Genomic DNA, 54924 nt, shown 5'->3' with positions numbered 1-54924 from the left:
GGGTCTTTGCCATTCGCCGGCCAGCGATCTCGCGGTCCAGGCGGCGAAGCTCGCCTTTTACGGCGTTACGCTGCAGGTGGACCGCTTCGCCGGTGCGCTCGGCCGGCTCGCAGCCCTCCTCGGCCGCCCGGCGGAAGGGCGCCGCACCGTTCCCGGCGCGGCGCCGCCCCACTAGAGCAGGCCGCGGCCTGCGAGATTGCGCATCAGCGCCGCGACGCCGAAGGTCCAGGGTTCGGCATCCGGGCAGCGCACCACCTTGTTCTGCAGCCGGCCGATCTTCGGCGAGCCGATGGTGACGATGTCGCCGACATGATGGGTGAAGCCTTCGCCCTTCGCGCCGCGGTCCTGGATCGGGGCGAACATGGTGCCGAGATAGAGCACGAAGCCGTCCGGATACTGATGGTTCTTGCCCACCGTCTGAGCGACCAGATCGGCCGGATCGCGCGAGATCTTCGACATCGCGCTCGATCCGTCGAGCACGAAGCCGTCCTCGCCCTCGACCCGCAGGCGGACCTCGGCGGCGCGCACGTCGTCGAGCGTGAAGCCGCCGTCGAACAGCCGGATGAACGGCCCGAGCGCGGCGCTCGCATTGTTGTCCTTCGCCTTCGAGAGGAGGAGCGCCGAACGGCCCTCGACATCGCGCAGGTTGACGTCGTTGCCGACGGTCGCGCCGACGATCGTGCCGGCCGAGGAGACGACGAGCACCATTTCGGGTTCGGGATTGTTCCAGCTCGACATCGGGTGGATGCCGACCTCGGCGAGATGGCCGACCGAGGAGAGCACCTGGGCCTTCGAGAAGACCTCGGCATCGGGGCCGATGCCGACCTCGAGATATTGCGACCAGGCGCCTTTCTCGATCAGCAGCGCCTTCAGTTGCGCCGCCTGCTCGGAACCCGGCTTCAGCGCGGCGAGATCCTCGCCGATGATCGCGTTGATCTCGGCGCGGACCGACGCCGCGCGCTCGGGCGCGCCGCGCACCTGCTCCTCGATCACCCGCTCGATCATCGAAATCGCGAAGGTGACGCCGGCGGCCTTCACCGCCTGCAGGTCGATCGGCGGGAGGAGGTACGGGCCGGCGCCGCGCGCGGTCCGCGGCGTCGCGGCCAGGATGTCGGCGAGCGTGCCGATCGTCTCGCCCCCGGCGGCCCTCGCCGCGGCGGCCGGATCGGCCGTCTCGCAGAGGTCCCGCACGGTCGCGAAGCTGCCGCTGATGTCGACGAGCGCGCCGTCGCGCAGCACGACGACCGACGGGCCGATCTCCGGCCGCCAGACGCGGCCGACCAGCGTCGCGGCGTCGGCGTCCTCGGGCAGGGCGAAGGAGGCGGCGGTGTCGAGCGGCATGGCGGTTCCTCGGCGTTCTCTCCGGCCGGCCTGTCGCCGGCGTCGTCGCCGCCTCGCGGGGCGGCCCGGCAAACTAGCCGCCACGGCGTCGGGACGAAAGAGGCGGGGCCACCGGAAGCCGCTGCCTAAAGAATAGGCGGCGCCGCACAATGGGCAAAAGGCCGTTCAAATTGTATGCAATCGGTGGGATTGTATGCAATCGGCCGCAGAATGCCCAAGCAATATACGGCGGGGAAAGCGCGGATATCATCGCCATCCGGGCTGCGCCGACCATAGCCTTTCGGGCCGCACAGGGGAAGCGGGCTTTTAGAGATCAGACGCTTAGCCGCGGTGGACCTCCGGCGCCCCCGGCCGCCGGGCACTCCGGCCGCGCGCCGGGTGCGATCCGGACAGCATCTGGCACGCGGGTTGCGAAAGAAGAGCAGGGGTTAGCCCCGGCGCCGCTCGCGGCGTGCGCCGTCTGAGCTTTCGCAATCGGGGAGTCTATTCATGTCCGCCTTCACCCTGTCCCGCCGCTCGCTCCTGAAGAGCGCGGCGATCGGCGCCCTCGGCGCCACCTCCGGCATTTCCTTGATCCGGCCGGCGCGCGCCGAATCGCTCACGATCGGCATCGTCTATGTCGGCCCGCGCGACGATTTCGGCTGGAACCAGGCGCATGCGGTGGCCGCCGCGGCGCTGAAGCAGGTGCCGGACGTCACCGTCGTCGAGGAGGAGAACGTTCCGGAGACCGCGGCCTGCGCCCAGTCGATGGAATCGATGATCTCGCTCGACGGCGCCAAGCTGATCTTCGCCACCTCGTTCGGCTATTACAGCCCCTTCGTCGTCGACCTCGCCAAGAAATATCCCGAGGTCCAGTTCCGCCACGCCGCGCCGCTCTGGAAGGAGGGCGACCCGGTCAATGCCGGCTCCTATTTCGGCCAGCTCGATCAGGCGCACTATATCGACGGCATCGCCGCCGGCCTGTCGACCAAGTCGAACAAGATCGGCTTCGTCGCGGCGAAGCCGATCGGCACCGTGCTCCTCAACATCAATTCCTTCACCCTCGGCGTGAAGAAGGTGAACCCGGCCGCCACCGTGCAGGTGATCTTCACCGGCGAGTGGTCGATGCCGGTCCGCGAGGCCGAGGCCGCCAACGCGCTCGTCGATGCCGGCTGCGACGTGCTGACCTGCCATGTCGACGGCCCGAAAGTGGTGATCGAGACGGCCGAGGGCCGCGGCGTCAAGTCCTGCGGCCACAACGCCTCGCAGGCGCCGCTCGCGCCGAAGGGCTTCATCACCGGTGCCGAATACAAGTGGGAGACGATCTACAAGGACTATGCGGCGAAGCTCGCCAAGGGCGAGGCGCTGCCGAACTTCATCGGCGGCGGCTTCGACAAGGATTTCGTCCAGAACACTCCCTATGGCGCCGGCGCGACGCCCGAGGCGATCGCCGCCGCGGATGCGGCGCGCGCCGAAGTCAAGGCCGGCAAGCCGATCTTCGTCGGCCCGATCAAGAAGCAGGACGGCTCGGTGCTGCTCGGCGAGGGCCAGTCCTTCGTCAACTCCTCCGCCGAACTCAACGCCACCGACTATCTGATCGAAGGCGTGATCGGCTCGATCACCTGACGTCGCGCGGAGTCGGGCGCCAGGGCGCCCGGCTCCGTCCCGCCGGCATTCGCCCGCCCTTCGGAGATCGCGCCGTGACCGACATCGTGCAGCAGGACGTCGCCCCCGCCCTTCCCTCCGTCTTCGCCGACACGGCGACGCGGATCCGGCGGGGCGCCGAATATCTCCTCATCCCGCTGATCGCCCTTGTCGGCGCGGCGGTCCTGTTCTCGCTCTTCCTGCTCGCCCTCGGCAAGTCGCCGGTCACCTTCTACGCCCTGCTCTGGCAGGGCGGTTTCGGCACGTCGTTCTCCTGGACCAACACGCTGGTGCGCGCGGCACCGCTGATCTTCACGGCGCTCTGCGTCGCCATTCCGGCCCGGCTCGGCCTCGTCATCATCGGCGGGGAGGGGGCGCTGGTGCTCTCCGGCTTCTGCGCCGCGGCGATCGCCATTCCCTTCGTCACGGCCGCCGCCCCGCCCTTCCTCGTGCTCGGCGCGATGCTCGTCGTCGCCGTCGCGGTCGGGGCGCTGTGGATCGGCTTCGTCGGAGCGTTGCGGCACTATCGAGGCATCAACGAGACGATCGCCAGCCTGCTCCTCTCCTACATCGCGATCGCGATCATGAACTTCTTCGTCGAGGGGGCACTGCGCGACATCTCGAACCCCAACAAGCCCTCGACCATGCCGATCGGCGAGGCGAACATGATCGGCGACATTCCCGGGCTCGGCGTCCACTGGGGCTTCGCCGTCGGCATCGTCGTCGCGATCGTGCTCTGGGTGCTGATGAACCGCACCACCTTCGGCTTCGCCGCGCGGGTGACCGGCGGCAATGTGCGGGCGGCGCGGGCGCAAGGGCTCGCCGTCGGCAAGCTGATGGTGATCTCCTGCGCCATCGCGGGCGCCTGCGCCGGGCTCGCCGGCTTCTTCGAGGTCGCCGCGATCCAGGGCCGGGCGAACGCCTCGCTCGCTGCCGGCTATGGCTTCACCGGCATTCTCGTCGCCTTCCTCGCCCGCCACAATCCCATCGTCATCGTGCCGGTGGCGATCTTCCTCGGCGGCATCGCCGCGGCCGGCGGCCTGATCCAGCGCCGCATGGGTCTGCCCGATGCCACCGTCCAGGTGCTGATGGGCCTGATCTTCGTCGTGCTGCTCGTCTCCGAGACGCTCTACGGCCGCCTGCCCTTCCTCTCCTCCAAGGGAGCCTCGCGATGATCGAGACCGAACTCGGCTGGCTCACCGTGCCGCTCGCCATGCTGGCGGGCGCGATCCGGGTGTCGACCCCCTTCCTCTTCGTCTCGCTCGGCGAGTGCCTGACCGAGAAGTCCGGCCGGATCAATCTCGGCCTCGAGGGCACGCTCGTCTTCGGCGCGATGACCGGCTACGCCACCTCCTATCACACCGGCTCGCCCTGGCTCGGCGTCCTCGCGGCCGGTATCGCCGGCTCGCTGTTCGGCGCGCTGCACGGCTTCATCTGCAAGCTGCCGAAGGTCAACGACATCGCGATCGGCATCGCGCTGATGCTGTTCGGCACCGGCCTCGCCTTCTTCTTCGGCAAGCCCTACATCCAGCCGCAGGCGCCGCGCCTGCCTTCGATCGGGCTGGGCTCCTGGTCGGACGTGCCGCAGATCCGTTCGGCGCTCGACATCAACCCGCTCTTCCTCGTCGGCATCGTGCTGGCGATCGCGCTGTGGTGGGCGTTCAAGAACACGCGCTGGGGGTTGATCGTCCGCATGACCGGCGATTCCGCGCCGGCGGCGCGGGCCATGGGTTATTCGGTCGATCTGGTGCGCTTTCTCGCGACCACTGCCGGCGGCTTTCTCGCCGGGGTGGGCGGCGCCTTCCTGTCGCTCTCTTATCCGGGTGCCTGGACGGAAGGGCTCTCCTCCGGCCAGGGCCTGATGGCGGTGGCGCTCGTCATCTTCGCGCGCTGGAACCCGCTCGCCTGCTTTGGCGCGGCGCTGCTCTTCGGCGCAGCCGGCGCGCTCGGCCCGGCGCTGCAATCGGTCGGCATCACGCAGGGCTACTACTTCTTCAACGCCGCGCCCTACCTGCTCACCCTCTTCATCATGATCGCCTCGGTCTCGCCGAAGCGCTCGCTGAAGGGTGCGCCGGGCGAACTGTCGATCACCAAGTGACGCGGATGCGCGGCGGCCCCGCTCTTCCGTCATCCCGGGCGAGGCGACGCCGAGACCCGGGACCCATCGAGCAGCATGCCGTCTGGCCGTTCGGCCGGATGGGTCCCGGCTTTCGCCGGGATGACGGACAGGATGGAAAGGAACAGCCATGAACGGTCTCGGCGGACTCAACAAGTCGGAGAACGGCGTCGTCATCGGTCTGGTGCAGTTGCAGCTGCCGGTGACCGTGACGAGGGACGATCTCGCCCGCCAGACGAAGCGGATCGTCGAATTGGTCGGCAAGGCGCGGCGCAACAATGCCGGCATGGACCTCGTCGTCTTCCCGGAATACGCCCTGCACGGCCTGTCGATGGACACCAATCCGGCGATCATGTGCGATCTCGACGGGCCGGAGGTCGCCGCCTTCAAGGCCGCCTGTGCCGAGCACCGGATCTGGGGCTGCTTCTCGATCATGGAGCGCAATCCGGGCGGCAACCCTTACAATTCGGGCATCGTCATCGACGACCAGGGCGCGCTGAAGCTCTATTACCGCAAGCTCCATCCCTGGGTGCCGGTCGAGCCGTGGGAACCGGGTGATCTCGGCATTCCCGTCATCGACGGGCCGAAGGGCGCCAAGCTCGCGCTGATCATCTGCCATGACGGCATGTTCCCGGAGATGGCGCGGGAATGCGCCTATAAGGGCGCCGAGATCATGATCCGCACCGCCGGCTACACTGCGCCGATCCGCGAGAGCTGGCGCTTCACCAATCAGGCGAACGCCTTCCAGAACCTGATGGTGACGGCGAATGTCTGCATGTGCGGCTCGGACGGCACCTTCGATTCGATGGGCGAGGGGATGATCGTCAATTTCGACGGCACGGTCATCGCGCACGGGGTGACCGGCCGGCCGGACGAGATCATCACCGCCGAGGTGCGGCCCGATCTGGTGCGCGAGGCGCGCGCCGGCTGGGGCGTCGAGAACAACATCTACCAGCTCTGGCATCGCGGCTATGTCGCGGTGAAGGGCGGCGCGATGGACTGCCCCTACACCTTCATGCAGGACATGGTGGCCGGCACCTATCGGCTGCCCTGGGAGGATCGGGTGAAGGTGACGGACGGCACGTCGTGCGGCTTCGAGAAGCCGACGCGGACCTTCGGCGAGACGCTCGCCGCGGCGGCGGAGTGAGCGCGATGACCGACACGCTCGACGAACGGATCGCCGCCGCCCACGTGCCCGGCGGCGTGACGATCGCCTCGGAGCCCTATCCCTGGCCCTATGACGGCGATCTGCGGCCGGAGAACACGGCCCTCATCGTCATCGACATGCAGACCGATTTCTGCGGCCCGGGCGGCTATGTCGATTCGATGGGCTACGACATCTCGCTCACCCGCGCGCCGATCGCCCCGATCGGCCGCCTGTTCGATGCGATGCGGTCGAAGGGCTACACGATCATCCACACCCGCGAGGGACACCGGCCGGACCTCTCCGATCTGCCGGCCAACAAGCGCTGGCGCTCGCAGCGGATCGGCGCCGGCATCGGCGATCAGGGGCCGGCGGGGAAGATTCTGATCCGCGGCGAGCCGGGCTGGGAGATCATCCCCGAGCTCGCGCCGCTCGCGGGCGAGACGATCATCGACAAGCCGGGCAAGGGCTCGTTCTGCGCCACCGATCTCGAGATGATCCTGCGTCTCAAGGGCATCCGCAACATCGTGCTCACCGGCATCACCACCGATGTCTGCGTCCACACGACGATGCGCGAGGCGAACGATCGCGGCTTCGAATGCCTGATCCTGTCGGACTGCTGCGGCGCGACGAAATACGAGAACCATCTCGCCGCGCTCGAGATGGTGAAGATGCAGGGCGGCGTGTTCGGCGCCGTCGCCACCTCCGACGCGCTGATCGGGGCGCTCGGATGACGGCGCGGCGCGAGCAGAGGACGGGCTCCGATAACCCTCTCCCGCGTGCGGGAGAGGGCAGGGTGAGGGCTCTTCCCTTCCCGTCCGGTTCCATGCCGTACCTTCCCCCCTCACCCCTGCCCTCTCCCCGCAGGCGGGGAGAGGGGGAAATGCGCGGCCCTGTCGGGGGTGGGCGATGACGCGGACCGCCTTCGTCGCGCGGATCTCCGCGGCCGGTCCGGACGACGTCTCGGGGCTCGAGGCGGCGCTCGACGGCGGCCTGCCGGCGGACGGCGTCGTCGCCCTGCTCGGCAAGACGGAGGGGAATGGCTGCGTCAACGATTTCACCCGCGCCTTTGCCGTGCGGGCGCTGTCCGACGCGATGGCGCGGCGCCGGCCGGATGCGGCAACGGCGGTTTCCTACGTCATGTCGGGCGGCACGGAAGGCGGCCTCGCGCCGCATTTCCTGCTCCTCGGCCGGCGCGATGTGACCGGGCACGAGGTACCCGCGGACGATCGCGCTCCGGAGGGCGCGGCGCTTGCGGTCGGCGGCGCGCGGACGGCGGCGCTGCCGCCCGAGCATCTCGGCCGGCTGGCGCAGGTGCGTCTCGTCGCCGACGCCGTCCGGGCGGCGATCGCCGATGCCGGCATCGACGATACGGCCGACGTTCATTTCGTCCAGATCAAGTGTCCGCTCTTGACCGCCGACCGCATCGCGGCCGCCGAGGCGCGCGGCGCGGCGACGGCGACGCGCGACACGCTGAAATCGATGGGCCTGTCGCGCGCCGCCTCCGCACTCGGCGTCGCGGTGGCGCTCGGCGAGCTCGCCCTCTCCGACATCGCGGACGAGGCGATCGGCCGCGACACCGCGCTGTGGTCCGGCCGGGCGAGCACCTCGGCAGGGGTCGAGCTCGTCGATCACGAGATCGTCGTGCTCGGCATGAGCCGCGCCTGGACCGGCCCGCTCGCGGTCGAGCACGCGGTGATGGGCGACCAGATCGATGTCGAGCCGGTGCGCGGCGCGCTGCGGCGCCTCGGCTTCACGGCGGACGGCCAGCTCGGCCCCGAGGAGCGCGGCGCGCTCGTCGCCCTGCTTGCCAAGGCGGAGGCGGGGACGACCGGCCGGCTGCGCGGCCACCGCCACACCATGCTCGACGATTCCGACATTTCCTCCACCCGGCACGCCCGCGCCTTCGTCGCCGGCGCCCTCGCCGGGCTCGTCGGCCATGCCGAGATCTTCGTCTCCGGCGGCGCCGAGCATCAGGGGCCGGACGGCGGCGGCCCGGTGGCGATCATCGCCGACAGGACACGACTTCCGAGCCGAAGGAGCGAGAGATGAGCGCACTGCCCGCCGCCGAGCCCCGCCGCGCGATCGGCCTCGAAACCCGCGGCATGACGAAGATCTTCGGGTCGCTCGTCGCGCTCGAGGACTGTTCGATCGAGGTCCGGCCCGGCACGCTGCACGCCCTGCTGGGCGAGAACGGCGCCGGCAAGTCGACCCTCGTCAAATGCATCATGGGCTTCTACCAGCCGACCCGCGGCGAGGTGCTGATCAATGGCGCGCCCGCCGCCATCGCCAATCCGCGCGACGCCCATGCGCACGGCATCGGCATGGTCTATCAGCACTTCACGCTCGTCCCCTCGCTGACGGCGGCCGAGAACCTCGTCATCTCGCAGGCCCATCCGCCGGCGGTGATCGACTGGCGGAAAGAGAAGAAGGCGCTCGAGGCCTTTCTCGACCGCATGCCCTTCAAGGTGCCGCTCGACGTGCCGGTCTCGGCGCTGTCGGCGGGCGAGAAGCAGAAGCTCGAAATCCTGAAGCAGCTCTTCCTCGACCAGCGCTTCCTCATCCTCGACGAGCCGACCTCGGTTCTGACCCCCGGCGAGGCGGACGAGGTGCTCGGCCTCTTGCGCGGCATGACCGAGGCGGGCGAGCTGACGATCCTGATGATCAGCCACAAGTTCCGCGAGGTGACGGCCTATGCCGACGACGTCACCGTGCTGCGCCGCGGCCGGATGGTGGGCTCCGGCAAGGTGTCCGATCTTTCGGTCGACGCGATGAGCCGGATGATGATCGGCGATACCAAGATCCGCGAGCGCGCGGCCCGCCAGAGCTTCGAGGCGAAGCCCGTGGTGCTCGAACTCGCCGGCCTCTTCGCCGAGGACGAGGGCGGTCTTCCCGCCGTCGAGGGCGTCAATCTGAAGGTGCATGCGGGCGAGATCGTCGGCATCGCCGGCGTGTCGGGCAATGGGCAGTCGACGCTGATCGAGGTGCTGTCCGGCCAGCGCGAGGCGACCGACGGCCGCCTGTTCGTCGATGGCGAGCCCTATGAGCCGTCGCGCCAGCACATGGCGAAGTTCAAGGTGTTCGGCCTGCCGGAGGAGCCGCTGAAGAACGCCGCCGTGCCGCGCATGACGGTCGCCGAGAACATCGCCTTCCGCTCCTTCGACCAGCCGCCGATCGCGTCGAAATGGGGTTTCCTGTCGCCGCGTCCGATGAAGAAGAAGGCGCGCGAGCTGATCGCCGCCTATCGCGTCAAGACGCCCTCGACCGAGGAGCCGATCGAGAATCTCTCCGGCGGCAATGTCCAGCGCGCCATTCTCGCCCGCGAGCTGTCGGGCGAGGTCGAGGTGCTGATCGTCGCCAATCCCTGTTTCGGGCTCGACTTCGCCTCCGTGTCCGAAATCCGCTCGCAGATCATGGACCAGCGCAACCGCGGCGCCGCCGTGCTGCTCGTTTCCGAGGATCTCGACGAGATCCTCGAACTCGCCGACCGCGTCGCGGTGATGTCCGGCGGCCGCATCGATTATGTCGTGCCGATCGCCGAGGCCGAGCGGAACGCCATCGGCAAGGCGATGGCGGGGCATTGACGATGATCACCGTTGAAGCGGCGCCGTTCTCCTATTCCTTCCCGCCCGACAAGGTGGCCCTCATCGTCATCGACATGCAGCGGGATTTCGTCGAGCCGGGCGGCTTCGGCGACACGCTCGGCAACGATGTGGCGCGGCTGAAGGCGATCATTCCCACCGTCGCGGCGCTGATCGGCCTCTTTCGCGAGAAGGGCTGGCCGGTGATCCACACCCGCGAGGGCCACAGGCCCGATCTCTCCGATCTGCCGCCGGCGAAGCGAGGCCGCGGCAATCCGACGCTCAGGATCGGCGACGAGGGTCCGATGGGGCGAATCCTCATCCAGGGCGAGGCCGGCCACGCGATCGTGCCGGAACTCGCGCCCGTCGAGGGCGAGATCGTCATCGACAAGCCGGGCAAGGGGTCGTTCTATGCGACCGGCCTCGCCGCCCATCTCGCCCGAATCGGCATTACGCATCTGGTGATCGCCGGCGTCACGACGGAAGTCTGTGTCCAGACGACGATGCGCGAGGCGAACGACCGCGGCTTCGACTGCCTGCTGATCGAGGACGCGACCGAGAGCTACTTCGCCGCCTTCAAGGCGGCGACGCTGGACATGATCCGCGCCCAGGGCGCGATCGTCGGATGGACGGCGCCCCTCGCCGCGCTCGTCGCGGCGGTGGCGCGAGAGAACGAGGCCGCCTGAGCCATGCCCGATTTCGATGCCGAGGCGCATGTCGTCCATATGGCGGCGGCGATGGCCCTGCCGATCGCGCCGGAATGGCAGAGCGGCGTCGTCGCGCACATGGCGGCGACGGCCCGCGCCGCGGCGCTGCTGCTCGATCCTCCGGTCGGCGACCATGTCGAGCCGGCGCCGGTGTTCGAGCCGTGAGCGCGGCGGACGATCTCCTGCTGCGCCCCGGCCACGCGATCGCCGCGGCGGTGAAGAGTGGCGCGGTCTCGGCTCGCGCGGTGGCGGAAGCCGCGCTCGAGCGGATCGCGCGGCATGACGGGGCGCTCGGCGGTTTCACGGACGTGACGGCCGCGCGGGCGCGCGCCGAGGCGGAGGCGGTCGACCGCGCGGTCGAGACGGGCGCCGATCTGCCGCTCGCCGGCGTGCCCTATTCGGTCAAGAATCTCTACGATGTCGAAGGCCTCGTCACCCGCGCCGGCTCGAAGATCAACCGGGACGCCCCCCCCGCCAGGGCCGATGCGACGCTGATCGCCCGGATGAAGGCGGCCGGCGCGGTGCTCGTCGGCGGCGTCAACATGGGCGAATACGCCTATGATTTCACCGGCGAGAACGTCCATGACGGCGCCTCGCGCAACCCGCACGATCCCGGCCGGATGTCGGGCGGCTCCTCGGGCGGCTCGGGCACCTCGGTCGCCGCCGGCATGGCCGCGCTTTCGCTCGGCTCGGACACCAATGGCTCGATCCGCGTGCCGGCCTCCTTCTGCGGCCTGTTCGGGCTGAAGCCGACCTTCGGCCGGCTGTCGCGCGCCGGCACCTTCCCCTTCGTCGCGAGCCTCGATCATCTCGGCCCGCTCGCCCGCTCGGCCCGCGATCTGGCGCTCGCCTTCGACGCGCTGCAGGGGCCGGACGTCGCGGATCCGGCGCTGATCGACCGGCCGCCGCTCGCCACCGTCCCGACCCTCGACGAGGGTGCTGCGGGGCTGCGCATCGCCGTCGCCGGCGGCTATTTCCGCCGCCAGGGCGAGCCGGAGGCCTTCGCGGCCGTCGACCATGTCGCCGCGGCGCTCGGCGCGACGCGCGAGGTCGAACTGCCGGAGGCGCACCGCGCCCGGGCCGCCGCCTATGTCATCACAACGGCCGAATCGGCGGCCCTCCACCTCGACCGGCTGAAGCGGCGGGCGGCGGATTTCGATCCCGACACGCGCGACCGCTTCCTCTCCGGCGCGATGGTGCCGGCCGCCTGGTATCTCGTCGCGCAGCGCTTCCGCTCGGTCTTCCGCGCCGAAATGCGCCGCCTCTTCGCCGAGGTCGACGTGATCCTCGCGCCCGCGACGCCGTTCTCCGCGCTGCCCTCAGGCACAAGGACGGTGCGGCTCGACGGGGCCGACCTGCCGGCGCGGCCCAATATCGGCCTCTTCACCCAACCGATCAGCTTCGTCGGCCTGCCGGTCGTCGCCGTTCCGGTCTGGCTGCCGGGTGCCCGGCTGCCGATCGGCGTGCAGGTCATCGCGCCGCCCTGGCGGGAGGACATCGCGCTCCGTGTGGCGCACGCGCTGGAAGGCATGGGTGCGGTGGCGGCGCCGGTCGCGGCGATCGGGGGAGGCTCGGAAGAATGACCGGTGAAGCGCGCTGGGCGGGGCGCAACATCGACAAGGACCGGCTGCGCACGGCCGTCTGGGACCGGCTGGTGGCGGAGGGCGTCCATGTCGGCCCGCCGCACGGCAACATCCCGAATTTCGTCGGCGCCGATGCCGCGGCTCTGAACCTATCCCGCCTGCCGGCCTGGCGGACGGCGCGGATCGTCAAATGCAATCCCGACCCGCCGCAGATCGCGGTGCGGCTGCGCGCGCTCTATGACGGCAAGACGGTCTATGCGCCCGTCCCGGAACTCACCGAGGGCTTTCCCTTCGTCGTGCTCGACCCGGCGGTGCTCGCGCGGAAGGGCGTCACCTTCGAACTCGCCGCGACGCATCAGGGCTTCATGATGCACGGCACGCCGATCGCCTTCGAGGCGATGGAGCGGATGGATCTGTGTGTCGTCGGCTGCGTCGCCGTTTCGCGCGGCGGCGGCCGCACCGGCAAGGGCGCCGGCTTCGCCGATCTCGAACTCGGCATCTTCCGCGAGCTCGGCCTCGTCGATGCCGCGACGCCGATCTGCACCACGGTCCATTCGGCCCAGCTCGTCGCCGAAGACGTGCTGCCGATGGAGCCGCACGATTCGGTGCTGACCGCGATCGCCACGGAGCGCGGCCTCTACACGGCCGGAGCGGGCCGGCCGCAGCCGAAGGGCGTCGACTGGGACGCGGTGCGGCCGGAGCAGTTCGCCTCGATCCCCTTCCTCGCGGCGCTGCGCGACCGGCTGGAGCGGCGATGACGGCGATCGACACTCCGGAGATCGACCTCGCCGAGCCGAAGGCCGAGCTCGAGGCGGCCTTCCGCCGCTACGAGGCGGCGCTGGTCGGCAACGACGTCGCCGCGCTCGACGCGCTTTTCCTCGACGCGCCGACGACGATCCGATACGGCGCGACCGAAAACCTCTATGGATATGAGGCGATCGCCTCCTTTCGCGCCGGCCGCTCGCCGGCCGGGCTCGCGCGATCGCTGGAGAAGACCGTGATCACCACCTTCGGCCGCGATTTCGGCATCGCCTCGACGCTGTTCCGCCGCGCCTCCGCGCCCGGCATGATCGGCCGGCAGATGCAGAGCTGGGTGCGCACCGCGGAAGGCTGGAAGGTCGCCGCGGCCCATGTCAGCCTGATCGCCGATCCCGACGGGGCCGCGTCATGAGCGTTCTCTCGGCCTCCGGCGACCGTCCGGCCCAGCCCAAGCGCACCCGCAGCGAGGATCTGCGCCTGCATCTCGCCGACGAGATCGTGCGCGGCGTGCTGGAGCCCGGCACCCAGCTCGACGAGATCGGCCTCGCCGCCCGATTCGGCGTGTCGCGCACGCCGGTGCGCGAGGCGCTGCGCCAGCTCTCGGCGAGCGGCCTCGTCGAGATCCGGCCGCATCGGGGCGCGATCGTCACCCGCCTGCCGCCGGAACGGCTGTTCCAGATGTTCCAGGCGATGGCGGAGCTCGAGGCGATCTGCGCCGGCCTCGCCGCAGAGGCGATGACCATCGCCGAGCGGCGCGAGCTCGAATGGCAGCACAAGGCGCTCGCCGAACTGGTCTCGGCCGGCGATCCGACCCGCTATGCCGAGGCGAACGAGATCTTCCACAACACCATCTATGCCGGCTCCCACAACGCCTATCTGGCCGAGCTGACGGTGATGACGCGCACCCGGCTCGCGCCGTTCCGGCGGGCGCAGTTCCGCCGCCTCGGGCGGCTCGCGCAGTCCTATCGCGAGCACGAGCAGATCGTGCGGTCGATCATGGCGGGCGATCGCGCGCGGGCGATCGCGGCGATGCGCGCCCATATCGGCACGGTGCGCGAGGCGTTCGACGAGTATATCGAGACGCTGTAGCGGGCATGGATCGGCCGGAACCGCGGAGTTCCGGCCTTCCTCGCGTGTTGCGAGTCGCGGCACGCTATGCTAACGAACGCGCGGATTTCGGCCCGACCGCTTGGTCGGGCGCGCGTGCGGGCGAAATCCATAATCCGTCCAAGGCGCTATTCGCGGATGCCGGGGCGCGGCCGGTGTCTGGAAGTGTGCCCAGGAGCGAGGGGTCAGGTGGCGGAAGCAACGATCGTTTCAGGTGTCGCCGAGCGCTATGCGACGGCGCTTTTCGAACTCGCCGACGAGACCGGATCGCTCGATCCGGTTGCGGCCGATCTGTCCCGCTTCTCCGCGCTGCTCGTCGAGAGCGCCGATCTGGCGCGCCTCGTGAAGAGCCCGGTCTTCTCCGCCGAGGATCAGACCCGCGCCGTCGGCGCGGTGCTCGCCGGTGCCGGGATTTCCGGTCTCGCCGCCAATTTCATCCGTCTCGCCGCGCAGAATCGCCGTCTCTTCGCCGTTCCGGACATGATCGTCGCCTATGGCCGGCTGCTCGCCCGCCGTCGCGGCGAGGTGTCGGCCGAGGTGACGAGCGCCGAGCCGCTCTCGGCGGCCCATGTCGCGACGCTGAAGGAGACGCTCCGTGCCCAGCTCGGCAAGGACGTCGCCCTCGTCACCAAGGTCGATGCGACACTGATCGGTGGCCTGATCGTCAAGGTCGGCAGCCGCATGATCGACACGTCGCTCAAGACCAAGCTCAATTCGCTCAAGATTGCCATGAAAGAGGTCGGCTGATGGACATCCGCGCCGCTGAAATCTCTGCGATCCTCAAGCAGCAGATCAAGAATTTCGGCCAGGAGGCGGAGGTCTCCGAGGTCGGTCAGGTTCTCTCCGTCGGTGACGGCATCGCCCGCGTCTACGGTCTCGACAACGTCCAGGCGGGCGAGATGGTCGAGTTCCCGGGCGGCATCCGCGGCATGGCGCTGAACCTCGAAGTCGACAATGTCGGCATCGTGATCTTCGGCAATGACCGCGACATCAAGGAAGGCGACACCGTCAAGCGGACCGGCGCCATCGTCGACGTTCCGGTCGGCAAGGGCCTGCTCGGCCGCGTCGTCGACGCGCTCGGCAATCCGATCGACGGCAAGGGTCCGATCGAGGCGACCGAGCGCCGCCGCGTCGACGTCAAGGCGCCGGGCATCATTCCGCGCAAGTCGGTGCACGAGCCGATGCAGACCGGCCTGAAGGCGATCGATGCGATGATCCCGATCGGCCGCGGCCAGCGCGAGCTGATCATCGGCGACCGCCAGACCGGCAAGACCGCCGTCGCGCTCGACGCCATCCTGAACCAGAAGTCGGTCAACGACACCGGCGACGAGAGCCGCAAGCTCTATTGCGTCTATGTCGCGATCGGCCAGAAGCGTTCGACCGTCGCGCAGTTCGTGAAGACGCTCGAGGAGCGCGGCGCGCTCGACTATTCGATCGTCGTCGCGGCGACCGCGTCGGACCCGGCGCCGATGCAGTTCCTCGCGCCCTTCGCCGGCTGCGCGATGGGCGAGTTCTTCCGCGACAACGGCATGCACGCCCTGATCGTCTATGACGATCTGTCGAAGCAGGCCGTCGCCTATCGTCAGATGTCTCTGCTGCTGCGCCGTCCGCCGGGCCGCGAAGCCTATCCGGGCGACGTCTTCTATCTCCATTCCCGCCTGCTCGAACGCGCGGCGAAGATGAACGACGAGAACGGCAACGGCTCGCTCACCGCCCTTCCGGTCATCGAGACCCAGGCGAACGACGTGTCGGCCTATATCCCGACCAATGTGATCTCGATCACCGACGGCCAGATCTTCCTCGAGACGGATCTCTTCTATCAGGGTGTCCGTCCGGCGGTGAATGTCGGCCTCTCGGTGTCGCGCGTCGGCTCGGCCGCGCAGATCAAGGCGATGAAGCAGGTCGCCGGCCCGATCAAGGGCGAGCTCGCGCAGTATCGCGAGATGGCCGCCTTCGCGCAGTTCGGCTCGGACCTCGACGCCACGACGCAGCGCCTGCTGAACCGCGGCGCCCGCCTCACCGAGCTCCTCAAGCAGCCGCAGTTCTCGCCGCTGAAGGTCGAGGAGCAGGTCGCGGTGATCTTCGCTGGCGTGAACGGCTATCTCGATCGCGTGCCGGTCGCCAAGGTCCAGGAGTTCGAGCGCAGCCTGCTCGCGACGCTCAGGACCGAGCACAAGGCGCTGCTCGACGGGATCCGCGACAAGCGCGAGCTGAACGACGATCTGCGTGGCAAGCTGAAGGCGGCGCTCGACGGCTTCGCCAAGAACTTCGCCTGAGCCCGGCTGAGCGGGAAGACGGGAACCGATGCCGAGCTTAAAGACGCTGCGCAACCGCATCGCCTCGGTGAAGGCGACGCAGAAGATCACCAAGGCGATGCAGATGGTCGCCGCGGCGAAGCTCCGGCGCGCCCAGCAGGCGGCCGAAGCGGCGCGGCCCTATGCCGAGCGCATGAACGCCGTGCTCGGCAATGTCGCCTCCGCCATGACGTCGAGCGAGGACGCGCCGCGCCTGCTCGCCGGCACGGGGTCGGACCGGGTGCATCTGCTCCTCGTCTGCACCGGCGAGCGCGGTCTCGCCGGCGCCTTCAACTCCTCGATCGCGCGTCTTGCGCGCGATCATGCCAACCGGCTGCTCGCCGAGGGCAAGGAGGTCAAGATCTTCTGCGTCGGCAAGAAGGGCTATGACATCCTGCGCCGCGGCTATGCCGACAAGATCATCGAGTTCATCGATCTGCGCGGCGTCCGCACGCTCGGCTTCTCCGAAGCCGACATGATCGCGAAGAAGATCCTGGCGCTCTTCGATGCCGGCGCTTTCGACATCGCGACGCTCTATTTCTCGACCTTCCGTTCGGTGATCTCGCAGGTGCCGACCGCCAACCGGATCATCCCGGCGACGGTCGAGGCGAATGCCGGGTCCGGCTCCGCCGTCTACGAATACGAGCCGGACGAGGCGTCCATTCTGGGCGACCTGCTGCCGCGCAACGTCGCCATCCAGATCTTCCGCGCGCTCCTCGAGAACCAGGCGTCGTTCTACGGCGCGCAGATGTCGGCGATGGACAATGCGACGCGCAATGCCGGCGACATGATCCGCAAGCTGACGCTCTCCTACAACCGCCAGCGTCAGGCGCAGATCACCAAGGAACTGATCGAAATCATTTCGGGCGCCGAGGCGCTCTGACCGCACGCACATTCGGAAGGTGAAGCTCATGTCCATGATCAACGAGCAGGCGGGCGTCGCCGGTCGCGTCACCCAGGTCATCGGCGCCGTCGTCGACGTGCAGTTCGAGGAAAATCTGCCCGCCATTCTGAATTCGCTCGAGACCGACAACAACGGCAACCGCCTGGTGCTCGAGGTCGCGCAGCATCTCGGCGAGTCGACGGTGCGCTGCATCGCGATGGACTCGACCGAAGGTCTCGTCCGCGGCCAGAAGGTCAAGGACACCGGCGCGCCGATCCGCGTCCCCGTCGGCGACGGCACGCTCGGCCGCATCATGAACGTGATCGGCGAGCCGGTCGACGAGGCCGGCCCGATCGCCTCGGAAGGCTTCCGCGCCATCCACCAGCCCGCGCCGTCCTATGCCGAGCAGGCGACGGAAGCGCAGATGCTCGTCACCGGCATCAAGGTCGTCGATCTTCTCGCGCCCTACGCCCGCGGCGGCAAGATCGGCCTGTTCGGCGGCGCCGGCGTCGGCAAGACCGTGCTCATCCAGGAGCTGATCAACAACATCGCCAAGGCGCATGGCGGCTATTCGGTGTTCGCCGGCGTCGGCGAGCGCACCCGCGAGGGCAACGATCTCTATCACGAGATGATCGAGTCCGGCGTGAACAAGGACCCGCACGAAAACAACGGCTCGTCCGCCGGTTCGAAGTGCGCGCTGATCTACGGTCAGATGAACGAGCCGCCGGGCGCGCGCGCCCGCGTCGCGCTGACCGGCCTCACGGTCGCCGAGCATTTCCGCGACCAGGGCCAGGACGTGCTGTTCTTCGTCGACAACATCTTCCGCTTCACGCAGGCGGGCTCGGAAGTGTCGGCCCTGCTCGGCCGTATCCCTTCGGCGGTGGGCTATCAGCCGACGCTCGCCACCGACATGGGCGCGCTGCAGGAGCGCATCACCACCACGACCAAGGGCTCGATCACCTCGGTGCAGGCGATCTACGTGCCCGCCGACGACCTGACCGACCCGGCGCCGGCGACCTCCTTCGCCCATCTCGACGCGACGACGACGCTCAACCGCTCGATCGCCGAGAAGGGCATCTATCCGGCGGTCGATCCGCTCGACTCGACCTCGCGCCTGCTCGACCCGCGGGTGATCGGCGAGGAGCACTACAACGTCGCCCGTTCCGTGCAGGCGGTGCTGCAGCGCTACAAGGCACTGCAGGACATCATCGCCATTCTCGGCATGGACGAGCTCTCGGAAGAGGACAAGCAGACGGTGGCGCGCGCCCGCAAGATCGAGCGCTTCCTGTCGCAGCCCTTCCATGTCGCTGAAGTCTTCACCGGCTCGCCGGGCGTGCTCGTCGACATCGCCGACACGATCAAGGGCTTCAAGGGCCTCGTCGAGGGTGCCTACGACCATCTGCCGGAAGCGGCCTTCTATATGGTCGGCACGATCGAGGACGCGATCGAGAAGGCGAAGCGCCTCGCGGCTGCGGCCTGATCGGTCGGCGAAGGAGAGGACGATGAACCTCAAGATCGTCCTCCTCGTGGTCGGCCTCGTCGCCGGCGCGCTCGTCGGCTGGGTCGCGACGCCGAGCCCCTCCGCGGAGATGCGGGTGGGTGGCGTCGAGATCGCGGTCGATCAGAACCAGGTGGCGGTCGGGCCGGAAGGTACGATCGCCGAGAGCCGGACTTCCCGGATCGCCCTCTTCGCGGCGATCGGGGCCGTGATCGGGCTCGGTATCGGCTTCGTCGCCGATCGCCGCAGATAGACCGGCCCAGCCGGCGCACAGTGATCGGAAGGGTGAGAGAATGGACAGCTTCGCCTTCGAACTCGTCTCGCCGGAGCGGCTGCTGCTCTCCGAGCCGGTGACGGCCGTCGTCGTGCCGGGCACGGATGGTGAGTTCACGGTGCTCGCCAACCACGCCCCCTTCATGTCGACGCTGAAGCCGGGCGTCGTGACGGTCTCCCAGGCTGCCGGCGGCACGGAGAAGTTCTTCGTGCGTGGCGGCTTCGCCGATATCGACGGCAAGGGTCTCACCATTCTCGCCGAACAGGCCGTGCCGCTCGAGAGCCTCGACGCTGCGCGCCTCGCCGCCGAGATCAAGAATGCCGAGGAAGATCTCGCCGATGCGCGCGGCGATCTCGCCCGCACTGCGGCGCAGGAGAAGCTCGACCAGCTGAGAGAATTGCGCGCCGCGCTCGGCCACTGAGCCCGCCGCGGACGCCCGAACGAAAGGCCGCCCTCGAGGCGGCCTTTTCGCATCCCGGGATGAGAGGAAGGCGCACCCTCTCCACCTCGTCCATCGCGGCGAAAACCGGGATCCATTCAGCCGTGGACCCCCACTCCCTTTCCTGATGGGGCCGGGTCGCCGCTTCGGCGGGATGACGGCTGCGTTGCAACGAACTGCGGCCTCACCCCGCCAGATGCGCGAAGGCCTCTGCGACCTGCTCGTAGACGCGGCGCTTGAAGGGGACGATCAGGTCCGGCAGACGCTCCAGCCGCTCCCAGCGCCAGCCGTCGAACTCCCGCTCATGGCCGCCGCCGCCGGGCTCGAGCACGTCGATCTCGCTCTCCTCGCCCTCGAAGCGGAAGGCGAACCATTTCTGCCGCTGGCCGCGATACTTTCCCTTGAGGGCGATGCCGACGAGGTCGCGCGGCAGATCGTACTGGAACCAGTCGGACGCCTCGGCGAGCAGGCTGACGCTGCGGATCGACGTCTCCTCGTAGAGCTCGCGCCTCGCCGCTTCGAGCGGGTCCTCGCCCGGATCGATGCCGCCCTGCGGCAATTGCCAGACCGGATCGCCGGGCGTCAGCTCGGCATTCGCCGAGCGCTCGCCGATCCAGACGAGGCCGTCGCGGTTGAACACGACCGTGCCGACGCAGGGGCGATAGGGGAGGGTTTCGGGATCGACGGGGGTCCTGTGCTTCGCCATCTCTGCTCGTCCGATCCTCGGTTCTGTGTGACCTTCCGCAGATCACGCTCCGGCACGAGAAGAGGCCGGCCTCTCCGACTTGCCATGCCGCGCTGCGGTCGCCAAGAGGCCCCCCGAGAAAGTGGGCCGCGAGAGGGGGGCGCGAGAAGACCGGCGGCGACAGGGCCAGCGGACGAGGGCACAGCGGCACGGGCGGACGGCGCCGTGCCGCGCCGCCGGCGGGCGTGTGCGGGCGTCGCACCGCAGAAAGAAAAACGGCGCCCGAAGGCGCCGCTTTCCGATCGATCGTGCCGGTTCAGTTCGGCACGCCGTCCGCCGGGTTGGGCGGGAAGGCCTGGTTGATCTGCACGCCGCGCAGGAGAGCGAGTGCCGTCTGGAGCTGCTTGTCGTCCTTCGCCTCGGGCGGGACATAGGCCTGCGAGCCCGATTCCTCGGCCTGCCCGTCCTTGGTGCCCTCGTTCGTCAGATGGCCGCGCAGATTCGCCTCGCCGCGGGTGTCGTCGACCTGGCCGGCGAGTTCGGGCGGCAGATCCTGCACCACCTCGATGTCGGGGGTAATGCCCTTCGCCTGGATCGACGCGCCGGACGGCGTGTAGTAGCGGGCCGTCGTCAGCCGGATCGCCCCGTTGGAGCCGAGCGGGATGATCGTCTGCACCGAACCCTTGCCGAAGGAGCGCGTGCCGAGCACGGTCGCCCGGCGGTGGTCCTTGAGCGCGCCCGCGACGATCTCGGAGGCCGAGGCCGAGCCGCCATTGATCAGCACGATCAGCGGCTTGCCATTCGTCAGGTCGCCTGCCCTGGCGCTGTAGCGCGTGCTCTGGTCGGCATGGCGGCCGCGAGTCGAGACGATCTCGCCACGCTCGAGGAAGGCGTCGGAGACCGCGACCGACTGGTCGAGAAGGCCGCCCGGATTGTTGCGCAGGTCGAGGATGAAGCCCTTCAGCTTGTCGGCGCCGATCTCGGCGGTGAGCTTGTCGATCGCGTCCTTGAGCCCGTCGAAAGTCTGCTCGTTGAAGCTCGAAATGCGCAGATAGCCGACCTCGCCCTCGGCGCGCGACCGCACCGACTGCACGCGGATCACGGCCCGCACGAGCTTGACCTCGATCGGCTTCTCGACCTTGTCGCGGCGGATGGTGAGGGTGATCGGCGTGTTGACCGCGCCGCGCATCTTCTCGACCGCCTCGTTGAGGCTGAGGCCCTGCACGTTCTCGCCGTCGAGCGCGATGATCTTGTCGCCGGCGAGCACGCCGGCCTTGGCCGCCGGGGTGTCGTCGATCGGCGAGACGACCTTGACGAGCCCGTCCTCCATCGTCACCTCGATCCCGAGCCCGCCGAACTCGCCGCGGGTCTGCACCTGCATGTCCTTGAAGTCTTTGGGATTGAGGTAGCTCGAATGGGGATCGAGCGAGGTCAGCATGCCGTTGACCGCCGCCTCGATCAGCTGGCCGTCATCCGGCTTTTCGACATAGTCGGCGCGGATGCGCTCGAACACGTCGCCGAACAGGTTGAGCTGCCGATAGGTATCGGAGACCGCCGCCACCGCCGCCCCCGGCAGGAGCCCCGGCACGTGCGGGAGGGTCATCGCCGCCGACGCGCCGATCAGCACGCCGGTGATGAGGAGGGAGGCCTTACGCATCATCCGCCAACCTTTTCGTCGTCTGGCTTCGCCCACCAGGGGGCGGGGTCGATCGAAGTTCCGTCCTTGCGGAACTCCACGTAGAGCACGGGCTGGGTGGCGCCAAGCCCTGCACGGGCAGGTTCCGCGCCACCAGCGCTGGCGAGCAGGCGCGTCCCCATCACCGCCACCGGCTCGCCCGCGAGCACGAACTGACCGACCTGCGGGTCGATCCGTTCCATGCCGGCCAGCAGCACATGATATCCGCCGCCGGCATTGATGATCAACAAATTGCCGTAGGACCGGAACGGGCCGGCATAAACGACCCAGCCATCCGTCGGCGAGGCGACGCGGGCGCCCGAGCGGGTGGCGATCGAGAGGCCCGCCGTCGTGCCGCCGAGCCCGTCCGGCTCGCCATAGCTGCGGATCTCGACGCCGTTGACCGGTCGCGGCAAGAGGCCCTTCGCCTTCGCGAAGGTCACGGCCGGCACGATGCGATCGGCCGCGCCGAGCGAGCTCGGTCGCTGCGGCGCGGTGCCGGCCGCTTCCGCGGCGCGGTTGGCCTCCTCGGCCCGGCGGGCTGCCGCCGCGGCCTCGCGGGCGCTCGCGATGTCGTTCTCGAGACTGGCGATCAGCTCGCCGAGGCTCCTCGCCTTATCGGCGAGCGCCTCCGATTTCTTCCTCTCCGCGTCGAGCTGTTCGGCCGTCTCGACCTGCACCCGCCGCTTCTCGTCGACCAGGAGGCCGATCCGCGTCCGCTCCTCGGCGAGCGCGGTCGCATCGGCGCGCATCCGGTCGCGCTCGCGGCCCTGCTCCTGCTTCAGCGAGACGAGCGCGGCGAGATCGTGCGACAGGCCGTCGGCGTCGCGCCGCAGCCCCGGCACGACGGCGCCGAGCAGCATCGCGCTGCGGACCGCGGCGAGCGCATCCTCCGGTCGCACCACGACGGCCGGCGGCGGCTTGCGGCCCATGCGCTGCAGCGCGGCGAGCACATCGGCGAGCACGGCGCGGCGCTTGTCGAGCGAGCCGCGCAGCTTGCCCTCTTCGTCGAGCAGGGCGCTCATCCGCCGTTCGGCCTCGTCGATCTTCGCCTCCAGGGCCTTGGCGCGCTCGCCGGTCTCGATCAGCGAGCTGTTCAGTGTCGCCCGATCCTTCTCGATCGCGTCGATCTCGCGGGCGAGCGCCTGCTGGCGCTCCTGCGTCACGGCGATGTCGCGCGTGATCGCGGCGAGCTCGTCCTCGCGCGCCGCCTTGGCCGCTTCCGCGTCGGTCGGAGCGCTGCCGCGCAGCGGCGGCGCGTCGACGGCTCCGGCCGGCACGGCGGCACAGGCGAAGACGAGGGCACAGAGAACGGGTATGCGGGCGGTCGCGATCAACAGGCGGCGCTCGGCTCATCGGGCAGCGCGGCACGATGCTGTGCCGGAGATGCAACTATTCCGCCAGATTGCGGCCGAAGCACGACGGACGCAACCCTCACGCCCGATGATAGGGATGGCCGGAGAGGATGGTGACCGCGCGATAGATCTGCTCGGCGAGCATCAGCCGTACAATCTGGTGCGGCCAGGTCATGCGGCCGAAGGAGAGGAGAAGGCCGGCTCGCTGCCGCAGGCTCGGATCGAGCCCGTCGGCCCCGCCGATCGCGAAGACGAGATCGCGTGTGCCCCGATCACGCAACACCGCCAGCCGATCGGCGAAATCCGTGCTCGAAAGATTCTCGCCCCGTTCGTCGAGCGCGACGAGTGCCGCATCGGCCGGCACCGCAGCGAGCAGACCGTCGGCCTCCTCGCGCATCCGTGCCGCGACCTGGGCCGAGCGGCCCTCTGCGAGTTCCCGCAAGGCGAGCGTCAGGCCCTGGCTGCGGCCGGCCTGGGTCGCGCGCTCGACATAGCGCTCGACGAGGGCCCGATCCGGCCCCGCCTTCAGCCGCCCGACGGCGGCGATCGTCATGCGCATCCGCCCGTACGAACCTCAGGAGGCCGGCGTCACGGGCTGCGGCCGCGCCGCCATCGGGCGCGGAAGGTCGGCCTGCCACATCTTCTCGAGATTGTAGAAGCTGCGCACTTCCGGCCGGAAGATGTGGATGATCACGTCCGCCGTATCGATCAGCACCCAGTCGGCATGAGGAAGGCCCTCGACATTGCCGACGCGGCCGCCGGCTTCCTCGATGTCCTTCGCCAGCCGTTCGGCGATCGCCGCGACATGGCGCTGCGAGCGGCCGGAGGCGACCACCATATAGTCCGCCAGAGGCGACTTGCCGGTGATGTCGATGGAGACGATGTCCTCCGCCTTGGAATCATCGAGGCTCGAGAGGACGGTGTTGAGGAGGTCCGCCGCCGCAAGCTGCCGGCGCTCGACCGTCCCCGGAAGGACGCGCGTCACCGCGCCCTCAGGCTGCACTACCGTCGTCAGTGTATCGTCCTTTCGCCATGAAGCCTTCCGAGCGCGTCGCTCCGGGCCTGGGCATTGGCGGTTCAGCCGCCGCGACGCAAATCGCCGCACCTTTAAGATAGGCACGCCGGCGTGAAGCTTTCAAGACGCGGCGCGGGGACTCTTTTCGGTCGCCCGCAGCGCCGTCGAGGACAGCGGCGAGCGCGGCCCGTGCAGAAAGATGAAGGCCGGCGGCCGCCGGCCGGCAAAGGCGGCGGCGCTCCGTTCCGGAACGCGATAGGCCGCGAGCAGGCGCGCCGCCGGCGCATTGGGGGCGGAAAAGGTGCTGCCCGGCCGGTCATAGACGGCGACGGGCATCAGCGCGGCGATCTTCCCCCAGTCGCGCCAGCGGTGAAACTGGGCGAGATTGTCCGCCCCCATCAGCCAGACGAAGCGCACGCCCGGCCGCATGGCGACGATCCGCGACAGCGTATCGGCGGTGTAGCGCGTGGCGAGGCTCGCTTCCGCGCCGGTGACGCGGATGCGCGGGTGGCGGGCGAGCGCTTCCGCCGCGGCGATCCGGCGGGCGAGATCGGCGGGCGCGCGCGCCTTCAGCGGATTGCCGGGGGTGACGAGCCACCACACCGCGTCGAGCCGCAGCCGGCGGAGCGCCGCGAGGCTCGCCAGGCGATGGCCGTCGTGCGGCGGATCGAAGGACCCGCCGAACAGGCCGATCCGCTGGCCCGGCGAGGCCTTCGGCAAAGCGAGAGCGCGGGCCGGCACGGCGGCCGGCGCCGCGCCGGCGGGCTTCGTCACGGCCGGGTCTGGCCCGTGCCGCGGACGCGGTAATTGAACGAGGTGAGCTGCTCGACGCCGACCGGGCCGCGGGCGTGCATGCGGCCGGTCGCAATGCCGATCTCGCCGCCGAAGCCGAACTCGCCGCCATCGGCGAACTGCGTCGAGGCGTTCCACAGCACGATCGCCGAATCGACCTCGGCGAGGAAGCGGCGGGCCGCCGCCTCGTCCTCGGTGACGATCGCGTCGGTATGGTGCGAGCCGTACCGCTCGATGTGATGGATCGCGTCGTCGAGCCCGTCGACCACCTTCACGGCGATGATCGCATCGAGATATTCGGTCCGCCAGTCTTCCTCCGTCGCCGGCGTCGCCTCGGGCACGCGCCCGCAGGTCTCGGCGTCGCCGCGGATGGCACAGCCGGCCGCGATGAGCGCCTCGACGACGGGCTTCAGATGGGTGTCGACGACCGCGCGGTCGACGAGCAGCGTCTCGGCCGCGCCGCAGACGCCGGTGCGCCGCATCTTGGCGTTGACGGCGAGCGTCTTCGCCATGGCGAGATCCGCTGCGGCATGGACATAGAGATGCACGATGCCGTCGAGATGGGCGAAGACCGGGACGCGCGCCTCGTTCTGCACGCGCGCGACGAGGCTCTTGCCGCCGCGCGGCACGATCACGTCGATCGCGCCGTCGAGGCCGGCGAGCATCAGGCCGACCGCGCGGCGGTCCCGGGTCGGCACGATCTGGATCGCGGCGGGGGGCAGGCCGGCCTCTTCGAGCCCGGCGACGAGCGCGCCGTGGATCGCCGCGGTCGAGCGGAAACTGTCCGAACCACCGCGCAGGATCACCGCATTGCCCGCCTTGAGGCAGAGCGCGCCGGCATCCGCGGTGACGTTCGGCCGGCTCTCATAGATCACGCCGATCACGCCGAGCGGCGTGCGGGCGCGCTGCATCACGAGGCCGTTCGGCCTTGTCCATTCCTCGGTGACCTTGCCGACCGGATCGTCGAGCGCGGCGATTTCCTCGATCGCCGAGGCCATGGCGGCGACGCGCTTCGGATCGAGGGTCAGCCGGTCGAGGAAGGAGCCGGCGACGCCGGCCGCACGCGCATCGGCGACATCGGCGGCGTTCGCCGCCAGGATCTCGGCCTCCCGGGCGCGGATCGCTGCGGCCATGGCGCGGAGCGCTCGGTCCTTCGTCTCGGCGGAGGCGAGCGCCAGCGTCCGGGCGGCACCGCGCGCCCGCGCGCCGAGATCGACCATCGCGGCTTCCACCGGCGATTCATCGGCCTCGATCTCGGGGATCTCTGCGCTCCGTGCGGCCGCTCTCATGACACTCTCCTCGGGACCGGTTGTCCGGCCCCTTTTTCGCGGATCGGGAGAAATAGCAGCTTTGGCGAGCCCTCGGAAGCCTTTGGCCCGGCGGGGGAACTCCTGTCGGCGCCTCGCCCCGGGACGCCGACGGGCCGTTCAGGCCGAGGCGGCGGCTGCCGCGAGCGCTGGCTCGCCGCCGAAGATCGCCATATCGTCGCGGTGGATCATCGCCGCCCGGCCGGAATAGCCGAGCAGGGCCTCGATCTCGCGGCTGTTGCGGCCGGCGATCTTCTCCGCCTCGCCGATGTCGTAGCCGACGAGGCCGCGGCCGATTTCCTCCCCCGAGGGCCCGAGAATCGCGACGGCGTCGCCGCGCTGGAAGCGGCCCTCGACGCGGCGCACGCCCGCCGGCAGCAGGCTCTTGCCCTGATGGAGCGCCGAGACCGCGCCGGCGTCGATCACCACGACGCCGCGCGTCTCGAGATGGCCGGCGATCCATTTCTTGCGCGCCGCGACGGGGTTGCCCTCGGCGAGGAAGAAGGTGCTCGGCGCGCCCTCCGAGATGCGCTTCAGCGGGTGCAGCGGCTTGCCGAGCGCGATCGCCATCGCCGTGCCGGCGCCGGTCGCGATCTTTGCCGCGTCGATCTTGGTCTTCATGCCGCCGCGGGAGAATTCCGAGCCGGCGCCGCCCGCCATCGCCTCGATCTCCGGCGTGACGCGCGGCACGATCGGGATGTGCCGCGCGGCGGGATCCTGCTGCGGCGGGGCGGTGTAGAGCCCGTCGATATCGGAGAGGAGGACGAGGAGGTCCGCCCCCATCATGGTCGCGACCCGCGCCGCGAGCCGGTCGTTGTCGCCATAGCGGATCTCGGTCGTCGCGACCGTGTCGTTCTCGTTGATCACAGGAACGGCGCGCAGGCGCAGCAGGGTCGAGATCGTCGAGCGGGCGTTGAGGTAGCGGCGCCGCTCCTCGGTGTCGGTGAGGGTGAGCAGGATCTGGCCGGCGGTCATGCCGTGCCGGCCGAGCGCCTCCGACCAGGCGCGGGCGAGCGCGATCTGGCCGACGGCGGCGGCGGCCTGGCTTTCCTCGAGCTTCAGCGCCCCCTTCGGCAGGCCGAGCACGCCGCGACCGAGCGCGATCGCGCCGGAGGAGACGAGCAGGATCTCCCGGCCGCCGGCGGCGAGTGCGGCGACATCCTCGACGAACGCCTCGAGCCAGTCGGAAGCGAGCCGGCCGGTCGCCCGGTCGACGAGCAGCGCGGAGCCGATCTTGACGACGATGCGGCGGAAATCCTCGGGCTTCACGGCCGCCAGCCTTCCGCCTTCTGCGCGGGCACGTCGTTCGGATCGGCGCTGTTCGCCTCCTCGACGATGCGGGCGAGCACGCGGAGCGCCGCCTCCATTCCCTGGCCGGTCACCGCGGAGAGCACGAGCGGCGTCGTCCGGGCGGCGCGGCCGAGCGCCTTCTTCTTCGCCTCGAGCGTGTCGGCTTCGACCGCGTCCGCCTTCGACAGCGCGACGATCTCCCGCTTCTCGCCGAGCCCTTCGCCATAGGCTTCGAGCTCGTCACGGACCACCCGATAGGCGTCGGCGACATCGTCCTGCGTCGCATCGACGAGATGGAGCAGCACGCGGCAGCGTTCGATATGGCCGAGGAAGCGGTCGCCGAGCCCCGCACCCTCGTGCGCGCCCTCGATCAGGCCGGGAATATCGGCGATGACGAATTCGCGCGTGTCTATGCGCGCGACGCCGAGCCCGGGATGGAGCGTCGTGAAGGGATAGTCGGCGATCTTCGGCCGCGCCGCGGTGACGGCGGAGAGGAAGGTCGACTTGCCGGCATTCGGCAGGCCGACGAGGCCGGCATGGGCGATCAGCTTCAGCCGCAGCCAGATCCAGCGCTCGAGCCCCTCGAGGCCCGGATTGGCGCGGCGTGGCGCCTGGTTGGTCGAGCTCTTGAAGTGCGAATTGCCGAAGCCGCCATTGCCGCCCTTGGCGAGCAGGACGCGCTGGCCGATCTCGGTCAGGTCGGCGATCAGCGTCTCGTTGTCCTCGTCGAAGATCTGGGTGCCGACCGGCACCTTGAGGAGCACGTCGTCGCCCTTCGCGCCGGCGCGGTTGCGGCCCATGCCGTGCTGACCGGTCTTCGCCTTGTAGTGCTGCTGGTAGCGGTAATCGATCAGCGTATTGAGGCCGTCGACGCATTCCACCCAGACGTCGCCGCCGCGGCCGCCATCGCCGCCGTCCGGCCCGCCGAACTCGATGAACTTCTCGCGGCGGAAGGACACCGAACCGGCGCCGCCGTCGCCGGAGCGAATGTAGACCTTCGCCTGGTCGAGGAATTTCATGTCGTGAACTCTTCGTGACGCGCCCGCGTCAGCACCGTGTCGATATGCGGAAGATCGGCGGAAAGCGCAAGGTTGTGCTGAATCGAACGGCCGGTGACGACGAAGCCGAGCTTCTCCTGCACCCGCATCGAGCGGTGATTGCCCTCGAACACGCCGGAGCGGATCTCCCGCACGACCGGATCGCGGAAGGCCTCGGCGACGAGCGCGGCGGCCGCTTCCGGCATCAGCCCGCCGCCCCAGGCGGCGCGGGAGAGCCAGTAGCCGAGCACCGGCGCCGCGCCGAGCGCGATCAGCGAGACGAGGCCGACGAGGCCGTTCCCGGTGTCGATCGCATAGAGCCGCTCCTCGCGCCGCGCCTGCGAGCCCGCGGCCCAGACGAGGAAGCGCTCGGCGTCGACCCGCCGATAGGGGAAGGGCACGCGGGCGAGCCAGCGCGACACTTCGAAATCGGAAAGACCCTCGGTGATCGCCGCGGCATCGGTGAGGCGGAGCGGACGGAGCACCAGGCGCTCCGTCTCGATCCGGCCGTCAGGCGGCGTCGCTCTCTGCATCGTCATCGTCGCTCGCGGCGAAACGGCCCGCGCCCCACTCTTTGATGCTCGTCCAGACCGATCGTTCCAGCACGAAGCGTTCCACCGCCACCGCGCCGCGCGTCGCGATCGAGGAGACCATACCCGAGCCGCGGAACTGGAACCCGCATTTTTCGACCACCCGGCGGGCCCGGCCATTGGTGACACGGACCACCGTCCAGAGCCGGTCCATCGAACCGTTCGAGAAGGCGTCGTCGACGATCCGGTGGGCGATCTCGGTGCCATAGCCGCGACCCCAGTAATGTTCCGCCACCCAGAAGGTGAGATCATAGCCGTCCGGCCGGTCGCCGCTCGGCCGGTAGCTGCCGGCCCCGACGACATGCCCGCACGAGCGGCGGATCGCGAGGAAGCAGGCGCCAGGACCCTTGCGGTGCGCCCGCTCGCGGCGGATGAAGGCTTCCGCGTCGCTCATCAGGAAGGGATAGGGCACACCGACGAGGCTCGTCGCGACGCGGGGATTGTCGAGCGCCGCGGCGAGGGCGGCGGCATCGCCGGCCTGCGGGGCGCGGAGCGCCAGCCGCTGCGTCAGGATCGATCGTTCCTCGTCCTCGGTGTCGAGCGCTGCGGCTCCGTCGTCCTGCATGATCGGCTCCCGTCGGGCCATGCGAAAAAGGGGAGATGGCGTCCCATCTCCCCTCTCGCGGTCCTTGCGGACCTTTGACCTTTACGGGTCCCGCCGGGTCGATGTGACGCCGGCGAGAGTGTTCGTCACGCCGGGTTACTCAGCTGCCGCCGCGTGCGGTGCGACGGATACGTAGGTGCGGCCATTGGCCTTCTGCCGGAACTCCACGACGCCTTCCGTCGTGGCGAAGATCGTATGGTCGACGCCGAGGCCGACGCCCGTACCGGGGTGCCATTTCGTGCCGCGCTGGCGGACGATGATGTTGCCCGAGACGACGCGCTCGCCGCCGAACTTCTTCACGCCGAGGCGTCGGCCGGCCGAATCACGGCCGTTGCGCGAGGAGCCGCCTGCTTTTTTGTGTGCCATTTCGTTTCTCCTTCAGCCGGTCCGGTCAGGCGCCCGCGACGATCTCGGTGATCTTCACGGCGGTATAATGCTGCCGGTGACCGCGGCTGCGCTTGGAGTTCTGGCGGCGGCGCTTCTTGAAGACGAGAATCTTCCCGTCGCGCCCCTGCTCGACGATCGTGCCGGCGACCGAGGCGCCGGCGATCGCCGGGGCGCCGAAGGTGGTGCCGGCGTCGCCGCCGATCAGCAGAACTTCGCCGAAGGTGACGGCGTCACCCGCCTCGCCGGCGAGCTTTTCGACTTCGATGACTTGGTCCTGAGCGACACGGTACTGCTTGCCGCCGGACTTGATGACTGCGAACATTGTTCGATCCAGTTGTTCAGCCCGATCTCGAAGGATCGGCTTCTTCAGTCAGGGTTCCGGAAATGAAAATGGCGCCGGCCATGGACCGCGCCACGATCGGCGGCAGTTATAGGCGCGCGGCGACCCCTGTCAAGCAAAACGGCCGCCGAAGCGGCCGTCTCGAGGGAAGGGGAAGCGGGATCGCCGGTCAGGCCCAGGGGCGCGCGGCCGCCGCGCGGCTCTCATAGGCCGCGATCTGGGTGTCCTTGACCATGGTGATGCCGATGTCGTCGAGGCCGGAGAGGAGCTTCTCCTTCCGCGCCGGGTCGATCTGGAACGGCACCGAGCCGCCGTCCGGCCCGCGGATCACCTGCGCCTCGAGATCGACCTCGAGCCGGGCGTTCGAGCCGCGGCCCGCATCGTCGAGCAGCTTGTCGAGATCCTCGGGCGAGACGATCGCCGGCAGGATGCCGTTGTTGAAGCAGTTGTTGTAGAAGATGTCGGCGAAGCTCGTCGAGATGACGCAGCGTATGCCGTAATCGGCGAGCGCCCAGGGCGCGTGCTCGCGCGACGAGCCGCAGCCGAAATTGTCGCCGGCGACGAGAATGGTCGCGCTGCGATAGGCCGGCTTGTTGAGCACGAAATCGGGGTTCTCCGAGCCGTCCTCGCGATAGCGCATCTCGGCGAAGAGGCCCTTGCCGAGCCCGGTCCGCTTGATCGTCTTCAGGTAATCCTTCGGGATGATCATGTCGGTGTCGATGTTGATGATCGGCAGCGGCGCCGCGACACCGTCGAGCGTGGTGAACTTCTCCATCGCCTTGTCTCCCAAAATCCGAGCGGGGACCGGACCAATGCGCCGATTTCCCGGCGGAATCAATGCCGGAAGTGCCGCATTCCGGTGAACACCATGGCAAGGCCGGCGGCGTCCGCCGCGGCGATCACCTCCTCGTCGCGCACCGACCCGCCCGGCTGGATCACCGCGGTGGCGCCGGCTTCCGCCGCCGCGACGAGGCCGTCGGCGAACGGGAAGAAGGCGTCGGAGGCGACCACCGAGCCGAGCGCGAGGGATTCCGCCCGGCCGAGAGCGCGCGCGGCCTCGGCCGCCTTCTTCGCCGCGATGGTCGAGGAATCGACCCGGCTCATCTGGCCGGCGCCGATGCCGACGGTGGCGCCGTCCTTGGCATAGACGATGGCGTTCGACTTGACGTGCTTGGCGACGCGGAAGGCGAAGACGAGATCGGCGAGCTCGGCCGCGGTCGGCGCCCGCTTCGTCACCACCTTCAGGTCGCCCGCCTCGGTGCGGCCGAAATCGCGGTCCTGGACGAGCAGGCCCCCCGCGACGCTGCGCACCGTCAAGCCCGGCGCCGCCGGGTCGGGCAGGCCGCCGGTGACCAGCAGGCGCAGGTTCTTCTTCGCCGCGACGATCGCCGCCGCCTCCTCGGTCGCGTCGGGGGCGACGATCACCTCGGTGAAGATCTCGACGATCCGCTTCGCCGCCGCGGCGTCGAGCGTGCGGTTGAGCGCGACGATGCCGCCGAAGGCCGAGACGGGGTCGCAGCGGAGCGCCTTCTCATAAGCCTCGGCGAGCGTGTCGCCGACCGCGACGCCGCAGGGATTGGCGTGCTTGATGATCGCCACCGCCGGCGTCGTCGCGGCGTCGAACTCGGCGACCAGCTCGAAGGCCGCGTCGGTGTCGTTGATGTTGTTGTAGGAGAGTTGCTTGCCCTGCAGCTGGCGCGCCGTGGCGACGCCCGGCCGGGGCGTGCCCCCGCTATAGAAGGCGGCCTTCTGGTGCGGGTTCTCGCCATAGCGCAGCGTCTCGGCGAGCGCGCCGGAAAAGCTGCGCCAGGCCGGCGCCGGCTCGTCGAGCGCGGCGGCGAACCAGGACGACACCGCCGCGTCATAGGCCGCGGTGCGGGCGAAGGCCTTGGCGGCGAGCGCCTTGCGCAGCGCGAGCGGCGTCGCGCCGTCATGCTCCTCGAGCGCGGCGAGCACGCGGCCGTAATCGGCCGGGTCGACCACCACCGCGGCATAGCCGTGGTTCTTCGCCGCGGCGCGGATCATCGCCGGCCCGCCGATGTCGATGTTCTCGACCGCGGTCGCATAATCGGCGCCCTTCGCCACCGTCGCCTCGAAGGGGTAGAGGTTGACGCAGACGAGATCGAACCCCTCGATGCCGTGCTCGGCCATCTCCGCGGCATGGACCGGATCGTTGCGGATGCCGAGCAGGCCGCCATGGATCTTCGGGTGCAGCGTCTTCACCCGGCCGCCGAGGATTTCGGGGAAGCCGATGATGTCGGCGACGTTTTCCGCCGGCACGCCGGCCGCGTTGAGCGCCTTGCAGGTCGACCCCGTCGCCGCGATCGAAACGCCGCGCGCGACGAGCGCCCGGCCGAGCTCGATCATCCCGGTCGCATCCGACACCGAGATCAGCGCCCGCCTCAGCGGCTGGAGATCGGGCGAAGCGACGAGCGACGGCGGAACGGCCATGGGAACCTCGGGAGAACGCGGGGGGTCGGCCGCGCCGATAGCACGATCGGCCGATCCGGTCACGCGGAAGGTCGCGGCCGCGTCCCCGTCACGCGGAGGGCGGGGCTCGGCGCCCGTCCTTCAGTAGAACGGCCGCACCTCGACCGGCGCCCGGCAGGCCCGCACCGCCCGCCGCCCCCAGGCGAGCGCCGCGGCGCGGTCGGCGACATCGAGCACCCAGAAGCCGCCGACATGCTCGCGGGTCGGCAGATAGGGGCCGTCGTCGATCGCCACCGTGCCGTCCGGCCGCGCCCGCAGCGCCGTCGCCTCCGCCGCCGGCCGCAATCCGCCGACGAACACCCGCACGCCGGCGGCGACCATGTCGGCGTTCACATCGTCGATCGCCCGGTGCATCGCCGCATCCTCGGCGGCGGGGTCGTAATCGTCGGGGTGATGGATGCTGACGAGATAGAGCGGCATGCTTCTCCCTCCGTGGCCGGGCCGGCTCGCATCGGGCCGCCGACCGCTCCTCGAAGGACGTGTCGCCGGCGGCCGCGCCGACACTCGTGCCGACCGCTGTTCGAAAGAGGCCTCGCTCGGCGGCCGGCGGGGCGTGCGCGGGCACAGCCGAACTCCGGGGTGGCGACGCGCACGCCACCCCGCGTCCCGATTATGGACCCTGGCACGGAGGCCGGGGTGACGGTCGTGCGGGGTGGCAAGGGCGCGCGGCCATCCCGCCGGCCACATCCTCTCCACCCGTCATGCCGGCCTCCGTGCCGGCATCCATAATCGTGAGGCCGGATGGTACTGCGCGCGCTGCCGTCATCCCGGGAAGACAACAGCACGCCACTGGGTGTCGGGAGCACCGCGATGCCGGGCAAAGACTGGTGAAAGGGAACGCCGCCTATTAGAGCGGCAGCTCGTCCCCGTTCTCCCGCGCGCCCCCGCTCCGCCGCGGCTGGGGGCCGGCGATGCGGCGGAAGCGCCAGCGGACCGAGGCCTGGTGGAGCGCGCGGCCGTAGACGACGATCTGCTCGCTGCGCCGGCTGCCGCGCACGTCCGACAGCTGGATGCTCTCCTCGATCGCCGCTTCCGGGCCGGTGGTCTGGAATTCCCAGGCCGAGCCGTCGGGCAGTGCCAGCAGCACGGCATTGCCGCCCTTGACGCGGCTCGCCCGCACCGTCGGGTGGAGGTGGAAGCGGATCGCGAAGCCGTCCTTGCCGCCCTTGCCGGCCGTGCCGCCGGACGGGCTCGTGAAGCCGTCGAGCCCCTCGATCACGTCGCCATAGGGCGACATCATCAGCCGCCGCTCGTGGCGGATGCCGTAGCGCGCGACATAGCCGTCATGCGCGGCGATCAGCACGATGCCGGCATGGTCCTCGCGCCGCTCGATCTCGACATGGGTCGGGCCGGAGAGGATCGGACGGTCGCCGCCCTCGCCGCGGGCGAAGCGGCAGGACGAGGAATCGTTGAGCGCGGCGGTCGAATGCGCCGCGGTGGCGCGGGCGAGCCGGCGGAGCTCGACCGCGAGCGGGCCGGGCACGCCGCAATTGACGACCAGCGGCTGGCGGCCGGCGCTCATCTCGAAGGAGAGACAGCCGGCATGCGCCTCGCGCGAATAGGCGGGCGGCGGCGGCGGGCCGGTGTCGACGAGGATCACCGTCTCGCCGGCCTCGAGCCGCTGATAGCCGGAATGCGGCGCGCTCTTCAGCGGCGCGCCGCGGGCGTCGTCATAGGCGAGCACGGTGGCGAGCAGGCCGAGCTGGGTCTCGCCCATGCCGTTGAAGCGGGCGAAGCCACCATCGCCGAGCCGGAAGAAGCGCAGCATCGGCATCATCCGGTCGACGGCGCCGAGCAGCGCCGCCGGCGGCTGCTGGCCGCGCGCGGTATAGGCCTGGCGGAGCGGCAGGAGGTCGACGAGCGTCTCGAGCACGGCCGCCGGATTGCGGCCGACATGGCCGCCATCGGGCAGGATCTGCCGGTCGAGCTCCTGTTCCAGCCAGCGCGTCGCCTGACGCACGAAGCGCACCTCGCCGGACAGCGACAGCGCCGCGGCGACGAGCGCCATCTTGACGCGGAGCCGCGGCAGGCCGGGCTCGACATCGAGCGCGATCCGGCGGAGCGCCCGGATCTGGCGGACGAGCGCGCGCATGAAGCGGCGGTAGAAATCATGGTCGCAGCCGTCGAGAATCAGCGGCGTGTTGGCGAGCCAGGAGAGCACGCGCCGCGCCGCCACTTCGGGCGCATGGGCGATCGGGCCGTGCAGGCGGTGGAAGCGGATCCATTCGTCGACGAGGGCGCGGGCGTTCTCGCGCGAGAGGGCGAGATCGGAGGCGCGCATGTGCCGCAGCCAGGAGAATCCGTGCAGCCGCTCCGCCCAGGCGTCGGACGGCGGCTCGATCTCGAAGACGGAATAGCCCGACACCTCGATCACCTCGCCGGCGAAGACGAAGCGGCCGGCATAGATGTCGTGCGCGATGGTCGGGTCGGCGGTGCGAAGGTCGGTCGGCGCGATCAGGAGGCGTTCCGGCATCTGGCCGGAATAGCGCCAGCGGTAGAACGGGCTCGCATGCAGCGTCAGACGGGCGCGCCGGAGCGCCGAGGCGAGCGCGAGCCCCCTCTGCCGTCTCCATGCGGAACCCCCGCCGCGTGCCATTCGCCGCCTCCTTGCGCCCGCCCCCGGCCGCGCGAAACGAATCAGGAAGGATGCGCCCCGCCGGCAATCTAGCCGCCCGGGCGCGCAAACTGAAACCGCTAGAGCCGCCGGAAGCGCGCGGCGAAAAATCCGTCGAGCCCGCCGAGCCGCGCGTCCGCCTGCGGCAGATGCGCGGGGAGGGTGCGCAGGAAGCCGTCGCGGATCAATTCAGGGCGATCCCCGATCTCGCCGGGCTCGACCGGAACGAGCGCGAGCGGCAGGCGGCCGAGCGCGGCGCGCGCCTGCGCCTCGCCCTCCTCGGGTTCGAGCGAGCAGGTGCAATAGACGAGCGTCCCGCCCGGCGCGAGGAGCGCGACGGCGGCATCGATCAGCCGCGCCTGCAGCGCGGCGAGCGCCGCGACGTCGTCGGCCCGCTTGAGGAGCGCGACATCGGGATGGCGGCGGATCGTGCCGGTGGCGGTGCAGGGCGCATCGAGGAGCACCGCGTCGAAGAGCCGGTCCGGCCGCCAGGTCTCGATGTCGGCGGCGACGACGTCCGCCTCGAGCCGCAGCCGGGCGAGATTGGCGCGGAGCCGGTCGAGCCGGGCGGGCGACACGTCGACCGCGGTGACCCGTGCGCCGGCGGCCGCGAGTGCCGCCGTCTTGCCGCCCGGCGCGGCGCAGAGGTCGGCGACCGTCTGGCCGGGGGCGGCGCCGATGAGCCTGGCGGGCAGGGCGGCGGCGGCGTCCTGCACCCACCAGGCGCCGTCGGCATAGCCGTCGAGCGCCTCGATCGGCCCGTGCGCGACGAGCCGCACCGAGCCGGTCGGCAGGACGATGCCGCCGAGCCGCGCCGCCCAGCCCTCCGGATCGGCCTTCACCGAGAGGTCGAGCGCCGGCTCGACGAGATGGGCGCGGGCGATCGCCGCGGCGGTCTCGGCGCCATAGGCGGCGCGCCAGCGTTTGGCGAGCCAGGCGGGGGCGGCGAGGGCCGTCTCGTCCTGCCCGGCGCGGGTCTCCTCCTTCGCCTCGGCGAGGCGGCGCAGCACGGCATTGGCGAGCGGGCGGAAATGCTGCGCGTCGCGGTCGGCGCCGGCCTGCGTCACCGCGAGCGAGACGGCGGCGTGGTCGGGCACGTCCATGAAGAGGATCTGCGCCGCGGCGATGTCGAGAATGGCGGCGAGGGGGCCGCTCCGCTTCGGCGGCCGGCCCTTCATGAAGCGGGCGAGCGCATCGCGGATCTGGCCGTGGCGGCGGAGCGCCGTGCCGAGAATCGCCCGGGCGAGCGCCCGGTCGCGCGCCTCGAGCACGGCAAAGGGGCCGTCCGCCGCCTCGATGATCGTGTCGGGCGGCTCGCCGTCCTCGATCGTCCGGCGCAGCGCGGCCGTCGCGGCGGCGCGGGCGGCGAGGCCGGGCGGCGCGCGCCGTCCGGCCGGACCGTGCGACGGGGCGGTCGCGGGCCGCGGTCTCAACCCCAGGGTCCCCGGCGCGGGCTGCTGCCGCCCCACGGCCCATCGGTCCGCGGGGCCCGATCGGCCGACGCGCGGCGGGCGAAGCCGCCCGGCAGGTCGACGCGGCCGGGCGCCGCCGGGCGCTCCGCGTCCATGCGCAGGAGGGCGGCGATGCGGTTCTCGGTCGCCGGGTGGGTGGAGAAGAGGTTGTCCATGCGCTGGCCGGAAAGCGGGTTGACGATGAACATGTGCGCCGTCGCCGGGCTGCGCTCGGCGTCCATGTTGGGAATGCGCTCGGCGCCCCGCGCGATCTTGCCGAGCGCCGAGGCGAGCCAGCGCGGCTCGCCGCAGATTTCCGCGCCGCGCCGGTCGGCGGCATATTCGCGCGTCCGGCTGATCGCCATCTGGACGATCATCGCGGCGAGCGGCGCGACGATCATCGCGACGAGCACGCCGACGATGCCGAAGCCGCCATTGTTGTTGTCGCGGTTGCCGCCGAAGAAGAAGGCGAAATTGCCGAGCATCGAGATCGCGCCGGCGATCGTCGCGGTGATCGTCATGATCAGCGTGTCGCGGTTCTGCACATGGGCGAGTTCGTGCGCCATGACGCCCGCCACCTCCTCGCGCGACAGCGCCTGCAGGAGGCCGGTGGTCGCGGCGACGGCGGCGTTCTGCGGGTTGCGCCCGGTCGCGAAGGCGTTCGGCTGCGGGTTGTCGATCACATAGACCTTCGGCATGGGCAGGCCGGCGCGGCGCGCCAGCTCTTCGACGATGCCGTAATAATCCGGCGCCGTGCGGCGGTCGACCTCCCGCGCATGGTGCATGGCGAGCACCATCTTGTCGGCGTTCCAGTAGGAGAAGAGGTTCATGCCGGCGGCGATCAGGAAGGCGATCGTCATGCCGCCCGATCCGCCGATCAGATAGCCCACCCCCATGAACAGCGCGGTCATGGCGGCGAGCAGCATGGCCGTGCGCAGGGTGTTCATCCTCGTCGGTTCCTTTCGTTCGGGCGCGCTCGCATGAGCCGGCCCCTCGGCCCTATATGATGGGAAGCGGCGCGGAAAGCCGCAAGGATTCGCGCCTTCCGAGGAGATCGCAGAGCATGGCCGACGAAACGCCCGTGCGTCCCCTGTCCGACGCCGCCCGGCGCGCGCTCGCGGAGGCCGAGGCCCGCCGCGCGGCGATCGACGCGGCCGCGCAATTGCCGCCCGAGAGGCTCGGGCGCGACGGCCCCGAGCCGGTCCGCTTCGGCGACTGGGAGGTGAAGGGCATCGCGACGGATTTTTGAAGTCGCGCCCTTGCTTCGAAGCGTCGTCGGGGGCTCCCGCTTTCCGCCGAATTCCCGCCGCTTTTCACCGCGACTACAACGTAGCGATACTGGACATAGGATGAAATTCCTTTAGGAATAATATCCTTGATCCACTGTCGGTTCACCGAGATCGCGGTTTCATGCGGCGTCTGTTCCTCGTCCTTCCCCTCTGTCTCGCCCTGCCGGCCGCCGCCGAGGAGCGGCTCGCCGGTCCGGTCGCCGGTGAGGTGATGCGCGTCGTCGACGGCGACACGCTGGCGATCCGGGCGCGGATCTGGATCGGCCAGGAGATCGAGGTTCTTGTGCGGCTGCGCGGCGTCGACGCGCCGGAGCGGCGCGCCCGCTGCCCGGGCGAGCGCGTCGCGGCGGAGCGGGCCACCGCGGCGCTCGCCGCGCTCGTCGCCGGCGGCCGGGTGGTGCTGACCGAGATCGAGGGCGACAAATATTTCGGCCGCGTGCTCGCCAATGTCCGCGCGTCCGACGGCACGGACGTATCGACCGCGCTGGTCGGCGCCGGCTATGCCCGCGTCTATGACGGCGGCCGGCGCGCCGGCTGGTGCGGCTGAGCTACTCCGCCGCCTCTTCCGCCCGCGCCCGGCGCATCGCCTCTTCGAGCACGGCCTCGGGCTGCGCGCCCGACAGGGCGAAGCGGTTGCCGAAAACGAAGAAGGGGACGCCCGAGATGCCCTGCGCGGAAAGTTCCGCCGCGGCCTTGCGAACCGCGTTCCGCGCCTCCGGTGATTCGGCGATCGCCACCACCTCCTCGTCCGACAGGCCGAAGGGCGCGGCGATCTCGACGAGCGTGCGTGTGTTGCCGATGTCGGCGCCCTCGAGGAAGTAGGCCTCGAAGAGGGCGAGCGCGAGCGGCTGCTGCGCCCCCCAGGCGGCGGCCGCGGCGACGAGGGCGTGCGCCTTCTCGGTCGCCGGCGTGCGTCGCACCTTCGCGAAATCGAGCGGGATGCCGGCTTCGTGCGCCGCCGCCTCGACGCGGGCGAACATCGCCTCCGGGTCGGCGCCGTATTTCGTCCGCAGCCGCTCGCGCAGATCCATCCCCTCGGGCGGGATGGACGGATCGAGCAGGAAGGGGTGGTGCACGATCTCGACCGGCTCGCCGAGCCGGCCGACCAGATCGTCGAGGCGCCGCGTCCCGATGAAGCACCAGGGACAGACGATGTCGGTGACGAGGTCGATACGGAGGGGGGTCACGGGCTTCTCCTCTTTTGGGGAGGATGGGGATCGGGGGCCGGCATCGCAAGAAGGCACATGGAGGTGACCGCCCCACGCCGCCGCGATCGGGCCGCTTCGCCGGTGGCGTTTCGGCCGGCGATCCGCCATATAGCGGGAAACACCGGACGGCGCGCGATGAAGCTTCCCTTCGCCAAGATGAACGGCATCGGCAACCGCATCACCGTGCTCGACACGCGCGGCACGGACGCGACCGTCGACGCCGGTCTCGCCCGCACGCTCGCCGCCGATCGGGCGACCGAATTCGACCAGCTGATGGTGATCGGCGACCCGCGGACCGCCGGCACCGACGCCTTTCTCGCCATCTACAACACGGACGGCTCGATGAGCGCCGCCTGCGGCAACGGTACGCGCTGCGTCGCGCTCTATCTGACCGCCGACGCCCCGCGCGCCGCGCTGCGGCTCGAGACCGAGGCCGGCCTCCTCGACACCACATTCGCCGCCGACGGCACGATCACCGTCGACATGGGACCGCCGCGGTTCGGCTGGGCGGACATCCCGCTCGCCCATCCGGTCGCCGATACCGACGCGCTCGATCTCGCCTTCGGCCCGGTCGATGCGCCTCTGCTCAGCGCGCCCGCCGTGGCGAGCATGGGCAATCCGCACGCCGTGTTCTTCGTCGACGATGTCGAGGCCTATGATCTCGGCCGCATCGGGCCGATCCTCGAACATCATCCGCTCTTTCCGCAGCGCGCCAACATCTCGCTCGTCCGGGTGACCGGACCGGATGCGGTGACCGCGAAGGTCTGGGAGCGCGGCGCCGGGCTGACGCTCGCCTGCGGCTCGGCGGCCTGCGCCATCGCGGTGCTCGCCGCGCGCACCGGGCGCACCGGCCGGCGGGTCGCCGTGCGGCTGCCGGGCGGCACGCTCGATATTCTGTGGCGCGAGGACGGGAACGTCCTGATGTCCGGGCCGGCCGCCTTCGAGCATCGCGGCACGGTCGGTCTCGACGGCGGCGTCTCGATCATGGTCGGGCTCCTGCCGGCCGTGCAGGCGGTGTGAGCCGTGGATTCGCCTTCGCCCTTGGGATCGGCCATATAGCCGCCATGACCCTCGCTCTCCTTCCCGTCCCCCGCGGCCACGCCCGCTCCACGCTTTCCGGCCCGCTCGCGGGCGCGCGGACGGGCGGCCGTCCGATGGCGGAGACCGGCTGATGGCGGAGGAGAAGAAGGGCCTGTTCGGCCGGCTGTTCGGCGGCGGCCGCGAGCCGGAGCCGCCGCGCTCCGATCCGCCGCGTTCCGAGCCCGCGCCCGCTGCGGCCGCGCCGCCGGCACCCTTGGCGCCGGAGCCACCCGCTGCGCGCCCCTCCTGGTTCCAGCGGCTGAAGGCCGGCCTCGCGCGCTCCTCGGGCGCGATCGGCGAGGGCATCGTCTCGGTCTTTACGAAGCGCAAGCTCGATGCCGCGACGCTCGAAGAGTTCGAGGACGTGCTGATCCAGGCCGATCTCGGCGTCGCCACCGCCGGCCAGATCTCGGCCGCGCTCGCCAAGGGCCGGTTCGACAAGGAGATCGCCGCCGAGGACGTCAAGCGCATCCTCGCCGAGGAGGTGACGAAGGTGCTCGCGCCGGTCGCCCTGCCGCTCATGGTCGATCCGGGGCGCAAGCCGCATGTCGTGCTCGTCGTCGGCGTCAACGGCACCGGCAAGACGACGACGATCGGCAAGCTGGCGCAGAAATTCCGCGCCGAGGGCCGCTCGGTGATGCTCGCCGCCGGCGACACCTTCCGCGCCGCGGCGATCGAGCAGCTGAAGATCTGGGGCGAGCGCACCGGCGCCACGGTCGTGGCACGCGAGACCGGGGCGGATGCCGCCGGCCTCGCCTTCGACGCGCTCCGCTCGGCGCGGGAGCAGGGAACCGACGTGCTCCTGATCGACACGGCCGGCCGGCTGCAGAACCGCGCCGAGCTGATGGCCGAGCTCGAAAAGGTCATCCGCGTCATCCGCAAGCAGGACGAGACGGCGCCGCACAGCGTGCTCCTGACGCTCGACGCGACGACCGGCCAGAACGCCATGAACCAGGTCGAGATCTTCGGCCGCGTCGCCGGCGTCACCGGCCTCGTGATGACCAAGCTCGACGGCACGGCGAAGGGCGGCATCCTCGTCGCGATCGCCGCGAAATTCGGCCTGCCGGTGCATTTCATCGGCGTCGGCGAGGGCGTCGACGATCTGGAGCCCTTCGAGGCGGCGGATTTCGCGCGGGCGATCGCCGGTCTCACGTCATGACGAGGAAGGCGAGGTCGCGATGACCGTCGAGTTCGAACGCGCGCCGAACGATCCGAAGAAGCGCGAGATCAATCCCTTCCTCAAGCTCGCCCTCGAGCTCGGCCCGCTCGGCGTGTTCTTCTTCATGAATGCCCGCGGCGCGGCCCTCGCCGAGCGCCTTCCGGCGCTCGGCGCGGTCGGCGGGCCGATCTTCCTCGCCACCGCCGCCTTCATCGTCGCCACCCTCGTCGCGCTCGTCGTCTCGCTCGCCCTCACGAGGCGTCTGCCGGTGATGCCGCTCGTCACCGCGATCGTCGTCGTCGTGTTCGGCGGGCTGACGCTCTGGCTGCACGACGAAACCTTCATCAAGGTGAAGCCGACCATCACCAACGTGCTGTTCGGCGGCATCCTGCTCGGCGGCCTCGCCTTCGGGCGCTCGCTGCTCGGCTATGTGTTCGATTCGGTGTTCCGTCTGTCGGACGAGGGCTGGCGCATCCTGACGCTGCGCTGGGCGATCTTCTTCTTCGTGCTCGCCGCGCTCAACGAGGTGATCTGGCGGACGATGTCGACCGATGCCTGGGTGACCTTCAAGGTCTGGGGCATCATGCCGCTCACCTTCGTCTTCGCGCTGGCGCAGATGCCGCTCGTCAACCGGACGACGCTGCCGGAGCCGGACGAGCCCGAAAGCCGCTGAGCGGCGCTTTACGGCCGGCGGCGACGGCTCTACCCTCCCGCGGCCTCCAAGAAACGGGAAACGCTCCATGCATTTCGTCGCCCTTTGCGAAGACAAGCCGAACGGCCTGTCGCTGCGCACCGAAGTCCGCCCGGTCCATCTCGACTATCTGAAGACCGTGCCGATCCGCATCGCCGGCCCCTTCCTCGCCGAGGATGGCGAGACCATGGTCGGCACGCTCTACGTCATCGAGGCGGACAGCCTCGCGGAGGCGCAGAAGATCGTCGACGAGGACCCGTTCACGAAGGCGGGCCTCTTCTCCTCCGTCACCGTGCGCCCCTGGCGCTGGGGCATCGGCAAGCCGGCCTGAGGACGCGATGGCCCACTGGCTGTTCAAATCGGAGCCCGATTCCTTCTCCTTCGACGATCTCGTCGGCAAGGGCGAGGCCGGGCAGGAATGGGACGGCGTCCGCAACTATCAGGCGCGCAACAACATGCGCGCCATGAAGGTCGGCGAGCGCGGCTTCTTCTACCATTCGAACGAGGGCAAGGCCGTCGTCGGCATCGTCGAGGTGATCGCAGCGGCCCATCCCGATTCGACCGATACGACCGGCCAGTGGGAGTGCGTCGACCTGAAGGCGGTGATGCCGGTCGAAAGGCCGGTGACGCTCGCCGCGGCGAAGGCCGAGCCGCGTCTCGCCGGCATGGCGCTGACCGGCAATTCCCGTCTCTCCGTGCAGCCGGTCACGGATGCGGAATGGGCCGTGGTCTGCGAAATGGCGGGTGTCGCGCCGTAGCGGCGCCCGCGGGCGGCCTCCCCGCGGGACCGCCTATTCCTCTCCCGCTGCGGCCTCGATCGCCTCCATGTCCTCGTCCGACAGGCCGAAATGGTGGCCGATCTCGTGGATCAGGACATGGGTGACGATCGCGCCGAGCGTCTCCTCGTGCTCGGCCCAATAGTCGAGGATCGGCCGGCGATAGAGCCAGATGCGGTTCGGCGTGCCGCCCGTGCGCGGCACCGCCTCGGCATGGGCGAGGCCTATGCCGACGAAGAGGCCGAGCAGGTCGAACTCGCTCTCGAGCCCGAGCGAATCGAGCGCGTCCTCGTCGGGGAAGTCGGCGACGCGGATCTCGATCTCCGCGATGCGGCTGCGGAATTCGTCGGGCAGAGCGGCATAGGCGATCTCGCCGAGCCGCTCGAAATCCTCGAGCGAAGGCGCCTCGAGCGCGGCGAGCGCTGCGAGGGGGGCGTCACCGGTCCTCATCCCTGCACCGTCGGGGCGCGCTCGATCTCGATCAGGAAGCTCTTCGAGGGGGCGGGCACCGCGAGCGCCTCGACGAGGCGGGGCGGCGAGGGCGTCTTCGCCGGCACGGTCCAGCGCAGCGACAGCCAGCCGCGGCGGCGACCCTCCTGCTTCAGCGCGTCGATCAGGCCGCGGGCGATGCCGCGATTGCGCTCCTCATGGATGACGAAGATGTGGTCGAGCTGGCCGAGCCGCATGCCGGTCATCGCGTCGGGCAGGTCGTAGAACACGGCGAAGCCGACCAGCCGGCCCTCGATCCGCGCGCCGAGCAGCTCGGCCGCCCGGTCGGTCAGGAGCATCTCGGCATAGTACTCGTCGGGCCGCCGCGGCGCGCCGCGCTTCATGTCCTGGACATAGGCGGCGATGAGCGGGGCGAGCTCGCGGGCGTCGGCGAGCGCCAGCTTCTCGATCGCGATCGTCGTCATGGTTCGGGCTTCCTCCTCCGCTTCCGGACCGCTTCCGTGCGGATTCTTGGGCTGAACGCATTCTGAACCGGCCGCTCAGGGGCGGTTCAGCGGCGGCGTCCTAGAGATGTCGCATCAAGGCCGGCGACGCAACCGGCCAGAACCAGAACCCGGAAGGAACAAGGTCATGATCAGGAAGACCGCTCTCGCCCTCGCCACCCTCGTCGTCGCGCTCGGCGCCGGCGCCTCCGCCGCCTCGGCCGCCCCGCATCACGGCCATGGCCACGGCCACGGCCACGGCCACGGTCACGGCCATTACGGCCCCGGCTGGGGCGGGCCCGGCTTCGGCTTTGCCGGCGGGCCGGGCTGGCGCGGCCGGGTCTGCGAGCCGGTCTTCGAATACCGCACCATCCGCACCCGGCACGGCTGGCGCACCGAGCGGGTCTATATCGGCGACCGCTGCTTCCGCCGCTGGTGAGCGCCGCAGGACCGGCGCGTCCCAATGAAGAGAGCCCCGCGCGAGGATCGCGCGGGGCTCTTCGATTCGGCCTCTGCCGGACGGGCGGTCAGCGCCAGTCGCGGATATCGACGAAATGGCCGGCGATCGCCGCGGCCGCCGCCATCTGCGGCGAGACGAGATGGGTGCGGCCCTTGAAGCCCTGGCGCCCCTCGAAATTGCGGTTCGAGGTCGAGGCGCAGCGCTCCTGCGGGCGCAGCCGGTCCTCGTTCATGGCGAGGCACATCGAGCAGCCCGGCTCGCGCCAGTCGAAGCCGGCCGCCTTGAAGATCTTGTCGAGACCCTCGGCCTCGGCCTGCTCCTTGACGAGGCCGGAGCCCGGCACGACCATGGCGTTGACGCCCTCGCGGACCCGCTTGTCGCCGATCATCGCCGCGGCGGCGCGCAGATCCTCGATCCGGCCATTGGTGCAGGAGCCGATGAAGACGCGCTCGACCGCGATGTCGGTCATCTTCGTGCCCGGCTTCAGGCCCATATAGTCGAGCGCCCGCCACTTCGAGACGCGCTTGGTCTCGTCGGCGATGTCGTCCGGGTTCGGCACGACGCCGGTCACCGCGACGACATCCTCGGGCGAGGAGCCCCAGGTGACGATCGGCGGCAGGGCCGCGGCGTCGAGCCGGATCTCCTTGTCGAAATGCGCGCCCTCGTCCGAATAGAGCGTCTGCCAGTAGGCGAGCGCCTGCTCGAAGGCCGCGCCCTTCGGCGCCTTCGGCCGGCCGCGGATATAGTCGAAGGTCTTCTCGTCCGGCGCGATCAGGCCGGCGCGGGCGCCGCCCTCGATCGACATGTTGCAGACCGTCATCCGCCCTTCCATCGAAAGGGCGCGGATCGCCTCGCCGGCATATTCCATCACATGGCCGGTGCCGCCCGCCGTGCCGATCTCGCCGATGATGGCGAGGATGATGTCCTTCGCGGTCACCCCGGCCGGCGCGACGCCATCGACGGTGATCCGCATGTTCTTCGCCTTCTTCTGGATCAGCGTCTGGGTGGCGAGCACGTGCTCCACCTCCGAGGTGCCGATCCCGTGGGCGAGCGCGCCGAAGGCGCCATGCGTCGAGGTGTGGCTGTCGCCGCAGACGATCGTCATGCCCGGCAGGGTGAAGCCCTGCTCCGGCCCGACGATGTGGACGATGCCCTGGCGGTGGTCCAGTTCGGAGTAGTATTCGACGCCGAACTCGGCGGCGTTCTCGGCGAGCGTCGCGACCTGCAGCGCGCTCTCCGGATTGGCGATGCCGTGCGAACGGTCGGTGGTCGGCACGTTGTGGTCGACGACGGCGAGCGTCTTCTGCGGCGCGCGCACCTTGCGGCCGGCAACGCGCAGGCCCTCGAAGGCCTGCGGGCTCGTCACCTCGTGCACCAGATGGCGGTCGATATAGAGCAGGACGTTGCCGTCCGGCGTGCGCTCGACGATGTGGTCGTCGAAGATCTTGTCGTAGAGGGTTTTCGGCTGGGCGGACGCGGACATGGCGTCGGTTCCTCGGATCGGATGAAGGCGGATGGGTGGAGATCGGCCGGGGCGCTGCGGCCCCGTCAAAGTCGATCCGGACCCCGGTCCTCGGTGGCCATCAGCCGGGCGAAGAAGCGCCAGGGCAGCCGGGCGTGATCGTCCAGTACCGCGCGGTGCGCGGCGGGCTGATCGGTTCCGGCGGGGGCGAAGGCCTCGTTCATAACGGCTCTAAATAGCAGCGCCGGACGGGCGAAACAACGGCGCGCCATATTGCGCCGCAGCAGCGAAAAAGAAAAAGGCGCGGCCGGGCCGCGCCTTCGGAAGAAGAAGCGGAGCCCGCTCAGTTCGGGCGCTTGTCCTGCTTCTCGGCGATGCGGGCCGACTTGCCGCGGCGGTCGCGCAGATAATAGAGCTTGGCGCGGCGCACCTTGCCGCGGCGCACCACCTCGATCGAGTCGATCAGCGGCGAATAGACCGGGAAGACGCGCTCGACACCCTCGCCATAGGAGATCTTGCGGACGGTGAAGCTCTCGGAGAGGCCGCCGCCGGAGCGGGCGATGCAGACGCCCTCATAGGCCTGGACGCGGCTGCGGGTGCCTTCGACGACCTTCACGTTGACGCGCAGCGTGTCGCCGGGGGCGAATGCGGGGACGGCGCGGAGCGCGGCGATCGCTTCGGCCTGCTCCTTCTCGAGCTCTTGAATGATGTTCATCGTGATCCACTCCTGCCGGCATGCCGCCTTCGAGGACGGCACAAGCGTTTCGGCGCGCTGTTTTCAGTTGAGGCCCGTCGGCCTGTGCCGCGGGATGCGGCCCTTTACAGGAGAACGCCGGCAAAGTCCACATCCCGCCGCAGCCGTTCGATCGCGGCGAGCACGCGCTCGGGCGTCGCCGGCGGGTCGAGGCGGGGCGGGAGGCGGTAGTCGGCGGTGCTCGCCACCGCCATGCCGAGCGCCTCGAGCACCGATACCGCCAGCATGACCGGCGGCTCGCCGACCGCCTTCGAACGTCCCACGGTGGGGGCCATGTTCTCAGACCATGCGGCGAGCCGGACCTCGAAGACGCGGGGGCGGTCGGAGGCGAGCGGGATCTTGTAGGTCGACGGCGCGTGGGTGCGCAGCCGTCCCTTGCCGTCCCACCACAGCTCCTCGGTGGTGAGCCAGCCCATGCCCTGGATGAAGCCGCCCTCGATCTGGCCGCGGTCGATCGCCGGATTGAGCGAGCGGCCGACATCCTGCAGCACGTCGACCCGCTCGACGGCATATTCCCCCGTGAGGGTGTCGACCGCCACTTCGGCGCAGGCCGCGCCATAGGTGAAGTAGAAATAGGGGCTGCCGCGCCCCGCCTTGCGGTCCCAGGAGAGGCCGGGTGTGCGGTAGAAGCCGGTCGCCGAGAGCGGCACGCGCGCCATATAGGCCTCGCCCACCAGCTCGGCCCAGCCGATCCGCTCTGCGCCGATGCGGACCGCCTCGTGCTCGAAGACGACGGCGTCTTCGGCGACGCCGGCCCGCTCCGCGGCGAAGGCGGCCAGCCGGGCCTTCAGCGTGCGCGCGGCGTCCTGCGCGGCCATGGCGTTGAGGTCGGCGCCGACCGATCCGGCGGTCGGCGAGGCGTTCGGCACCTTGTCGGTGGCGGTCGCCGTCAGGCGGATGCGGGCGAGCGCGATGCCGAGCTCGTCGGCCACCACCTGCGCCACCTTGGTGTTGAGACCCTGGCCCATCTCGGTACCGCCATGGTTCAGATGGACCGAGCCGTCGCGATAGACGGCGAGGAGGGCGCCGCCCTGGTTCATCGCCTTCTTCGAGAAGCTGATGCCGTATTTGACGGGGACGAGGCCGATGCCGCGCTTCACCACCGGCGAGCGGGCGTTCTCCGCGAGGATCGCCGCGCGGCGGGCGCGATAGTGCGAGGAGGCCTCCAGCTCCTCGACGATCCGCAGCATGATGTTGTCGTGCACGTCCTGGTGGTAGGGCGTCTCATTGCGGTCGGGCGCGGCATAGAAATTCGCTTTCCGGATATCGAGCGGATCGCGGCCGAGCGCATAGGCGATCTCCTCGATCATGCGCTCCGCGGCGACGACGCCCTGCGGTCCGCCATAGCCACGAAACGCGGTGTTCGACACCGTGTCGGTGCGCAGCGGCTCGGTGCGCAGACGCACATGCGGATAGAAATAGGCGTTGTCGGCATGCATCAGCGCCCGGTCGGTGACGCCACGCGACAGATCCTCGGAATGACCGCAGCGTGCCGCAAAGACGGCGTCCACCGCCTCGATCCGGCCGTCCTCATGGAAGCCGAGCGCGTAATCGACGACGAAATCGTGCCGCTTGCCGGTGATCGTCATGTCGTCGTCGCGGTCGGGCCGGATCTTCACCGGCCGGCGGAATTTCCGCGCCGCGACGGCGGCGAGCGCGGCGAAGATGGTCGGCTGGGTCTCCTTGCCGCCGAAGCCGCCGCCCATGCGCCGGACATGGACGCGCACGGCATGGGCGGCGACGCCGAGAATATGCGCCACCGCCTCCTGCACCTCGCTCGGATGCTGGGTGGCGGAGTAGAGCAACACCTCGCCATCCTCGCCCGGCACGGCGAGCGCCACCTGGCCCTCGAGATAGAAATGCTCCTGCCCGCCGATCGCGATCCGGCCGGCGATCGTCAGCGGCGCGGCGGCGAGACCGTCCTCGACACTGCCGCGGGCAAGCGTGAGCGGCGGGAAGCTCGGCCCGCGGCCGGCGGCGCGGGCGGCCGCCACGTCGACCACCGGCAGCGTCTCGTCATAGGTGATTCGGGCGCACCGCGCCGCCCGGCGGGCGGCATCGCGATCGGTCGCGAGCACCGCGAAGACCGGCTGGCCGCAATAGCGGATCTCGCCGGTCGAGAGCAGCGGATCGTCGCCCGAACCGCTGGCGCTCATGTCGTTCCGGCCGGGAATGTCGGCGGCGGTCACGATGCCCACGACGCCCGGCGCCGCGGCGACCGCCGACAGATCGAGCGCGGTGATCGTGCCGGAGGCGATGGCCGACAACCCGAAGGCGGCGTGCAGCGTGCCCGCCGGCTCGGGCATGTCGTCGATGAACTCCGCCGTGCCGGCGACGTGCTTGTGCGCCGATTCGTGCGCAACGGCGCGCGCCTCCGCCGCGAGCGGGTTGGTCGAGCCGTCAGCCATCGGTCACCTCGGCCATCGGCACCCGGCCGTGGTGGGCATCGGAGAGACGGGCCGGTGCGCCGGTCGATTCCAGCCAGAAGCGCAGGAGGAGGTTGCGAGCGACGGTCATGCGGTAGCCGGCCGAGGCGCGCCAATCGTCGAGCGGCCGGAAGTCCTCGTCATAACGCGCCATCGCCGCCTCGATCGTGTCGCGCACAAAAGGCCGGCCGATCAGCGCCGCCTCGACGGCGCGCGCCCGCTTCGGGATCGCCGCCATGCCGCCATAGGCGATCCTCGCCGCGACGATCCGCTCGCCGTCGAGGCGCAGGCGGAAGGCCGCCATGACGGCGGAGATGTCCTCGTCGCGCCGCTTCGTCACCTTGTAGGCGGCGAAGCGCGCGTCGGGCTCCAGATGTGGAATGGCGATCGATTCGATGAACTCGCCCGGACGGCGGTCCTGGCGGCGATAGTCGAGGAAGAACGCGTCGAGCGGCAGGGTGCGGCGCGCGTCGCCCCGTCTCAGCACGATCGTCGTGCCGAGGGCGATCAGCGTCGGTGGCATGTCACCGATCGGCGAGCCATTGCCGATATTGCCGCCGATCGTGCCGGCATGGCGCACCTGCGGCCCGCCGATCCGGTCGAGCAGGGCGCCGAGCGTGGGGAAATGCGCGGCGAGCACCGGCCGCGCCGCCTCATAGGTCATCCCCGCGCCGAGCCTCACAGCGCCATCGTCGACCGTGGCGTCACACAGGCCGGGCAGCCCGCCGACCAGCAGAAGGTCGGGCAGGGTGGCGAGCGCCTTGGTGAGCGAGAGGCCGACATCCGTCGCCCCGGCGACGAGCATCGCATCGGGCGATTCGAGGAGCAGGGCGGCGAGGTCGTCGGCGTCCGCCGGGATCACGGCGCGGGCGCCGTCCGCCGCGATCACGACGCGGGCATGATCGGCGAGCGCGGCGAGTTTCTCCGCCATGGCCGCGGTGCCCGCCTCGACGGGATCGGCCTGCCGCGCGCCATGGCTCTCGACCGCCCGCGCCGCCCGCACGATCGAGGCATAGCCGGTGCAGCGGCAGAGATTGCCCTGCAGCGCGCGATCGACCGCGCCGTCGTCGGTCGGGCCGTCCCCGAGCCAGTGCGCCTCGAGCGCCATGACGATGCCGGGCGTGCAGAAGCCGCATTGCGAGCCGTGCTCGGCGACCATGGCGCGCTGCACGGGGTTGAGGCCGCCGGAGGCGCCGGCGAGATGTTCGATCGTGACGAGATGGGCGCCGTCGAGTGCGGCGAGCAGGCCGATGCAGGCATTGATCGGCCGGTAGCGGAGCGTGCCGCCGGCGTCGAGCCGGCCGACGAGCACGGTGCAGGCGCCGCAATCGCCTTCCGCGCAGCCCTCCTTGGTACCGGTCAGGCGGCGGTCGAGCCGCAGGAAATCGAGCACGGTCCGGTGCGGCGGGAAGCCGGCGAGCGTGACGAGATCACCGTTCAGATAGAAGCGGATGGCGGAGCGGACATCCATCGTGCGGCCCGGAAGGAGAGACTGCGCGACTTGGCGCGCCACTGGAATATCGATGGTATACATAAGAGGCGCCGTATCGCAACGGCGGATCGCCGCCGCTCTCCCCGTTCACCAGCCGAGCGGCGCGCCCGTTCCGTCGACGAGGTCGACCGACGCCGCCTCGATCACCGTCGGAAGCGCGGCGACCGCCGCCCGATCGTCCGGGTCGTCGAGCGCGACGATCCGGCAGGCGATGCCGGCCGGCCCCCATTCGACGGACAGACAGCGCCAGAGCGCGTGCGCCGCGGCACGGAAGGGCCGCTCCAGATAACGGCCGCTGCCGTCCTCGGTCTCCATGGTCGCCGAGCGCCGGCTGACGAGAACGAGCCGCGGTTCTGTCCCTGCCGCGAGCTGGCCGCGCAGGAGCGCCGCGAGACGGAAGGGCAGGGCGGTCAACCGGGCGAGCGCGGCGCCGAGCTCTGCCCGGCCGACGGCCTCCGCCGTCCGGTCGGGCGGATCGATCGCGTCGCAGAAGACCAGCCGGTCGATCGGCACGTTGCCGAGCGCCGCCGCCACCGCCTCCGGCGTCGCATCGTCACTCCAGGCGACGGATCGAACGTCATGGCCGGCCGCGGCGTATTCGGCGGCGAGCGCCGCGCCGAGGGCGCTCTCGGTGCCGATGATCGTCACCCGCATCGCATCCGTCCTCACCATGGCACGTCGAGCCCGTCATAGCCGATCACGCGGCCGCTGTCGGAGAGGTCGAGCCCCTCGACCACGGCGCGCATGCCCGCGACGCTGTCCGCCACCTCCATGCCCTGATGGCCGGTCATGTCGGTCTTGACGAAGCCGGGCCGCAGCAGCACGCAGGCGATGCCCTCCGGCCGCCATTCGGTGGCGAGCGATCGCCAGGCCGCGTTGAGCGCCGTCTTCGAGGCGCGATAGGCGTATTGCGTGCTCCAGTCGTTCGACGAGATCGAGCTCATCAGGCTCGACATGGCGAGCGCGAGCTTGCGCTCGCCGGCGCGGAGGTTCGGCTTCAGCGCGGCGACGAGGCGGAGCACGCCGAAGAGATTGGTGTCGAACACCCGTGCGAGTTCCGCGCCGCTCACCGCCCCGAGGGGCAGAGAGAGATCGCCGCTGATGCCGGCATTGGCGATCACCGCGTCGAGCGGCCGGCCGGCGAGTTCCTGCGCCAGCGCGGCGATCGAGGCGTCGTCCGTGATGTCGAGCCGGTGCGGCAGGGCGCCCTCGGCGGCGAGGACCGCCGCTCCGGTGCCGTCGCGGGCCGTGGCGTGCACGGTCCAGCCGGCGGCAACGAACTGGCGGACGAATTCGCGGCCGATGCCACGGCTCGCGCCGGCGATCAGGATGGTGCTCATACGGCTCCTTCGGGTCCGGCGCTCGCGGGCGGGCGGTCGCCCAGTTCGCGGTCGGGCAGGGCGAGCATGGCGATGAAGCAGGCGAGCATCATCGCCGCCGGCACGAGGGCGAGCGGCCAGGCGCTCGCCTGCGGCCCGGCAAGGCCCGCCGCCTCGCCGGTGAGCCCGATCGCCACCGCGATCGTGCCGGTGGTGGCGACGCCGATGCTGCCGCCGGCGGCGCGCATGAAGCTCAGGAGGCCGACCGCGGCGCCGACCTTGTCGCGTCCGGCGGCGTTCTGCGTCGCGACCTGGAACACCGGATAGAGCACGCCGATGCCGAAGCCCATCGCCGCCGTCGCGACGATCACCGCGCCGAGCGTCGGCACGAGCGCGAAGACGAGCGCGAGCAGGAGGCTCGCGAGGAGGGTGGCGAAGGAGGCGATCACGGTGAGGGTGCGATAGCGGCGGCTGCGGGCGAGCATGCGGGCCGGCAGATAGGCGCCGATCGTGATGCCGCCGAGCATGCCGAGCGTGGCGAAGCCCGCCTCGCTCGCCGAAAGGCCGAGGCGCGACTGGAAATAGAGCGGCAAATAGAGCGACAGGCCGATGTTGGAGCCCTGGCAGGCCATCAGGCCGATCGAGGAGAGCAGGATGGTGCGGTCCGTCATCACCTGCAGCGGCACGAGCGGCGCGCGCGCCGTCGCCATGCGGAGCGCGAAGCCGAGCCAGGCGAGAAGGGCGAGGACGGTGAGCCCCGTTCCGGACACCGGAAAGGCGATCAGGCCGGCATGGACGTCGAGCGCGAGCACGCTCGCGCCGGCCGCGACGACGAGAAGAAGCGCGCCCGTGAAGTCGATCTTCCGCGCCCGCCGGGTCGTCGGGTCTTCCTCGAGATGGAGGGCGAGCGCGACGAAGGCGGCGCCGCCGAGCGGCAGGTTGATCCAGAACACCGCGCTCCAGTGGAAATACTGCGCGAGCACGCCGCCCCCCGGGGGGCCGAGCAGGGTGGCGATCGCGAACATGGTCGAGACATAGGCGCTGTAGGCGGCCCGGCGGGTCACCGGCACCTTGTCGGCGATGACGACGAAGGGAAGGCTGATCAGGCCGCCGGCGCCGGCGCCCTGGACGATCCGGGCGCCGATCAGCATCATCATGTCGAAGGAGAGCGCGGCGAGCACCGAGCCGGCGAGGAACAGACCGAGGCTGAGGAAGAGGGTCGGCCGGCGGCCGACGATGTCGGCGAGCGCGCCGAGGATCGGCGACACCGCCGTGACGGCGAGGAGATAGCCGGTCGCCACCCAGGGGAGCAGGTGCGCATCGCCGAGATCGGCGCCGATATCGGCCATGGCCGGCGCGACGATGGTCTGTTCGAGCGCGGCGAGGAAGAGCGTCATCAGGGCGGCGAGCAGCACCAGCCGCTCGCGCCGGACGACATCCCCCGCGGGTTCCGAAAAAGGACCGGCCGTCACGATCGCATGTCTCCGCCGCCCGGCCGGACGAGCGGCCGCCTCCCACAGGCGCGCCGGAGCGCGGCCGCTCGAAGGATCGACGACGGCGTCACGGGCGGCGCGCGCCGAGAATATAGTCGATGATCGCGCTCTTCACATTGTCGATGTGGCGGCCCATCAGCCGGCGCGAGCGCTCGGCATCCTCGCCCGAGACGGCGTCGAGCAGTTCGAGATGTTCCGACGCGCCGGGCAGCAGGCGGTGCGGGATACGGGCGGTGTTGAAGATGTGGGTGCGCCGGCGCAGATCCCGGATCGCCGCGGTCGCCATCGGATTGCCGGCCGCCTCGGCGATGCTGCCGTGCACCATCTCGTCGACCGCCCAGTGATGGGTCGGCGTGATCTCGGCCGTCTCGAGCAGCGCGTCGATCGCGGCGGCGATCCGGGCCGCCTCGCCGCGGCTGATCCGGCCGGTCGCCCGCGCCGCCGCTTCCATCTCGAGCGTGCGGCGCATGTCGAGCGTGTTGACGCAGGTCTCGATGCTCATGTCGCTGACGACGAGTACGCGGCCGTGCCGGCGGGCGACGAGCGATTCCGCTTCGAGCCGGGTCAGCGCCTCGCGCACAGGAGTGCGCGACACCGAGAGCGCTTCGCTGAGCTTGCGTTCCTGCAGCACCTCGCCGGCGGCGAGCACGCCGCCGAGCATCATCTCGACGAGGCGGTTATAGGCGAACTCGGCGAGGCTCGCCTCGGGCGGCGCGGCGTCGAGGCCCGCGACCGTCGGGCCGTCCATCGATCGTACGAGCGTCATGGCGAAGCGCACCTCCGCCCGATCGGTACACCAGTGACATACCGCACGTCAATGCAACGCGAGACGCGGTGGTCGGGCCGGCTGCGAGACCGGCCCGTCCGTCGGTCAGTCGCGCCGCCCGGCGCGGGCGAGCCAGCCGAGCCCGGCGACGGTCTCGCCGGCCGGCCGGTATTCGCAGCCGACATGGCCGGCATAGCCGAGCGCATCGAGCGTCCCGAAGATGCGAAAATCGTCGAGTTCGCCGGTGCCCGGCTCGTTCCGCTTCGGCACCGAGGCGATCTGGACGTGGCCGATGATCGGCATCATCGCCTCGAGCCCCTTCAGCACATCGCCGCGCATCACCTGGCGGTGGTAGACGTCGAACTGCAGCTTGAGATTGGGGCGGCCGAGTTCGCCGATCAGCTCTGCCGCATAATCGAAATCGTTGAGGAAATAGCCCGGCATGTCGCGCGGATTGATCGGCTCGATGACGAGGTCGCGCCCGGCCGCTCCGGCGGCGTCCGCGGCATGGGCGAGCGCATCGCGATAGCGCGTCGCGGCGGCGGCGTCGCGCCGGTCGGCATTGCCCGCCATCATGTGCAGCCGCGGCACGCCGAGCGCCTCGGCATAGCGCAGTGCCGTGGCGACGCCGGCGCG

General features: G+C 70.4%; 60 protein-coding genes and 1 pseudogene (2 of these 61 running past the window's edge). 28 read left to right on the top strand and 33 right to left on the bottom strand.

Annotated features, from left to right (window positions below):
* Positions 1-175: the final stretch of a glycosyltransferase gene (locus tag GGQ63_RS12800; protein WP_183856434.1), read on the top strand. Its footprint begins 806 nt before the window's first position; only the last 175 of its 981 coding nucleotides appear in the window; the start codon falls outside the window, past its left edge; it ends in the stop codon at positions 173-175.
* Here the strand turns inward: GGQ63_RS12800 and GGQ63_RS12795 are convergent.
* A complete protein-coding gene (locus GGQ63_RS12795; RefSeq protein ID WP_183856432.1) occupies positions 172-1341 on the bottom strand; it encodes a fumarylacetoacetate hydrolase family protein in 1170 nt (389 codons plus the stop codon). The two genes, GGQ63_RS12800 and GGQ63_RS12795, sit on opposite strands and share 4 nt — an antisense overlap.
* Before the next feature lie 489 nt (positions 1342-1830).
* On the opposite strand from GGQ63_RS12795, the gene GGQ63_RS12790 reads away from it, so the two are divergent.
* The 19 genes from GGQ63_RS12790 (at position 1831) to GGQ63_RS12705 (ending at position 19331) form a co-directional block, all read left to right on the top strand.
* Complete coding sequence (locus GGQ63_RS12790; protein WP_183856430.1) at positions 1831-2946, top strand: BMP family ABC transporter substrate-binding protein; 1116 nt, start codon at positions 1831-1833, stop codon at positions 2944-2946.
* An 83-nt stretch (positions 2947-3029) separates the two neighbouring features.
* Complete coding sequence (locus GGQ63_RS12785; protein WP_343061147.1) at positions 3030-4139, top strand: ABC transporter permease; 1110 nt, start codon at positions 3030-3032, stop codon at positions 4137-4139.
* The gene (locus GGQ63_RS12780) at positions 4136-5062 is read left to right on the top strand and encodes an ABC transporter permease (RefSeq protein ID WP_183856426.1); all 927 of its coding nucleotides are present in this window, start codon (positions 4136-4138) and stop codon (positions 5060-5062) included. Before GGQ63_RS12785 ends, GGQ63_RS12780 begins: the two co-directional genes overlap by 4 nt.
* A gap of 148 nt (positions 5063-5210) precedes the next feature.
* Positions 5211-6227, top strand: coding sequence for a formamidase (locus tag GGQ63_RS12775; protein ID WP_183856424.1), 1017 nt, complete (start codon positions 5211-5213; stop codon positions 6225-6227).
* A gap of 5 nt (positions 6228-6232) precedes the next feature.
* Positions 6233-6958: a biuret amidohydrolase gene (gene biuH / locus GGQ63_RS12770; RefSeq protein WP_183856422.1), complete on the top strand. Its 726-nt coding sequence runs from the start codon at positions 6233-6235 to the stop codon at positions 6956-6958.
* A gap of 175 nt (positions 6959-7133) precedes the next feature.
* On the top strand, positions 7134-8276 hold the full coding sequence (gene atzD, locus GGQ63_RS12765) for a cyanuric acid amidohydrolase (RefSeq protein ID WP_183856420.1): 1143 nt from the start codon (positions 7134-7136) through the stop codon (positions 8274-8276).
* On the top strand, positions 8273-9808 hold the full coding sequence (locus GGQ63_RS12760) for an ABC transporter ATP-binding protein (protein WP_210308495.1): 1536 nt from the start codon (positions 8273-8275) through the stop codon (positions 9806-9808). Before atzD ends, GGQ63_RS12760 begins: the two co-directional genes overlap by 4 nt.
* Positions 9809-9810: 2 nt before the next feature.
* Complete coding sequence (locus GGQ63_RS12755) at positions 9811-10491, top strand: cysteine hydrolase family protein (protein ID WP_183856418.1); 681 nt, start codon at positions 9811-9813, stop codon at positions 10489-10491.
* Between the two features lie 3 nt (positions 10492-10494).
* Positions 10495-10677 (top strand): AtzG-like protein, encoded by a 183-nt coding sequence (locus GGQ63_RS22045; RefSeq protein WP_246429769.1) that lies wholly within the window; start codon positions 10495-10497, stop codon positions 10675-10677.
* Positions 10674-12095 (top strand): AtzE family amidohydrolase, encoded by a 1422-nt coding sequence (locus GGQ63_RS12750; RefSeq protein WP_343061142.1) that lies wholly within the window; start codon positions 10674-10676, stop codon positions 12093-12095. The genes GGQ63_RS22045 and GGQ63_RS12750 overlap by 4 nt, the downstream gene beginning before the upstream one ends.
* Positions 12092-12853, top strand: coding sequence for a 5-formyltetrahydrofolate cyclo-ligase (locus tag GGQ63_RS12745; protein ID WP_183856414.1), 762 nt, complete (start codon positions 12092-12094; stop codon positions 12851-12853). Before GGQ63_RS12750 ends, GGQ63_RS12745 begins: the two co-directional genes overlap by 4 nt.
* The gene (gene hpxZ, locus GGQ63_RS12740; protein ID WP_183856412.1) at positions 12850-13266 is read left to right on the top strand and encodes an oxalurate catabolism protein HpxZ; all 417 of its coding nucleotides are present in this window, start codon (positions 12850-12852) and stop codon (positions 13264-13266) included. The genes GGQ63_RS12745 and hpxZ overlap by 4 nt, the downstream gene beginning before the upstream one ends.
* On the top strand, positions 13263-13943 hold the full coding sequence (locus GGQ63_RS12735; RefSeq protein ID WP_183856409.1) for a GntR family transcriptional regulator: 681 nt from the start codon (positions 13263-13265) through the stop codon (positions 13941-13943). The genes hpxZ and GGQ63_RS12735 overlap by 4 nt, the downstream gene beginning before the upstream one ends.
* Before the next feature lie 207 nt (positions 13944-14150).
* Complete coding sequence (locus GGQ63_RS12730; RefSeq protein ID WP_343061141.1) at positions 14151-14708, top strand: F0F1 ATP synthase subunit delta; 558 nt, start codon at positions 14151-14153, stop codon at positions 14706-14708.
* A complete protein-coding gene (gene atpA / locus GGQ63_RS12725; RefSeq protein ID WP_183856405.1) occupies positions 14708-16237 on the top strand; it encodes a F0F1 ATP synthase subunit alpha in 1530 nt (509 codons plus the stop codon). Before GGQ63_RS12730 ends, atpA begins: the two co-directional genes overlap by 1 nt.
* Before the next feature lie 28 nt (positions 16238-16265).
* Positions 16266-17138 carry a F0F1 ATP synthase subunit gamma gene (locus GGQ63_RS12720; protein ID WP_183856403.1) on the top strand — a complete coding sequence of 291 codons (873 nt, stop codon included), beginning with the start codon at positions 16266-16268 and terminating at the stop codon, positions 17136-17138.
* Between the two features lie 28 nt (positions 17139-17166).
* Entirely contained in the window at positions 17167-18618 is a 1452-nt protein-coding gene (gene atpD, locus GGQ63_RS12715; protein ID WP_246429768.1) for a F0F1 ATP synthase subunit beta, read from the top strand.
* Between the two features lie 22 nt (positions 18619-18640).
* Positions 18641-18889, top strand: coding sequence for a hypothetical protein (locus tag GGQ63_RS12710; RefSeq protein WP_183856401.1), 249 nt, complete (start codon positions 18641-18643; stop codon positions 18887-18889).
* A 40-nt stretch (positions 18890-18929) separates the two neighbouring features.
* Positions 18930-19331: a F0F1 ATP synthase subunit epsilon gene (locus GGQ63_RS12705; RefSeq protein ID WP_183856399.1), complete on the top strand. Its 402-nt coding sequence runs from the start codon at positions 18930-18932 to the stop codon at positions 19329-19331.
* Positions 19332-19533: 202 nt separating this feature from the next.
* Here GGQ63_RS12705 and GGQ63_RS12700 read toward each other — a convergent pair whose 3' ends face one another.
* The 19 genes from GGQ63_RS12700 to htpX form a co-directional block, all read right to left on the bottom strand.
* Positions 19534-20055, bottom strand: a complete 522-nt coding sequence (locus GGQ63_RS12700) for an RNA pyrophosphohydrolase (RefSeq protein WP_183856396.1) — start codon at positions 20053-20055, stop codon at positions 19534-19536.
* Between the two features lie 295 nt (positions 20056-20350).
* Positions 20351-21694 carry a S41 family peptidase gene (locus GGQ63_RS12695; RefSeq protein WP_183856394.1) on the bottom strand — a complete coding sequence of 448 codons (1344 nt, stop codon included), beginning with the start codon at positions 21692-21694 and terminating at the stop codon, positions 20351-20353.
* Positions 21691-23046 (bottom strand): murein hydrolase activator EnvC family protein, encoded by a 1356-nt coding sequence (locus GGQ63_RS12690; RefSeq protein ID WP_210308494.1) that lies wholly within the window; start codon positions 23044-23046, stop codon positions 21691-21693. The genes GGQ63_RS12695 and GGQ63_RS12690 overlap by 4 nt, the downstream gene beginning before the upstream one ends.
* 97 nt (positions 23047-23143) lie before the next feature.
* Entirely contained in the window at positions 23144-23623 is a 480-nt protein-coding gene (rlmH, locus tag GGQ63_RS12685) for a 23S rRNA (pseudouridine(1915)-N(3))-methyltransferase RlmH (RefSeq protein ID WP_183856392.1), read from the bottom strand.
* A gap of 15 nt (positions 23624-23638) precedes the next feature.
* Complete coding sequence (gene rsfS / locus GGQ63_RS12680; protein WP_343061140.1) at positions 23639-24049, bottom strand: ribosome silencing factor; 411 nt, start codon at positions 24047-24049, stop codon at positions 23639-23641.
* A gap of 150 nt (positions 24050-24199) precedes the next feature.
* Positions 24200-24853 (bottom strand): nicotinate-nucleotide adenylyltransferase, encoded by a 654-nt coding sequence (locus tag GGQ63_RS12675; RefSeq protein ID WP_183856389.1) that lies wholly within the window; start codon positions 24851-24853, stop codon positions 24200-24202.
* Positions 24850-26160 (bottom strand): glutamate-5-semialdehyde dehydrogenase, encoded by a 1311-nt coding sequence (locus GGQ63_RS12670; RefSeq protein WP_425502075.1) that lies wholly within the window; start codon positions 26158-26160, stop codon positions 24850-24852. The genes GGQ63_RS12675 and GGQ63_RS12670 overlap by 4 nt, the downstream gene beginning before the upstream one ends.
* A 138-nt stretch (positions 26161-26298) precedes the next feature.
* Positions 26299-27456: a glutamate 5-kinase gene (proB, locus tag GGQ63_RS12665; RefSeq protein WP_183856931.1), complete on the bottom strand. Its 1158-nt coding sequence runs from the start codon at positions 27454-27456 to the stop codon at positions 26299-26301.
* Entirely contained in the window at positions 27444-28487 is a 1044-nt protein-coding gene (gene obgE, locus GGQ63_RS12660; protein WP_183856387.1) for a GTPase ObgE, read from the bottom strand. The genes proB and obgE overlap by 13 nt, the downstream gene beginning before the upstream one ends.
* Positions 28484-29044, bottom strand: a complete 561-nt coding sequence (locus GGQ63_RS12655) for a GNAT family N-acetyltransferase (RefSeq protein WP_183856385.1) — start codon at positions 29042-29044, stop codon at positions 28484-28486. Before GGQ63_RS12655 ends, obgE begins: the two co-directional genes overlap by 4 nt.
* The gene (locus GGQ63_RS12650) at positions 29016-29660 is read right to left on the bottom strand and encodes a GNAT family N-acetyltransferase (protein ID WP_183856383.1); all 645 of its coding nucleotides are present in this window, start codon (positions 29658-29660) and stop codon (positions 29016-29018) included. The genes GGQ63_RS12655 and GGQ63_RS12650 overlap by 29 nt, the downstream gene beginning before the upstream one ends.
* Positions 29661-29795: 135 nt before the next feature.
* Positions 29796-30065: a 50S ribosomal protein L27 gene (rpmA, locus tag GGQ63_RS12645; protein WP_183856382.1), complete on the bottom strand. Its 270-nt coding sequence runs from the start codon at positions 30063-30065 to the stop codon at positions 29796-29798.
* 25 nt (positions 30066-30090) lie between these two features.
* On the bottom strand, positions 30091-30408 hold the full coding sequence (gene rplU, locus GGQ63_RS12640; protein ID WP_183856380.1) for a 50S ribosomal protein L21: 318 nt from the start codon (positions 30406-30408) through the stop codon (positions 30091-30093).
* Positions 30409-30595: 187 nt separating this feature from the next.
* Complete coding sequence (gene leuD / locus GGQ63_RS12635) at positions 30596-31201, bottom strand: 3-isopropylmalate dehydratase small subunit (RefSeq protein WP_183856378.1); 606 nt, start codon at positions 31199-31201, stop codon at positions 30596-30598.
* A 59-nt stretch (positions 31202-31260) separates the two neighbouring features.
* The gene (gene purH / locus GGQ63_RS12630; protein ID WP_183856376.1) at positions 31261-32877 is read right to left on the bottom strand and encodes a bifunctional phosphoribosylaminoimidazolecarboxamide formyltransferase/IMP cyclohydrolase; all 1617 of its coding nucleotides are present in this window, start codon (positions 32875-32877) and stop codon (positions 31261-31263) included.
* Positions 32878-32997: 120 nt separating this feature from the next.
* Complete coding sequence (locus tag GGQ63_RS12625; RefSeq protein WP_183856374.1) at positions 32998-33336, bottom strand: YciI family protein; 339 nt, start codon at positions 33334-33336, stop codon at positions 32998-33000.
* A gap of 427 nt (positions 33337-33763) precedes the next feature.
* Positions 33764-35512 (bottom strand): heparinase II/III family protein, encoded by a 1749-nt coding sequence (locus GGQ63_RS12620; RefSeq protein ID WP_183856372.1) that lies wholly within the window; start codon positions 35510-35512, stop codon positions 33764-33766.
* 98 nt (positions 35513-35610) lie between these two features.
* Entirely contained in the window at positions 35611-36963 is a 1353-nt protein-coding gene (locus GGQ63_RS12615; RefSeq protein WP_183856370.1) for an RsmB/NOP family class I SAM-dependent RNA methyltransferase, read from the bottom strand.
* Positions 36960-37928 carry a zinc metalloprotease HtpX gene (gene htpX / locus GGQ63_RS12610; RefSeq protein ID WP_183856368.1) on the bottom strand — a complete coding sequence of 323 codons (969 nt, stop codon included), beginning with the start codon at positions 37926-37928 and terminating at the stop codon, positions 36960-36962. Before htpX ends, GGQ63_RS12615 begins: the two co-directional genes overlap by 4 nt.
* Before the next feature lie 116 nt (positions 37929-38044).
* On the opposite strand from htpX, the gene GGQ63_RS12605 reads away from it, so the two are divergent.
* On the top strand, positions 38045-38230 hold the full coding sequence (locus GGQ63_RS12605) for a DUF1674 domain-containing protein (protein WP_183856366.1): 186 nt from the start codon (positions 38045-38047) through the stop codon (positions 38228-38230).
* Between the two features lie 161 nt (positions 38231-38391).
* Positions 38392-38817, top strand: a complete 426-nt coding sequence (locus GGQ63_RS12600) for a thermonuclease family protein (RefSeq protein ID WP_183856364.1) — start codon at positions 38392-38394, stop codon at positions 38815-38817.
* A 1-nt stretch (position 38818) separates the two neighbouring features.
* Here the strand turns inward: GGQ63_RS12600 and GGQ63_RS12595 are convergent, their stop codons facing one another.
* Positions 38819-39457, bottom strand: coding sequence for a DsbA family protein (locus GGQ63_RS12595; protein WP_183856362.1), 639 nt, complete (start codon positions 39455-39457; stop codon positions 38819-38821).
* A 156-nt stretch (positions 39458-39613) separates the two neighbouring features.
* On the opposite strand from GGQ63_RS12595, the gene dapF reads away from it, so the two are divergent.
* The 5 genes from dapF to GGQ63_RS12570 all read left to right on the top strand — a co-directional run bounded on the left by dapF (position 39614) and on the right by GGQ63_RS12570 (position 43166).
* On the top strand, positions 39614-40498 hold the full coding sequence (dapF, locus tag GGQ63_RS12590) for a diaminopimelate epimerase (protein ID WP_183856360.1): 885 nt from the start codon (positions 39614-39616) through the stop codon (positions 40496-40498).
* 7 nt (positions 40499-40505) lie between these two features.
* On the top strand, positions 40506-41717 hold the full coding sequence (gene ftsY, locus GGQ63_RS12585; RefSeq protein WP_425502078.1) for a signal recognition particle-docking protein FtsY: 1212 nt from the start codon (positions 40506-40508) through the stop codon (positions 41715-41717).
* A gap of 19 nt (positions 41718-41736) precedes the next feature.
* On the top strand, positions 41737-42390 hold the full coding sequence (locus tag GGQ63_RS12580) for a septation protein A (RefSeq protein WP_183856356.1): 654 nt from the start codon (positions 41737-41739) through the stop codon (positions 42388-42390).
* Positions 42391-42457: 67 nt separating this feature from the next.
* Positions 42458-42739 (top strand): YciI family protein, encoded by a 282-nt coding sequence (locus tag GGQ63_RS12575; protein WP_183856354.1) that lies wholly within the window; start codon positions 42458-42460, stop codon positions 42737-42739.
* 7 nt (positions 42740-42746) lie between these two features.
* Positions 42747-43166, top strand: coding sequence for an EVE domain-containing protein (locus tag GGQ63_RS12570; RefSeq protein WP_183856352.1), 420 nt, complete (start codon positions 42747-42749; stop codon positions 43164-43166).
* 33 nt (positions 43167-43199) lie between these two features.
* Here GGQ63_RS12570 and GGQ63_RS12565 read toward each other — a convergent pair whose 3' ends face one another.
* Both GGQ63_RS12565 and GGQ63_RS12560 read right to left on the bottom strand, forming a co-directional pair.
* Positions 43200-43634, bottom strand: coding sequence for a metallopeptidase family protein (locus GGQ63_RS12565; RefSeq protein ID WP_183856350.1), 435 nt, complete (start codon positions 43632-43634; stop codon positions 43200-43202).
* Positions 43631-44098 (bottom strand): GNAT family N-acetyltransferase, encoded by a 468-nt coding sequence (locus GGQ63_RS12560; protein ID WP_183856348.1) that lies wholly within the window; start codon positions 44096-44098, stop codon positions 43631-43633. Before GGQ63_RS12560 ends, GGQ63_RS12565 begins: the two co-directional genes overlap by 4 nt.
* Before the next feature lie 166 nt (positions 44099-44264).
* On the opposite strand from GGQ63_RS12560, the gene GGQ63_RS12555 reads away from it, so the two are divergent.
* Positions 44265-44555, top strand: a complete 291-nt coding sequence (locus GGQ63_RS12555; protein ID WP_183856346.1) for a hypothetical protein — start codon at positions 44265-44267, stop codon at positions 44553-44555.
* 88 nt (positions 44556-44643) lie between these two features.
* Here the strand turns inward: GGQ63_RS12555 and leuC are convergent, their stop codons facing one another.
* The 10 genes and pseudogenes from leuC to otnI form a co-directional block, all read right to left on the bottom strand.
* Positions 44644-46059: a 3-isopropylmalate dehydratase large subunit gene (gene leuC, locus GGQ63_RS12550; RefSeq protein WP_183856344.1), complete on the bottom strand. Its 1416-nt coding sequence runs from the start codon at positions 46057-46059 to the stop codon at positions 44644-44646.
* 65 nt (positions 46060-46124) lie between these two features.
* Positions 46125-46262 (bottom strand): hypothetical protein, encoded by a 138-nt coding sequence (locus GGQ63_RS12545; RefSeq protein WP_183856342.1) that lies wholly within the window; start codon positions 46260-46262, stop codon positions 46125-46127.
* Positions 46263-46390: 128 nt separating this feature from the next.
* Positions 46391-46753, bottom strand: a pseudogene (gene rplS / locus GGQ63_RS12540) (50S ribosomal protein L19); the annotation flags it as partial.
* A 104-nt stretch (positions 46754-46857) separates the two neighbouring features.
* Positions 46858-49200, bottom strand: a complete 2343-nt coding sequence (gene xdhB / locus GGQ63_RS12535; protein WP_183856338.1) for a xanthine dehydrogenase molybdopterin binding subunit — start codon at positions 49198-49200, stop codon at positions 46858-46860.
* Complete coding sequence (xdhA, locus tag GGQ63_RS12530; RefSeq protein WP_183856336.1) at positions 49193-50689, bottom strand: xanthine dehydrogenase small subunit; 1497 nt, start codon at positions 50687-50689, stop codon at positions 49193-49195. Before xdhA ends, xdhB begins: the two co-directional genes overlap by 8 nt.
* A 108-nt stretch (positions 50690-50797) precedes the next feature.
* Complete coding sequence (locus tag GGQ63_RS12525; protein ID WP_183856334.1) at positions 50798-51364, bottom strand: Rossmann-fold NAD(P)-binding domain-containing protein; 567 nt, start codon at positions 51362-51364, stop codon at positions 50798-50800.
* A gap of 11 nt (positions 51365-51375) precedes the next feature.
* Positions 51376-52050: an SDR family oxidoreductase gene (locus tag GGQ63_RS12520; RefSeq protein ID WP_183856332.1), complete on the bottom strand. Its 675-nt coding sequence runs from the start codon at positions 52048-52050 to the stop codon at positions 51376-51378.
* Positions 52047-53501: an MFS transporter gene (locus tag GGQ63_RS12515; protein WP_183856330.1), complete on the bottom strand. Its 1455-nt coding sequence runs from the start codon at positions 53499-53501 to the stop codon at positions 52047-52049. The genes GGQ63_RS12520 and GGQ63_RS12515 overlap by 4 nt, the downstream gene beginning before the upstream one ends.
* 88 nt (positions 53502-53589) lie before the next feature.
* The gene (locus tag GGQ63_RS12510) at positions 53590-54288 is read right to left on the bottom strand and encodes a GntR family transcriptional regulator (protein WP_183856327.1); all 699 of its coding nucleotides are present in this window, start codon (positions 54286-54288) and stop codon (positions 53590-53592) included.
* A gap of 105 nt (positions 54289-54393) precedes the next feature.
* A protein-coding gene (gene otnI / locus GGQ63_RS12505; protein ID WP_183856325.1) for a 2-oxo-tetronate isomerase crosses the window boundary here: on the bottom strand, positions 54394-54924 show its 3' portion. It continues 249 nt past the right edge of the window; 531 of the gene's 780 nt are visible here — the last part of the coding sequence; its start codon lies beyond the right edge, outside the window — the gene reads right to left on this strand; the stop codon is at positions 54394-54396.

It is taken from the genome of Prosthecomicrobium pneumaticum (genome assembly GCF_014199915.1).
Taxonomy (GTDB): domain Bacteria; phylum Pseudomonadota; class Alphaproteobacteria; order Rhizobiales; family Kaistiaceae; genus Prosthecomicrobium; species Prosthecomicrobium pneumaticum.
Note: the sequence above shows the minus strand (reverse complement) of the source record. Positions and strands in the feature narration are given on the sequence as shown.

Coding starts and splice junctions, on each gene's coding strand:
- GGQ63_RS12795 (WP_183856432.1), bottom strand. CDS start 1,341: ATGCCGCTCGACACCGCCGCCTCCTTCGCCCTGCCCGAGGACGCCGAC.
- GGQ63_RS12790 (WP_183856430.1), top strand. CDS start 1,831: ATGTCCGCCTTCACCCTGTCCCGCCGCTCGCTCCTGAAGAGCGCGGCG.
- GGQ63_RS12780 (WP_183856426.1), top strand. CDS start 4,136: ATGATCGAGACCGAACTCGGCTGGCTCACCGTGCCGCTCGCCATGCTG.
- GGQ63_RS12775 (WP_183856424.1), top strand. CDS start 5,211: ATGAACGGTCTCGGCGGACTCAACAAGTCGGAGAACGGCGTCGTCATC.
- biuH (WP_183856422.1), top strand. CDS start 6,233: ATGACCGACACGCTCGACGAACGGATCGCCGCCGCCCACGTGCCCGGC.
- atzD (WP_183856420.1), top strand. CDS start 7,134: ATGACGCGGACCGCCTTCGTCGCGCGGATCTCCGCGGCCGGTCCGGAC.
- GGQ63_RS12760 (WP_210308495.1), top strand. CDS start 8,273: ATGAGCGCACTGCCCGCCGCCGAGCCCCGCCGCGCGATCGGCCTCGAA.
- GGQ63_RS12755 (WP_183856418.1), top strand. CDS start 9,811: ATGATCACCGTTGAAGCGGCGCCGTTCTCCTATTCCTTCCCGCCCGAC.
- GGQ63_RS22045 (WP_246429769.1), top strand. CDS start 10,495: ATGCCCGATTTCGATGCCGAGGCGCATGTCGTCCATATGGCGGCGGCG.
- GGQ63_RS12745 (WP_183856414.1), top strand. CDS start 12,092: ATGACCGGTGAAGCGCGCTGGGCGGGGCGCAACATCGACAAGGACCGG.
- hpxZ (WP_183856412.1), top strand. CDS start 12,850: ATGACGGCGATCGACACTCCGGAGATCGACCTCGCCGAGCCGAAGGCC.
- GGQ63_RS12735 (WP_183856409.1), top strand. CDS start 13,263: ATGAGCGTTCTCTCGGCCTCCGGCGACCGTCCGGCCCAGCCCAAGCGC.
- atpA (WP_183856405.1), top strand. CDS start 14,708: ATGGACATCCGCGCCGCTGAAATCTCTGCGATCCTCAAGCAGCAGATC.
- GGQ63_RS12720 (WP_183856403.1), top strand. CDS start 16,266: ATGCCGAGCTTAAAGACGCTGCGCAACCGCATCGCCTCGGTGAAGGCG.
- atpD (WP_246429768.1), top strand. CDS start 17,167: ATGTCCATGATCAACGAGCAGGCGGGCGTCGCCGGTCGCGTCACCCAG.
- GGQ63_RS12710 (WP_183856401.1), top strand. CDS start 18,641: ATGAACCTCAAGATCGTCCTCCTCGTGGTCGGCCTCGTCGCCGGCGCG.
- GGQ63_RS12705 (WP_183856399.1), top strand. CDS start 18,930: ATGGACAGCTTCGCCTTCGAACTCGTCTCGCCGGAGCGGCTGCTGCTC.
- GGQ63_RS12700 (WP_183856396.1), bottom strand. CDS start 20,055: ATGGCGAAGCACAGGACCCCCGTCGATCCCGAAACCCTCCCCTATCGC.
- GGQ63_RS12695 (WP_183856394.1), bottom strand. CDS start 21,694: ATGATGCGTAAGGCCTCCCTCCTCATCACCGGCGTGCTGATCGGCGCG.
- rlmH (WP_183856392.1), bottom strand. CDS start 23,623: ATGCGCATGACGATCGCCGCCGTCGGGCGGCTGAAGGCGGGGCCGGAT.
- GGQ63_RS12670 (WP_425502075.1), bottom strand. CDS start 26,160: ATGAGAGCGGCCGCACGGAGCGCAGAGATCCCCGAGATCGAGGCCGAT.
- obgE (WP_183856387.1), bottom strand. CDS start 28,487: ATGAAATTCCTCGACCAGGCGAAGGTCTACATTCGCTCCGGCGACGGC.
- GGQ63_RS12655 (WP_183856385.1), bottom strand. CDS start 29,044: ATGACGATGCAGAGAGCGACGCCGCCTGACGGCCGGATCGAGACGGAG.
- GGQ63_RS12650 (WP_183856383.1), bottom strand. CDS start 29,660: ATGCAGGACGACGGAGCCGCAGCGCTCGACACCGAGGACGAGGAACGA.
- rpmA (WP_183856382.1), bottom strand. CDS start 30,065: ATGGCACACAAAAAAGCAGGCGGCTCCTCGCGCAACGGCCGTGATTCG.
- rplU (WP_183856380.1), bottom strand. CDS start 30,408: ATGTTCGCAGTCATCAAGTCCGGCGGCAAGCAGTACCGTGTCGCTCAG.
- leuD (WP_183856378.1), bottom strand. CDS start 31,201: ATGGAGAAGTTCACCACGCTCGACGGTGTCGCGGCGCCGCTGCCGATC.
- purH (WP_183856376.1), bottom strand. CDS start 32,877: ATGGCCGTTCCGCCGTCGCTCGTCGCTTCGCCCGATCTCCAGCCGCTG.
- GGQ63_RS12625 (WP_183856374.1), bottom strand. CDS start 33,336: ATGCCGCTCTATCTCGTCAGCATCCATCACCCCGACGATTACGACCCC.
- GGQ63_RS12620 (WP_183856372.1), bottom strand. CDS start 35,512: ATGGCACGCGGCGGGGGTTCCGCATGGAGACGGCAGAGGGGGCTCGCG.
- htpX (WP_183856368.1), bottom strand. CDS start 37,928: ATGAACACCCTGCGCACGGCCATGCTGCTCGCCGCCATGACCGCGCTG.
- GGQ63_RS12605 (WP_183856366.1), top strand. CDS start 38,045: ATGGCCGACGAAACGCCCGTGCGTCCCCTGTCCGACGCCGCCCGGCGC.
- GGQ63_RS12600 (WP_183856364.1), top strand. CDS start 38,392: ATGCGGCGTCTGTTCCTCGTCCTTCCCCTCTGTCTCGCCCTGCCGGCC.
- dapF (WP_183856360.1), top strand. CDS start 39,614: ATGAAGCTTCCCTTCGCCAAGATGAACGGCATCGGCAACCGCATCACC.
- GGQ63_RS12580 (WP_183856356.1), top strand. CDS start 41,737: ATGACCGTCGAGTTCGAACGCGCGCCGAACGATCCGAAGAAGCGCGAG.
- GGQ63_RS12575 (WP_183856354.1), top strand. CDS start 42,458: ATGCATTTCGTCGCCCTTTGCGAAGACAAGCCGAACGGCCTGTCGCTG.
- GGQ63_RS12570 (WP_183856352.1), top strand. CDS start 42,747: ATGGCCCACTGGCTGTTCAAATCGGAGCCCGATTCCTTCTCCTTCGAC.
- GGQ63_RS12565 (WP_183856350.1), bottom strand. CDS start 43,634: ATGAGGACCGGTGACGCCCCCCTCGCAGCGCTCGCCGCGCTCGAGGCG.
- GGQ63_RS12560 (WP_183856348.1), bottom strand. CDS start 44,098: ATGACGACGATCGCGATCGAGAAGCTGGCGCTCGCCGACGCCCGCGAG.
- GGQ63_RS12555 (WP_183856346.1), top strand. CDS start 44,265: ATGATCAGGAAGACCGCTCTCGCCCTCGCCACCCTCGTCGTCGCGCTC.
- leuC (WP_183856344.1), bottom strand. CDS start 46,059: ATGTCCGCGTCCGCCCAGCCGAAAACCCTCTACGACAAGATCTTCGAC.
- GGQ63_RS12545 (WP_183856342.1), bottom strand. CDS start 46,262: ATGAACGAGGCCTTCGCCCCCGCCGGAACCGATCAGCCCGCCGCGCAC.
- xdhB (WP_183856338.1), bottom strand. CDS start 49,200: ATGGCTGACGGCTCGACCAACCCGCTCGCGGCGGAGGCGCGCGCCGTT.
- xdhA (WP_183856336.1), bottom strand. CDS start 50,689: ATGGATGTCCGCTCCGCCATCCGCTTCTATCTGAACGGTGATCTCGTC.
- GGQ63_RS12525 (WP_183856334.1), bottom strand. CDS start 51,364: ATGCGGGTGACGATCATCGGCACCGAGAGCGCCCTCGGCGCGGCGCTC.
- GGQ63_RS12520 (WP_183856332.1), bottom strand. CDS start 52,050: ATGAGCACCATCCTGATCGCCGGCGCGAGCCGTGGCATCGGCCGCGAA.
- GGQ63_RS12510 (WP_183856327.1), bottom strand. CDS start 54,288: ATGACGCTCGTACGATCGATGGACGGCCCGACGGTCGCGGGCCTCGAC.